This window comes from Williamsia sp. (genome assembly GCF_016462415.1).
Lineage (GTDB): Bacteria > Actinomycetota > Actinomycetes > Mycobacteriales > Mycobacteriaceae > Williamsia_A.
The window spans coordinates 10,924-52,445 of record NZ_JAEMTF010000022.1 but is presented as its reverse complement, the minus strand read 5'-3'; the positions used below and the strand labels follow the sequence as shown (position 1 = coordinate 52,445).

The 41,522-nt window shown below is 68.1% G+C and carries 40 protein-coding genes; 16 read left to right on the top strand and 24 right to left on the bottom strand.

Annotated elements, in window-relative coordinates:
- Positions 1-116 precede the first annotated feature (116 nt).
- Entirely contained in the window at positions 117-1,379 is a 1,263-nt protein-coding gene (locus tag JHC79_RS08135; RefSeq protein ID WP_296389658.1) for a hypothetical protein, read from the top strand.
- Positions 1,380-1,415: 36 nt separating this feature from the next.
- On the opposite strand, the gene JHC79_RS08130 is transcribed toward JHC79_RS08135, so the two are convergent.
- Genes JHC79_RS08130 through cysD form a run of 5 tightly spaced genes read right to left on the bottom strand, consistent with a single transcriptional unit; the run spans position 1,416 to position 5,651 of the window.
- Positions 1,416-1,739, bottom strand: a complete 324-nt coding sequence (locus JHC79_RS08130; RefSeq protein ID WP_296389657.1) for an SMR family transporter — start codon at positions 1,737-1,739, stop codon at positions 1,416-1,418.
- On the bottom strand, positions 1,736-2,083 hold the full coding sequence (locus tag JHC79_RS08125; RefSeq protein WP_296389656.1) for an SMR family transporter: 348 nt from the start codon (positions 2,081-2,083) through the stop codon (positions 1,736-1,738). The genes JHC79_RS08130 and JHC79_RS08125 overlap by 4 nt, the downstream gene beginning before the upstream one ends.
- Before the next feature lie 3 nt (positions 2,084-2,086).
- Positions 2,087-2,854 (bottom strand): 3'(2'),5'-bisphosphate nucleotidase CysQ, encoded by a 768-nt coding sequence (locus JHC79_RS08120; RefSeq protein WP_296389655.1) that lies wholly within the window; start codon positions 2,852-2,854, stop codon positions 2,087-2,089.
- Entirely contained in the window at positions 2,851-4,737 is a 1,887-nt protein-coding gene (cysC, locus tag JHC79_RS08115; RefSeq protein ID WP_296389654.1) for an adenylyl-sulfate kinase, read from the bottom strand. The genes JHC79_RS08120 and cysC overlap by 4 nt, the downstream gene beginning before the upstream one ends.
- Entirely contained in the window at positions 4,737-5,651 is a 915-nt protein-coding gene (gene cysD / locus JHC79_RS08110; RefSeq protein ID WP_296389653.1) for a sulfate adenylyltransferase subunit CysD, read from the bottom strand. Before cysD ends, cysC begins: the two co-directional genes overlap by 1 nt.
- A 116-nt stretch (positions 5,652-5,767) precedes the next feature.
- Here cysD and JHC79_RS08105 point away from each other — a divergent pair, with 116 nt between their 5' ends.
- From JHC79_RS08105 to JHC79_RS08080, 6 genes are all read left to right on the top strand, one after another.
- Entirely contained in the window at positions 5,768-6,661 is an 894-nt protein-coding gene (locus JHC79_RS08105) for a helix-turn-helix domain-containing protein (RefSeq protein ID WP_296389652.1), read from the top strand.
- A 38-nt stretch (positions 6,662-6,699) separates the two neighbouring features.
- Positions 6,700-7,620 (top strand): enoyl-CoA hydratase, encoded by a 921-nt coding sequence (locus JHC79_RS08100; protein WP_296389651.1) that lies wholly within the window; start codon positions 6,700-6,702, stop codon positions 7,618-7,620.
- Entirely contained in the window at positions 7,620-8,810 is a 1,191-nt protein-coding gene (locus JHC79_RS08095; RefSeq protein ID WP_296389650.1) for an acyl-CoA dehydrogenase family protein, read from the top strand. Before JHC79_RS08100 ends, JHC79_RS08095 begins: the two co-directional genes overlap by 1 nt.
- Entirely contained in the window at positions 8,807-9,799 is a 993-nt protein-coding gene (locus JHC79_RS08090) for an acyl-CoA dehydrogenase family protein (protein ID WP_296389649.1), read from the top strand. The genes JHC79_RS08095 and JHC79_RS08090 overlap by 4 nt, the downstream gene beginning before the upstream one ends.
- Entirely contained in the window at positions 9,796-10,902 is a 1,107-nt protein-coding gene (locus tag JHC79_RS08085; protein ID WP_296389648.1) for an acyl-CoA dehydrogenase family protein, read from the top strand. The genes JHC79_RS08090 and JHC79_RS08085 overlap by 4 nt, the downstream gene beginning before the upstream one ends.
- A gap of 81 nt (positions 10,903-10,983) precedes the next feature.
- Positions 10,984-12,219, top strand: coding sequence for an EAL domain-containing protein (locus JHC79_RS08080; protein WP_296389647.1), 1,236 nt, complete (start codon positions 10,984-10,986; stop codon positions 12,217-12,219).
- Between the two features lie 16 nt (positions 12,220-12,235).
- Here JHC79_RS08080 and JHC79_RS08075 read toward each other — a convergent pair whose 3' ends face one another.
- From JHC79_RS08075 to hsaA, 6 genes are read right to left on the bottom strand one after another with little or no spacing between them, the layout of a single operon-like run.
- Entirely contained in the window at positions 12,236-13,387 is a 1,152-nt protein-coding gene (locus JHC79_RS08075; RefSeq protein ID WP_296389646.1) for a sulfotransferase, read from the bottom strand.
- A 29-nt stretch (positions 13,388-13,416) separates the two neighbouring features.
- On the bottom strand, positions 13,417-14,217 hold the full coding sequence (locus JHC79_RS08070; RefSeq protein ID WP_296389645.1) for an SDR family oxidoreductase: 801 nt from the start codon (positions 14,215-14,217) through the stop codon (positions 13,417-13,419).
- The gene (locus tag JHC79_RS08065; protein WP_296389644.1) at positions 14,214-15,443 is read right to left on the bottom strand and encodes a hypothetical protein; all 1,230 of its coding nucleotides are present in this window, start codon (positions 15,441-15,443) and stop codon (positions 14,214-14,216) included. Before JHC79_RS08065 ends, JHC79_RS08070 begins: the two co-directional genes overlap by 4 nt.
- Entirely contained in the window at positions 15,434-16,006 is a 573-nt protein-coding gene (gene hsaB / locus JHC79_RS08060) for a 3-hydroxy-9,10-secoandrosta-1,3,5(10)-triene-9,17-dione monooxygenase reductase subunit (RefSeq protein WP_296389643.1), read from the bottom strand. The genes JHC79_RS08065 and hsaB overlap by 10 nt, the downstream gene beginning before the upstream one ends.
- A gap of 1 nt (position 16,007) precedes the next feature.
- A complete protein-coding gene (gene hsaC / locus JHC79_RS08055; protein ID WP_296389642.1) occupies positions 16,008-16,934 on the bottom strand; it encodes an iron-dependent extradiol dioxygenase HsaC in 927 nt (308 codons plus the stop codon).
- Between the two features lie 59 nt (positions 16,935-16,993).
- Entirely contained in the window at positions 16,994-18,175 is a 1,182-nt protein-coding gene (hsaA, locus tag JHC79_RS08050) for a 3-hydroxy-9,10-secoandrosta-1,3,5(10)-triene-9,17-dione monooxygenase oxygenase subunit (RefSeq protein WP_296389641.1), read from the bottom strand.
- A 214-nt stretch (positions 18,176-18,389) separates the two neighbouring features.
- On the opposite strand from hsaA, the gene JHC79_RS08045 reads away from it, so the two are divergent.
- The 4 genes from JHC79_RS08045 to JHC79_RS08030 all read left to right on the top strand — a co-directional run bounded on the left by JHC79_RS08045 (position 18,390) and on the right by JHC79_RS08030 (position 21,842).
- The gene (locus tag JHC79_RS08045) at positions 18,390-19,598 is read left to right on the top strand and encodes a Rieske 2Fe-2S domain-containing protein (RefSeq protein WP_296389640.1); all 1,209 of its coding nucleotides are present in this window, start codon (positions 18,390-18,392) and stop codon (positions 19,596-19,598) included.
- A gap of 6 nt (positions 19,599-19,604) precedes the next feature.
- Positions 19,605-19,982, top strand: a complete 378-nt coding sequence (locus JHC79_RS08040; protein WP_296389639.1) for a hypothetical protein — start codon at positions 19,605-19,607, stop codon at positions 19,980-19,982.
- Between the two features lie 85 nt (positions 19,983-20,067).
- Positions 20,068-20,865, top strand: coding sequence for a VOC family protein (locus JHC79_RS08035; protein WP_296389638.1), 798 nt, complete (start codon positions 20,068-20,070; stop codon positions 20,863-20,865).
- A 119-nt stretch (positions 20,866-20,984) separates the two neighbouring features.
- Positions 20,985-21,842, top strand: a complete 858-nt coding sequence (locus tag JHC79_RS08030) for a hypothetical protein (protein ID WP_296389637.1) — start codon at positions 20,985-20,987, stop codon at positions 21,840-21,842.
- 78 nt (positions 21,843-21,920) lie between these two features.
- Here JHC79_RS08030 and dmpG read toward each other — a convergent pair whose 3' ends face one another.
- Genes dmpG through JHC79_RS08015 form a run of 3 tightly spaced genes read right to left on the bottom strand, consistent with a single transcriptional unit; the run spans position 21,921 to position 24,746 of the window.
- On the bottom strand, positions 21,921-22,973 hold the full coding sequence (dmpG, locus tag JHC79_RS08025) for a 4-hydroxy-2-oxovalerate aldolase (protein WP_296389636.1): 1,053 nt from the start codon (positions 22,971-22,973) through the stop codon (positions 21,921-21,923).
- 27 nt (positions 22,974-23,000) lie between these two features.
- Positions 23,001-23,900 carry an acetaldehyde dehydrogenase (acetylating) gene (locus tag JHC79_RS08020; protein WP_296389635.1) on the bottom strand — a complete coding sequence of 300 codons (900 nt, stop codon included), beginning with the start codon at positions 23,898-23,900 and terminating at the stop codon, positions 23,001-23,003.
- A 57-nt stretch (positions 23,901-23,957) separates the two neighbouring features.
- Positions 23,958-24,746 carry a 2-keto-4-pentenoate hydratase gene (locus JHC79_RS08015; protein WP_296389634.1) on the bottom strand — a complete coding sequence of 263 codons (789 nt, stop codon included), beginning with the start codon at positions 24,744-24,746 and terminating at the stop codon, positions 23,958-23,960.
- Positions 24,747-24,930: 184 nt separating this feature from the next.
- On the opposite strand from JHC79_RS08015, the gene kstD reads away from it, so the two are divergent.
- Both kstD and JHC79_RS08005 read left to right on the top strand, forming a co-directional pair.
- Positions 24,931-26,646, top strand: coding sequence for a 3-oxosteroid 1-dehydrogenase (gene kstD, locus JHC79_RS08010; protein ID WP_296389633.1), 1,716 nt, complete (start codon positions 24,931-24,933; stop codon positions 26,644-26,646).
- A complete protein-coding gene (locus tag JHC79_RS08005) occupies positions 26,646-27,506 on the top strand; it encodes a MaoC/PaaZ C-terminal domain-containing protein (RefSeq protein ID WP_296389632.1) in 861 nt (286 codons plus the stop codon). Before kstD ends, JHC79_RS08005 begins: the two co-directional genes overlap by 1 nt.
- Here JHC79_RS08005 and JHC79_RS08000 read toward each other — a convergent pair.
- Together JHC79_RS08000 and JHC79_RS07995 are read right to left on the bottom strand one after the other, a co-directional pair.
- Entirely contained in the window at positions 27,503-28,132 is a 630-nt protein-coding gene (locus JHC79_RS08000; RefSeq protein WP_296389631.1) for a TetR/AcrR family transcriptional regulator, read from the bottom strand. The two genes, JHC79_RS08005 and JHC79_RS08000, sit on opposite strands and share 4 nt — an antisense overlap.
- 46 nt (positions 28,133-28,178) lie before the next feature.
- Positions 28,179-28,310, bottom strand: a complete 132-nt coding sequence (locus JHC79_RS07995; protein WP_296389630.1) for a hypothetical protein — start codon at positions 28,308-28,310, stop codon at positions 28,179-28,181.
- 180 nt (positions 28,311-28,490) lie between these two features.
- Here JHC79_RS07995 and JHC79_RS07990 point away from each other — a divergent pair, with 180 nt between their 5' ends.
- Positions 28,491-30,155: an MFS transporter gene (locus JHC79_RS07990; protein WP_296389629.1), complete on the top strand. Its 1,665-nt coding sequence runs from the start codon at positions 28,491-28,493 to the stop codon at positions 30,153-30,155.
- Between the two features lie 7 nt (positions 30,156-30,162).
- Here the strand turns inward: JHC79_RS07990 and JHC79_RS07985 are convergent, their stop codons facing one another.
- From JHC79_RS07985 to JHC79_RS07955, 7 genes are all read right to left on the bottom strand, one after another.
- Positions 30,163-31,815, bottom strand: coding sequence for an AMP-binding protein (locus JHC79_RS07985; protein ID WP_296389628.1), 1,653 nt, complete (start codon positions 31,813-31,815; stop codon positions 30,163-30,165).
- Positions 31,812-32,987 carry a lipid-transfer protein gene (locus tag JHC79_RS07980; RefSeq protein WP_296389627.1) on the bottom strand — a complete coding sequence of 392 codons (1,176 nt, stop codon included), beginning with the start codon at positions 32,985-32,987 and terminating at the stop codon, positions 31,812-31,814. The genes JHC79_RS07985 and JHC79_RS07980 overlap by 4 nt, the downstream gene beginning before the upstream one ends.
- Positions 32,984-33,424: a MaoC family dehydratase gene (locus JHC79_RS07975; protein ID WP_296389626.1), complete on the bottom strand. Its 441-nt coding sequence runs from the start codon at positions 33,422-33,424 to the stop codon at positions 32,984-32,986. Before JHC79_RS07975 ends, JHC79_RS07980 begins: the two co-directional genes overlap by 4 nt.
- Positions 33,421-34,470, bottom strand: coding sequence for a bifunctional MaoC family dehydratase N-terminal/OB-fold nucleic acid binding domain-containing protein (locus JHC79_RS07970; RefSeq protein WP_296389625.1), 1,050 nt, complete (start codon positions 34,468-34,470; stop codon positions 33,421-33,423). The genes JHC79_RS07975 and JHC79_RS07970 overlap by 4 nt, the downstream gene beginning before the upstream one ends.
- Positions 34,467-35,633, bottom strand: coding sequence for an acyl-CoA dehydrogenase family protein (locus tag JHC79_RS07965; protein WP_296389624.1), 1,167 nt, complete (start codon positions 35,631-35,633; stop codon positions 34,467-34,469). Before JHC79_RS07965 ends, JHC79_RS07970 begins: the two co-directional genes overlap by 4 nt.
- A gap of 4 nt (positions 35,634-35,637) precedes the next feature.
- Positions 35,638-36,726: an acyl-CoA dehydrogenase family protein gene (locus JHC79_RS07960; RefSeq protein WP_296389623.1), complete on the bottom strand. Its 1,089-nt coding sequence runs from the start codon at positions 36,724-36,726 to the stop codon at positions 35,638-35,640.
- A gap of 87 nt (positions 36,727-36,813) precedes the next feature.
- Positions 36,814-39,024: an acyl-CoA dehydrogenase gene (locus tag JHC79_RS07955; protein ID WP_296389622.1), complete on the bottom strand. Its 2,211-nt coding sequence runs from the start codon at positions 39,022-39,024 to the stop codon at positions 36,814-36,816.
- Between the two features lie 203 nt (positions 39,025-39,227).
- On the opposite strand from JHC79_RS07955, the gene kstR reads away from it, so the two are divergent.
- Positions 39,228-39,869 (top strand): cholesterol catabolism transcriptional regulator KstR, encoded by a 642-nt coding sequence (kstR, locus tag JHC79_RS07950; RefSeq protein WP_253660187.1) that lies wholly within the window; start codon positions 39,228-39,230, stop codon positions 39,867-39,869.
- Between the two features lie 65 nt (positions 39,870-39,934).
- Here the strand turns inward: kstR and JHC79_RS07945 are convergent, their stop codons facing one another.
- Positions 39,935-40,867 carry a WYL domain-containing protein gene (locus JHC79_RS07945; RefSeq protein WP_296389621.1) on the bottom strand — a complete coding sequence of 311 codons (933 nt, stop codon included), beginning with the start codon at positions 40,865-40,867 and terminating at the stop codon, positions 39,935-39,937.
- Positions 40,868-40,964: 97 nt separating this feature from the next.
- Here JHC79_RS07945 and JHC79_RS07940 point away from each other — a divergent pair.
- Positions 40,965-41,522 (top strand): TIGR03086 family metal-binding protein (locus JHC79_RS07940; RefSeq protein ID WP_296389620.1); only part of this gene is annotated, 558 nt, incomplete at its 3' end.

The following is a 41,522-nucleotide window of genomic DNA, read 5'->3' as shown; positions in this document are numbered from 1 at the left end:
CCGGATCCGGCAGCTTCGGCTTCTGAGCCCACCCCACGCACCACGGTTCGGCGACCGGTGATGACCGGCCGCCGAATCGGTGCGACCATCGACCGAACACGACGAGGAGAACTTCCATGCGCGCGAGAAACCTTCTGGCGACGACGTCCGCGATCATCTGCATCACCGGCCTCGCCGCCTGCACGTCCTCCACCGACGGCATCAGCGTCGCCGTGTCATCTCCAGTGGCGGGATCGTCGGCGCCGTCGGCATCGAGCACGGCGATCAACACCGCCCAACTCGACACCGGCACGTACCCGACGTCGCCGTCGGCCCCCTTCGGATTCGCGACCGCTCCCGACCCCGAGATCGTCGGCGCCGAGGGACAGCGCCTGGCCGAGTTCGTCTCCCTGCCCTCGGAGATCGATCCCGAGATGACCGAGCCCGGTCTGCCCACCGGCGTCGTGTTCGGCACCGGCGACCTGACCAAGGTGTTCGCCTCCACACCCGTGGCCGATGCGGCCGGCGTGCGGGGGCTCGTCACGGGCTTCTTCACCTCGGCGGGACAGCCCAGGAAGAAGGTCAGCGACAAGACGCGGTCGTTGACCCAACTCGTCCTGCGCTACAACTCACCGGCCGCTGCGGCCGCGGCGGCCACCGCCATGAACCGTGCGTCGGTCAGCCGCCCCGCCAACGGCGGAATCGCCTTCGCGCCGGCGCCACTCGCTGATCTCCCGGGCACCCTGGTGAGCCGCGCCGGCGGACAGTTCCCCGGTATGCGCGCGTTCACCGCGCACAACAGTTACGTCATCTCGACCGCCGTGGTGGCCCCACCCGGCCAGGAGCGCGCGATGGAGTCGATCGTCCGCACCGCGGTGGCACAGCAGGTACCGCTGATCGACAAGTTCCCGGCCACCCCGATCGTCCCGGGCACGCCCTCCCGAATCAAACTCGACCAGAACAAGATCCTGATCTACGCCATCCCCGAGACCGACGGACAGATGCTGGGCGGACTCGCGCGCGGCGTCTACGGCCCACGCGGCATGGCCAGCGTGGCCGGGCCCGAGATCCTCAAGACGTTGCAGGACAACGGATCCGAGCACAACGCGGTCTGGCGGTCGACGGTGTACCGCGCCACCACCGACGAGGACGGGTCCGACATCCTCGACAAGCTCGTCGAGCAGGACCTGGCCGCCGGCTACACACGTGGCGAGTCGCCGAGGGGCCTGCCCACCGCCACCTGCGTCACACAGGACACCGCCTCCGGACAGCAGAACAACTGCTACGTCGCCGAAGGCCGGTACGTCGGCGCGACCTACGACCGCGATGCGGCCAAGGCCAGGCAGATGATCTCGGCGCAGTACCTGATCCTCACGAAGGCCGATCAGACGGCGAACTGACGACGGTCCGGCCGCTGGGATCACCCGTGCGAGATCTCAGCGGCCGGAGCCGATCTCGATCAGCAACACCCCGGCGACGACCAGGGCTATGCCGAAACCCATCATCCTCGTCAGTGCCTCACCGAACAGACAACGGCTCGCGATGGCGGTGAGAGCGACACCGGTCGCCGCCCAGATCCCGTATGCGACACCGAGCCCGACGCCGTTCGACAGCGTCAGCGACAGGAATACGAACGACAGCAGGTAGCCGACCGCGACGGCGATGTACCAGAGATTCCTACCGCCCGCGGCGGCCCGCAGCGCGAGCGTGCCGGCCACCTCCGAGCCGATCGCGAGAGCCAGGAACGCCCATCCGCTCACGACGGGCCTACCGGTTTCTCCGTGCGCGCGCCGGATCCGAGTTCGATGCACAGGACCCCGCCGATGACCAGCACCATGCCGACGGCCATGAGGACGGTGACCGTCTCGCCGAACAGGACCGACGACATCACCGCGGTCAAGGCCACTCCGAGGGCACCCCAGATGCCGTACGCCACCCCGAGCGGGAGCCCGCGTCGCAGGACCCGGTCCAGCAGCACGAAGGCGGCGAGATACCCGATCACGACGAGCGCGTACCACCCCGGGTGGTCCAGCGCGGCCTTCAAAGCGAGTGAACCGGTGACCTCGGAGACGATGGCCGCGCCGAGGAACAGCCAGGTGATCACAGGTCAGGCCAGGACGCCGAGCACGGTCTGGGCGAGTTCGGGACGACAGATGACGAGGTCGGGAAGGTAGACGTCGGACTGGTTGTAGACCAGCGGGGATCCGTCGATGCGGCTGCACCAGAGACCGGCCGCCAGCGCGACCGCGACCGGCGCTGCCGAATCCCATTCGTACTGCCCACCGGCGTGGACGTAGGCGTCGGCCTCGCCGCGCACCACCGCCATCGCCTTCGCGCCCGCCGAGCCGAGCGGCACCGCGACCCCGCCGATCGCCGTCGCGACCTCGTCGGAGAACGTGGGCGGTCGGGATCCGCTGATCACGACCCGTGGGACGTCACCGCGCGGCGTCGACATCAGCCCGGCGACCGGCGCGACGGAGCCGGAACCGCTGTCATAGGTGATCTCGAGGGCCGGGAGCGACACCGCACCCACGACGAGTCCCTCGTCGGCGGTCCACAGCGCGACGTGCACGGCCCAGTCGGCGTGACCCTCCATGCCGTACTCGCGCGTCCCGTCCACCGGGTCGACGATCCACACCCGGGATGCCTCCAGCCGGGTGCGGTCGTCGGCCGACTCCTCCGACAGCACCGCGTCGTCGGGCCGGCGCTCGGCCAGTTGCGCGAGCAGCCAGTCGTTGGACTGCTGATCGCCCGCATCGCCCAGCTCTTTCCCGGACAGGCCGCTGTCGCGGCGCAGGCGCACCAACAGTTCGCCGGCTCCGGTCGCCAATTCGGCGGCCAGGGCGATGTCGGCGTCGAAGCCCGCCGTGCTCACAGGCCGAGGTTCCGGATCACGGCGTCGGCGACCTCGCCGGGTGAGCCGTCGGCGGGGGTCACCACGAGTTCGGCCGTGCTGGGGCGCTCATACGGCGAGTCTATGCCGGTGAACTGCTTGACCTCGCCCGCGCGTGCCCGGGCGTAGAGCCCCTTGGGATCTCGCCGCTCGCACTCGTCGAGTGGTGTGTCGACGAAGACCTCGTAGAAGGGGAGTTCGCGGGCGGCATGGATCTCCCTGGCGCGTTGGCGCTCGTCGGCGAACGGGCTGATCAGCGAGACGATCGCGATGGCACCGGAGTCGGCGAACAGGGTCGCCACCTCCGAGGTGCGACGGATGTTCTCGCGGCGGTCGTCGTCGCCGAATCCGAGATCCGAGTTGAGTCCGTGGCGCAGGTTGTCGCCGTCCATCAGGTAGGCGGGCCGGCCGGCCGCGACGAGCCGGCGCTCCAGTTCGACTGCGATGGAACTCTTCCCCGAGGCCGACAGGCCGGTCAGCCAGATGGTCCCACCGCGGTAGGGGCGCTGGTCGGCCGACACCTTCGACCCGTGCCAGACCACGTTGCTGTCCCGCGCCACCGGACCGGTGATCATGCCGGCGCCGACGGTCTTGTTGGTCGCCTCGTCGACGAGGATGAAACTGCCGGTCTCCCGGTTGCGGCGATAGCCGTCGAACATCAATGGCTGCTGGGAGTGCAGGGTGATACGGCCGATCTCGTTCAGCGACAACGACTCCGCGTCCTCGTCGCGGTGCAGCGAGTTGACGTCGAGGCGATAGGCGACCGAACTGATCTGAGCGCGCGACTCGGTCGTCGTGGAGGCGATCACGTACCGGTTGCCCTCGCGGAGTTCGCTGTCCTCGGAGAACCAGCAGACCATGGCGTCGATGTCGCGGCCGACGTACGGACGGTTGTTGGGGCGGGCGATCATCTCGCCGCGGGCGATGTCGATCTCGTCGGTCAGCGAGATCGACACCGCCATCGGTGCGAAGGCCTCGGTGATCTCGACTCCCCCGGGCGCCCAGATGGACTCGATGGTGCTGCCGAAACCACTCGGCAGGACCACGACATCGTCACCGGGTCGCAACGTGCCGCCGGCAATGGTCCCCGCGTAGCTGCGGTGGTCGGATCCGTCGCTGCGCTGCGGACGGATCACGTACTGCACCGGCATGCGTGCGTCGATCAGGTTGCGGTCCGACGCGATGTGCACCCGCTCGAGATGGTCGAGCAACGGACCGCCGTGGTACCACGGCATGTTGACCGAGGTGTCGACGACGTTGTCGCCCAACAGGGCCGAGACCGGCACGAAGGTGAGGTCGGTGACGTTGAGCTTGGAGGCGAAGGTCGCGAACTCGTCGCGGATCTCGTCGAAACGCTCCTGCGACCAGTCGACGAGATCCATCTTGTTCACCGCGAGGGTGAGGTGCGGGATGCCCAGCAACGACGACAGGAACGCGTGCCGACGCGTCTGTTCGAGCACCCCCTTGCGGGCGTCGATCAGCACGATCGCCAGATCGGCGGTCGAGGCGCCGGTCACCATGTTCCGGGTGTACTGCACGTGCCCGGGGGTGTCGGCGATGATGAACTTCCGTCGCGGCGTGGAGAAGTAGCGGTAGGCGACGTCGATGGTGATGCCCTGCTCACGCTCAGCCCGCAACCCGTCGGTCAGCAACGCGAGGTTGGCGTACTCGTCACCGCGCTCGGCGCTGGTCCGTTCGATCGAGGCCATCTGATCGGCGAAGATCGACTTCGAGTCGTAGAGCAGGCGACCGATGAGCGTCGACTTGCCGTCGTCGACGCTGCCCGCGGTGGCCAGGCGCAGGAGTTCCTTGCCCCCGCGCAGGGCGGCGGTCTCCGTCCGCAGACGGTCGGCGGAGATGGTCATCAGAAGTACCCCTCTTTCTTCCGGTCTTCCATACCCGATTCCGAGATCCGGTCGTCGGCACGAGTGGCGCCGCGTTCGGTGAGCCGGGTGGCGGCGACCTCGTCGATGACCTCGGCCACCGTCGCCGCCGTGCTCTCCACGCAGCCGGTGCAGGTGGCGTCGCCGACGGTGCGGAAGCGCACCGTCTCGGTGTGCGACTGTTCGCCGTCGGCGATCTCGAGGAACCGCGTCTTCGCCAGCAGCATCCCGTCGCGGGGAACGACCTCGCGCTGATGCGCGTAGTAGATGGACGGCAGATCGATGGACTCGGCCTCGATGTACTGCCAGATGTCGAGTTCGGTCCAGTTGCTCAGCGGGAACACCCGGATGTGCTCACCCGTGGCGTGGCGACCGTTGTAGAGGTTCCACAGTTCGGGCCGCTGCGCGCGGGGATCCCAGGCGCCGAACCGATCCCGAAAACTGAACACCCGCTCCTTGGCGCGCGCCTTCTCCTCGTCGCGTCGGGCCCCGCCGAAGACCGCATCGAATCGGTTCTCGGTGATCCCGCGCAGCAGCGCCGTGGTCTGCAGGCGGTTGCGGCTCGCACCCGGACCGGTCTGCTCGACCACGCGACCGGCGTCGATGTCGTCCTGCACGCTCGAGACGATCAACCGCACCCCGGTCTGCTCCACCACGCGGTCCCGGTATTCGATCACCTCGTCGAAGTTGTGCCCGGTGTCGACGTGCATGAGCGGGAACGGAATCGGCGCGGGCCAGAACGCCTTGCGGGCGAGGTGGAACATCACCACCGAGTCCTTGCCGCCCGAGAACAGCAGCCCCGGCCGCTCGAACGTGGCCGCCACCTCCCGGAAGATGTGGACCGATTCGGCCTCCAACGCACTCAGATGCGACAGCTCATACCCGATCTGGGGCACTGACGACTCCTCACTCGATCACCGCTGTTGACCACCGGCCCCTCGCCTGGGTCCATCGAACACCGCGCGAGGGCAATGCTTGCAATGTCGGTTATTCGACACTACCGTTCGACAATATGACACTGAATGTAGGTGGCGACGAGACCGATCGTCAACCGGTGTCGGCGCCGACCCGACGGGTCGTGTCGGTGATCGACCATCTCGCCGACGACGTGACGGCGCGTCCGACGCTGGCCGACATCATCCGCGCCACCGACATGACGCGGGCGACCGCACACGCGGTGCTCACCCAGCTCTGCACCGACGGCTGGACCGTCCGCGACGACGCCGGACGTTTCTCGCTCGCGCCCAGCTTCCTCGCCCGCATCCGCCACGCCGCGGGCGCCCAACCACTGACCAGCGCCGCCCGCCCGGTGCTCGCCGACCTCCATCGGCGTATCGGACTGCCGGTCTTCCTGTCCGAGCGTGATGGCGACTTCATCCAGGTCACCGAGATCGCCGGTGACATCGCCTGGGCCGCTCCGGGGACGAGGATCCCCATCACCGCACCGCTGTGCCGCGAGTACATCGCGTGGGCGGGTGGGCGCGAGCAGACCGAATGGTTGTCCACCGCGCCACCACCGACTCGCGACCGGCTCGCGTCGCTGCTGGCCGACATTCGCGAGCGCGGGTACAGCGTGGAGCGCCTCGGCCCGGAGGCGACCGAGGTGATCCAGACACTGCGCGCAGTCCACCTCACCGAGGCGTCGCAACCGGTACGGCGACGCCTGGCCGAGCTCCTGATGGATCTGATGAACTCCGACTACCGGCCCGAGGACCTCGACGGGGACGTCCGCGCGCTGTCGGTGGCGGCGCCCGTGCGCTCCGAGGCCGACCGCGTCGCGCAGAACCGGGTGACGTCGTCGATCGTGCTCTGTCCCGGCACGTCGGTGGGCGGATCGGACCTCGCCGCGCTGGTCGGCGAGCTGCAGGACGCGGCCGCGGAGATCGAGCGCGCCATGCTGCGGTGAGCTTTACCAACCAAGCACTTGCTAGGTAGTGTCGACTCATGACCGAGCCCGCCAGCCAGATCCCGGCGCCCCTCACCGGCGACCAGCTCACCGCCGACTCGACGCCGGTGGCCTACGAGGTCGCCGACGGTGTCGCGTACGTGACGCTCAACCGCCCCGACTTCCGGAACGCGCAGAACTCGGTGATGACGTACTCGCTCGACGCCGCCTTCGTGCGCGCGGTCGACGACAACGCGGTGAAGGTGATCGTGCTGCGTGCGAACGGTAAACACTTCTCGGCGGGCCACGACATCGGGACCCCCGAGCGCGACTTCCACGTGCAGTACCCGAACACCGCCTCGCTCTACTGGGACCACACCGACCGCAGCGGGGGCGACCAGCGACTCGCCCGCGAGATCGAGGTCTACGTCGGCATGTGTCGTCGATGGCGCGAGATCCCGAAGCCGATGATCGCCCAGGTCCACGGCGCCTGCATCGCCGGCGGCCTCATGCTGGCCTGGGTGTGCGACTTCATCGTCGCCTCCGACGACGCCTTCTTCTCCGATCCCGTGGTGCGGATGGGCATCCCGGGCGTCGAGTACTTCGCCCACGCCTTCGTCCTCGGCCCGCGTCGGGCCAAGGAACTGCTGTTCACCGGCGAGCGGTTCGCGGCGGCGCAGGCACAGGAGTGGGGCATGGTCAACCACGTCGTGGCCCGAGACGAACTGCAGGACAAGGTGAACGAGATCTCCGCCCGAATCGTCGAGATGCCGCAGCTCGGCTTGGCGCTGGCCAAGAAGGCCGTCAACATCTGCGAGGACCAGATGGGTCTGCGCACCTCGATGGACTCGGTGTTCGGCTGGCACCACTTCGCACACAGCGCCAACGCCGAGGCGGCCGGCGGCGACTCCCTCGGCGGGATGGACGCGAAATCGATGAAGGCCAGCGCCGGTGGGACGAGTGCGGGCGGGACCGCCTGATGGACCTCACCTTCGACGACGACACCGAGTCCTTCCGCACCGAGGTCCGTTCCTGGCTGGCGGCGAACGTGCCGAGCTCCCCACTGCCGTCGATGGATTCGGCGGAGGGGTTCGAGGCCCACCGGGAGTGGGAACGGACCATGGCCGACGCGCGCATGTCCGTGGTGAGTTGGCCACAGGAGTTCGGCGGACGCGATGTCGGTCTGCTGCACTGGGTGGTCTTCGAGGAGGAGTACTACCGCAGCGGCGCCCCCGGACGGGTCAGCCAGAACGGCATCTTCCTGCTCGCCCCCACTCTTTTCGAGCACGCCCATCCCGACCAGCTCGCCCGGATCATGCCGCGGATGGCGCGGGCCGACGACATCTGGGGGCAGGCGTGGAGCGAACCGGAATCCGGGAGTGACCTCGCGTCGCTGCGGTCGACGGCCGTCCGCACCGACGGCGGTTGGCTGCTCAGCGGGCAGAAGACGTGGAGCTCACGCTCCAGTTTCGCCGACTGTGGATTCGGACTGTTCCGCAGCGATCCGGAGTCGTCCCGCCACAAGGGTCTCACCTACTTCATGTTCGACCTGCGCGCCGACGGGGTGACCGTTCGGCCGATCAACCAGCTCGACGGCGAGCCCGGTTTCGCGGAACTGTTCCTTGACAACGTGTTCGTCCCCGACGACCCGGATCGCCCGGGGGACTCAGGTGTGATCGGCGAGGTGGACAACGGATGGCGGATCGCGATGAGCACCGCGGCGAACGAACGCGGACTGTCGCTGCGCTCCCCCGGCCGATTCCTGGCGACCACCGACCGACTGCTGGCGCTGTGGGCCCGGGCGGACAAGAACGGTACGTCCGGCGATGCTCTCGGTGCGCGGGTCGCCGACGCCTGGATCGGAGCCCGCGCCTACGAGTTGTCGACCTACGCGACGGTCAGCCGTCTCGCCGAGGGCGGGCAACTCGGTATGGAGTCGTCGATCAACAAGGTCTTCTGGTCGGAGTGGGACATCGCCACGCATGAGACCGCGTTGGACCTGCTCGGCACCGACGCCGAGATCGCCGGCCCCACACCCGACGATTCGACGGGCGGATGGATGGACGGTTTCCTGTTCTCGCTGTCCGGCCCGATCTACGCCGGCACCAACGAGATCCAACGCAATGTCATCGCCGAGCGTCTGCTCGGACTACCCCGGGGCGACCGATGAGATTCCTGCTCGAGTCCGAGCACACCGACCTCGCGGACAGCATCGACTCGATGCTGACGCGCGCCGACCTGCCCGCGGTCGTGCGGTCGTGGAACGACGGGGACCGCGGCCCGGGGCTCGCGGTGTGGGCGCGACTCGCCGACACCGGCGTGACGGCCCTGCTGATCGACGAGGCGTCCGGCGGGTTCGGCGCCGGTGCACTCGAGATGGTGGTCGCCGCCGAGCAACTCGGCAGGCACTGCGTCCCCGGTCCGGTCGCCGAGACCATCGGCGCGGTACCCACCCTGCTCACCGCCACCGACCGCACCGACCTCCTCGAGGCGTTGGCCTCGGGCGAGCTGGCCACGCTGGCGATCCCCGACGACGTCCCCTACGCCGCCGACAGCGACGCCGCGACGCACCGACTGCTTCTCGACGGGACCACCCTGAGCGCGGGTGACGTGGTGAGCACCCACGCCTCGGTCGACCGGGCCCGCACGGTGTCGGTGCTCGCCCCCGCCGACACGGTCGCCACCGACCTCGACGGCACGGCGGCGTTCGACCACGGCGCGCTGGCCACCGCCGCGCAACTGCTCGGTCTGGCCTCACAGATGCTGGCGATGTCCGGTGCGTACGCGATCACACGCACCCAGTTCGGCCGTCCGATCGGATCCTTTCAGGCCATCAAGCACCACCTCGCCGACGTGGCCATCGCCGTCGAGATGGCGCGTCCGCTGGTCCATGGGGCCGCACTCGCGCTCGACGGCTCGGTGCCCGCGGGCGGCGACGCCTCGCGCGACGTGTCGGCGGCCAAGGTCGCGGCGGGCCAGGCCGCGTACCTCGCATCGCGCGTCGGACTGCAGACCCTCGGCGCGATCGGCTACACCCAGGAGCACGACCTGTCGCTGTACCTGACCAAGACGCGCGCCCTGCTCACCGCGTGGGGCACCCCGGCACTGCACCGCGCCCGCGTCCTGCGGTCGGTCACCGCGCACGTGGGGGCCCCGTGAGCTCCCCTGTGATCACCTCGCCCGGCATCGACACCGAGGACCAGGCGGACCTGCGGGGTGCGGTGCGCGACGTGCTGCGCCGCCACGGCGACTCTGCCGCGCTGCGGTCGGCGATGGCCGCGACCCCGCGCTACGACCGGACGCTGTGGAGTGCGTTGGCCGAACAGATCGGTGTCGCCGCACTGGCCATCCCGGAACGCTTCGGTGGCGTGGACGCGTCGCTGATGGAATCCCACGTCGTGCTCGAGGAACTCGGCCGGACGTTGAGCCCGGTGCCCATGCTCGGGTCGGCCGTCCTGTCGGCACAGGCGGTGCTGCTCTCCCGCGACGACGAGGCGTGTCAACGGGTGCTCCCCGCGATCGCGGCCGGCGAATCCATCGCCGCACTCTGCTGGGCGGATGCGGCGGGCTGGGACGACCCGGGGGTGCGCGCCGACGGTGGACTTCTCACCGGCACCGCGCATTACGTGCTCGACGCCGAGTACGCGGACGTGTTGATCGTCGTCGCGCGATCCGGCGGACACGTGACCCTGCACGAGGTGTCCCCGGACGCCGACGGTGTGGTCGTGACCGCGCTGCCCACGATGGACCCCACCCGGCCGCTGTCGTCGGTGAGCTTCGACGAGACCCCGTCGCAGACGATCGCCGCTCCGGCCGACCTCCTGGCCCGGCTGCGGACCGTCGCGGCGGTCGCGCTGTCGGCCGAGCAGGTCGGCGCCGCGCGCGCGGTGCTCGATCAGACCGTGGACCACACCTCGTCGCGCAGACAGTTCGGACGGGTGATCGGTTCCTTCCAGGCCCTCAAACACCGGATGGCCGACATGTACGCATTCACCGAGACCGCGCGGTCGATCTCCTATGCGGCGGCGGGGGCGCTCGTGGCCGACGATCCCGACGCCGTCGAACTGGCCGCCGCCGCACGCGTCTATTGCTCGCAGATGAGCGCCTCGGTCGCGGGCGAGGCGGTCCAGCTGCACGGGGGCATCGGCATCACCTGGGAGCACGACGTACAGCTGTACTTCAAGAGAACCCACGGCGCCGCACAGCTGTTCGGTCAACCGTCGGCATCGATGGACTCACTGGCGCATGCCGCCGGTCTCTGACCGCGGGCGGTCCCGCGTCGCGGTGCGAGCTCATGCCCGCGGTGGGTGGGCGTACCCGACCGGGGTACTACCATCCCTCTGATGAATGACCGCTCGAGGATGCGTGGCGGCCCCGCTGGAAATTATCTCGATCCGGCGAGCGTCAGCCCCGTGTTGAAGACGACTCTCGAGCTCGCCGCCACAGCGGCCGGGTATCCCGTCGCGATCCTGCACATCCTCGACGACGAGAAACAACACGTCCTCGCCGCGTACGGCGTCGACGGGCTGGTCGGGACCGTCACCGACCGCCAGTCCACGACGTGCAGGGAAGTCGTCGACACCGGACGGCCGCTGGTGATCACCGATGCATCCGAACCCGGGATCGATCCGTCGCTCACCGCTCCGCTCGTCGCGGCAGGCATGCGTACCTACGTGGGGGTACCGCTGTTCAGTCGTGAACACACCCCCATCGGCACCCTGTGCATGACCGACACCATCGGGCACGACATCGGCGCCGAGGACGTGCAGATCGTGCAGAAGTACGCCCAGATCCTGCAGGAACAACTCGAGTTGCAGCGCGACCGGACCGTCACCACAGACGCGTACTCGATCGAGGAGATCGTCGACGCCATGTCGCGCGACGAGATCCGGCCGTGGTTCCAGGCCATCGTCGATCCGCGTACCCGACGGACCCACGGGTACGAGGCGCTGTGCCGGTGGCTACACCCGACCGACGGTGTCCTGAGTCCGGCGCGGTTTCTGCCCACGGTCCGCAGCACTGACATCATGCTCGACCTCGACCTGCAGGTTCTGCGTCAGGCCATGGCGATGATGCTCGAACACGACACCACCACCGACGAGCCGGCCGTCCTGCACGCCAACATCGACGGCGCACATCTCATCCGGCCGCAGCGGATCGACATGCTCACCGCGGTGATCACCGAGAGCGACTTCCCCGCCTGTCGATTGCGCATCGAACTCATCGAGTCGGCCACCCTGGACGACACGGTCGCTGCACAGGCGATCTCGATGCTGCGGACGATCGGCGCACAGATCGTCATCGACGACGTCGGCCGCGGCTGGTCGTCGCTGAGTCGGATGGTGACATGGCCCATCGACGGGTTCAAGATCGACGCATCGCTGACGTCCGGTCTCGGCACGCGGGTCGTCGACCACCTGTTGACCGGTCTCATCGAACACGCGGACGCCAACGATCTGGTGGTGATCGCCGAGGGCATCGAGACCCCCGAGCAGGTCCGCTCGCTGGTGGCGTTGCAGTGTCCGCTCGCGCAGGGGTATCACTTCCAGGTGCCTCAGCCCGACCCGCGCCCGGCCTAGGCACCGCACCGGCCCATCAGGCCTGGGGCACCAAGCCCTCGAACTCGGCATCCACCATCTCGTCGCCGAGACCGAAGTCGGCGAGTGAATAGCGATGCGCCGGTTTGCGATCCCCGGATCTGCTCTCGGCGTCCATGGCGGTCATCGCCCCGCGTGCGTCATCGGTGAACGGCGCGCCCAGCGCGGCGTACACGCGTTCGACCGTTCCGATCGGGTCGTCGCGGAGTTCGGTGAAGTCGACGTCGACGAACTGGTCCGGGTTGTATCGCGCCCGCGCCTCGGTGAACCGACGCAACCCACGGGACCACAGTTCGAGCTGCGTCTGGCCGACCTTCTCGCCCACGAACGTCGTCGACCACCCGTCAGTCGCGCTCTGCGCCAACGAACACATCGACCCGATGATGGTCCGCGGCGGCCGATGGGTCTGGATGATCAACGCGTCGGGGTACACCGACATCAACTCGTCGAGGGCGAACAGGTGGCTGGGGTTCTTCAGCACCCATCGCTTGCCCGGGTCGTTGAGACCGATGAGCTGAAGGTTCTTGCGATGCCGCGCATAGGCGTTCGTCCAGTCCTGCTGGGCGAGCCACCGTGAGTACGACGGCAGGTAGGCCAGCGATTCGTACGAGATCGATTTCATCGTCTGCCGGAGCAGCTGCCAGCACTCCTCGACGTCGTCGGCGCTCATGTAGTGCAGGCCCATGAACTCCGGGTTGTCGACGTGGTGCTGCTCGAGACCGCTGTTGATCTGCTGGAAAACAGGATTGGCCTCCCAGGTGTCCCGCGGGGGCCGGGGCTGCGGGAACTCGGCCAACCACATCTCGAGGCCCTGATGCGCGGGATCGGCCGTCAGCAGGCGGTGCAGCGCGGTGGTCCCGGTCCGCGGGAGGCCGGTGACGAAGACGGGGCGGTCGACGGCGACGTCGGCGTACGCCGGGTTGGCCTTCCACGACGCCTCGCTGAGCAGTCGCGCGACCAACGCCCCGCGGAGGAAGAACCGGAACATCTTGCTGCCCAGCTCGGTCAGACCGGCCTCACCGGCGTAGGAGTCGAGCAGTACCTCGAGCCCCTCGGTGTAGTCGTCGGCACCGAAGTCGTCCAGGCCGCACGCCTTGGTCGCCGACGCGTGGAGATCGGCGACCGTTCCGACGCTGGTGCGTCCTGTCATGGGAGAACTCCTTCTGGTGACCGGCTCGATCAGTTGTGGTACTCGCCGCAGTTGACGTCGAGCGTCTGCCCCGTGATCGCACTGGCCCACGGTGACGCGAGAAACACCACCGCACGGGCGATCTCGTCGGGCTCGGGCAGTCGCTTCAGATCGGATCTCGCCGCGGTCTGTGCATACACGTCATCGGCACTGATCTCGTACTTCTTCGCGACCTCACCGAAGTACCACTTCAGTTGGTCGTCCCAGATGTAGCCCGGCAGAATGCTGTTCACGCGGATGCCCTGGTCACCGAGCTCGGTCGCCAGCGACTCCGACATCGCCAGCAGAGCCGCCTTGGCGAGCTTGTAGCTGCCGTAGCGCGGCTCGGAGTGCCGGACCACCATCGAGTTGATCATCACGATCGAGCCGTCCGAGGCGGCCAACGCCTCGGTGAACGCCTTGGTCATGCGCAGGCCGCCGAGGATGGTCAGGTCGAGGCTGGAGCTGATGTGGGCGAAATCGGTTCGGGCCAAGGGCTTCATCGACGGCAGCGCGAACGCGTTGTTGACCAGGGCGTCGACACGTCCGTAGGCGGTCAGCGCCGCATCGACGAGCCGGTCGACGTCGGCGTCGACGGTGATGTCGGTGGGGACGACGATCGCGTTCCCCCCGGCCGCGGTGATCTCGTCGGCCACCGCACGCAGTCGCTCCTCGGTGCGCGCCGCCAGCACCACCGAGGCCCCTGCGGCCGCGGCCTGCAGGCAGATCGACCGGCCGAGTCCCGGCCCGACCCCGCCGACCACGACGACCTTGTCGGCCAGCAGCGGTCCCGAGGTCACCGGGGCCGTCATCCGAGCATCCTCTGCGCGAACGCCCGCTGCCGCGTGGCGATCCGCATCCGCCACCCGGCGTCGTCGATGCGGTTGTGGTCGAGGTGCGGGAGGTGCTGCGCCACATCGTCGAACGGCACGACCACGGCGGTCGGGCCGTCCTTCGGTTCGACGGGCGCGGCGACCCGCTGCCAGCGGAACTGCATGATGCCGTGGGTGCGCCCGGTGGTCTCGATCCAGTTCGCCACGTGCGGATCGCGACGGGAGACGACCATCCGGATGAGTCCGTCCGGATCGACCTGTGCCTGCGCGGTGTTCAGACTCGTCTGGTGGTGCACGTAGTCCAGCGAGATGTACCACATGCTGCCGAGCTGGAAACCCTGATACGGCGCATCGGATCTCGGCACGGTGATGATCATGGCCTCGTCGTCGGCGAGGTCGAAGTGGCCGACCGAGGAGTACTGCGTCGACAGTCCGCCCGGGGTGAGTCGGGGTTCGGTGAAGGTGTTCACCGGCTTGTCGAGGTAGAACCACTTGGGGAAGTTGAACCACGTGTTGATGCGCGAGAGCAGCATCTTGCCCGCGACGCGGTAGCGCTTGGTCAGCACGTCGAGATTTGGTTCGTCGGCTGGTGTCCCGACGGTGTCGGTGCGCTCGATGGTGATCGAGCCCTTGCGTTCGGTGCTCCAGTCGCTGAACACCTCGCGCACGGCGAGGGTGGTGGCGCCGTCGGCGAGGACGAAATAGTTCGGACCGGGATCGTCGCGGGGCGGACCGAAGCGCACTCGGAACGACCCGTCGGGGTCGATGTCGAGACGGCGGTCGTCGAACGCGTCGTCGCCGCCGGGCACCTTGTCCGGGTTGTAGTCCCCGGTGATCACCTGGAAGCTCAGATCGGTTGTGCTGCCGCGTACCCCGGTGACCAGGTACTCGGCGCCGGCCTCGAGGTCGGCGCTGTAGTAGAGGGTGTCCGGGTTGTCGAGACCCATCTTCGTGTACGGGCCGGTCGACGTCGCGAAGAACGGGTGGGTCTTGGCGCGGGCCCAGGCGAGTTGCATCACGGCGTGCACGCTCTGCCCGAGGTAGCTGTACCCCTCGGCGAGGTCGATGTCGGAACGGATGAATTCTGCGGATGCGATCAGGCGCTCGGCCTCGGCGATCGCCGCGGTCAGCGGGGCGGTGATGTCGGCGACCGTGGTGGGCGGGGTATGCGCCTGGGTGCCCGAGATGTCGCTGCTCACAGCCATGTGTCGCCTCCGGTCCAGGTGAGGAAGTCGTCGAGTTCGGCCTGGGCGGGTGTGACCCGCGGATGCTCGGTGGACAGGTACCCGCCGCGGTAGAACAGCAGCGGCTTGTCCTGCAGCATCTCGCCGAGTGTCGAGACGCGCCCGATGACGATGAGGTGATCGCCGCCGTCCTCGACGCGTTCGACGGTGCACTCGGCCCACGTGATGGACCGTTTGATGACCGGGAGACCGGACGGCGAGGGGTCCCACTCGATGGCGGCGAACTTGTCGGTGCCGGGGGCACCGAAGGTCGCACTGACGTCCTGCTGATGGTTGGAGAGGATGTTCACGCAGAAGTTGCCCGCGGCCTCGATGATCTTCCAACTGCGCGAGGTCTTCTGGGGACAGAACAGGACCAGGGGCGGGTCGAGCGACAGTGCCGCGAACGACTGGCAGGCGAAGCCGGCCGGCGACCCCTCGGCGTCGAGGGTGGTGATGACCGTGACGCCGGTGCAGAACTGGCCCATGGCCGTGCGGAACTGGCGCGAGTCGAAATCCGTCGTCCCACTCGAGACGTAGGCCATGTCAGTTCGTGAAGCCGATGGTGAAGTCATGACCCCAGAGACTGACCGCGGTGCTCTCGCGAGCCACCCATTCCTCGTCGGCGACGGTGCGCCCCTCGCAACCGAATTCGATGTCGAAGCCACCGGGGGTCTTCATGTAGAACGACAGCATCAGGTCGTTGACGTGCCGACCCAGCGTCGCCGACATCGGCACCTTCTTGCGCAGTGCCCGGTCGTGCGCGAGACCCACGTCGTCGTAGTTCTCGACCTCGACCATCAGGTGCACGATGCCGGTGTCGTTCGGGATCGGCAGGAACGCCAGGCTGTGATGGCGCGGGTTGCAGCCGAAGAAGCGCAGCCACGGCGGGTCATCGCCTTCCTCGCGGCCGACCACCTGCGGGGGCAGACGCATCGAGTCGCGGAGGCGGAACCCGAGGACGTCGCGGTAGAAGTTCAGCGATGCCTCGTCGTCGTCGGTGGTCAGCACGACGTGACCGAGACCCTGCTCACCGGTGACGAACTTGTGCCCGTAGGGGCTGACGACGCGTCGATGTTGCAGGGCCACACCGTGGAACGCCTCGAGCACGTTTCCGGTGGGGTCTTCGAACACGATCATCTCGACGACCTGCCGGTCCACCAGCTCCTCGTCCTTCGCCTCGCGGAAGACGACGCCGGCATCGGACAGACGGTCGCGGACCTGCTGCAGCGCAGCGGCGTTGGAACACTCCCACCCCGACGACGCGAGGTGGTCGCGGTCGCTGGGCACGATGACCAGACGCGCGGGGAAGTCGTCCATGCGGAGGTAGAGCGCCCCCTCGGTGACGCCCTTGCCCTCGACCATGCCGAGCACTTTCAGACCGTATTCCCGCCAGGCCGCCATGTCGGTGGCCTCGATACGCATGTATCCGAGTGATCTGATCGGTGAGGAATCGGTTGCGACCGAAGCCATCTCGCCGGGGTCCTTTCGTCGCTGATGAGCGGGTCGGAGTGCTTCTCGGTCGAGAGCACTCAGACCATGGTGTCACCGATGGGGATGCCGAACTCGCCGTTGGCGAAGGCCTGGTAGGCGCGCTCGGCGTCGTTGGCGGCGTGCACGCGGCCGGCGTGCGCGTCACGCCAGAAGCGCTGCAGCGGTTGATCGCTGTCGAGGGCGCGCGCACCGGCGGCCTCGAAGAGACGGTCGATCGCCGAGATCGACCGTGACGACGCGCGCACCTGATCGCGGCGAGCACGCAGGCGGAGTTCCATCGGGACCTCTTTGCCGGCCAGGATGAGGTCGTACTCGTCCTGGACGTTTCCCGAGAGTTGGCGCCACGCGGCGTCGATGTCGCTGGCGGCCTCGGCGATCCGCACCTTGCCGAACGGGTCGTCCTTGGCCTTCTCGCCGGCGTAGGCGGCGCGGACGCGCTTGCCCTGCGCCTCGACGTGGGCGGCGTAGGCGCCGTAGCCCATGCCGACGACCGGCGTCGAGATGACGGTGGGATGGATGGTGCCCCAGGGCATCTTGTAGACGGGAGCGGTGTTGACCTCGAGGCCGGGCGACGTGCCGGTGGCCATGGCCCGGAAGCTGAGCATGCGGTGCGACGGGACGAACGCGTCCTTGATCACCAGTGTGTTCGAGCCGGTGCCCTTGAGTCCGGAGACGTGCCAGACGTCGCGGATCTCGTAGTCGCTGCGCGGCAGCAGGTAGCTGACGAAGTCGACGGGCTTGCCGTTCTTGAACACCGGTCCACCGACGAACGTCCAGTCCGCGTGGTCGCAACCGGACGACCAGTGCCACTCACCGTTGACCTTGTATCCGCCGTCGACGACCTCGCCCATACCCATCGGGGCGTAGGACGATCCGATGCGCGTACTGGGATCCTTGCCCCAGACCTCTTCCTGGGCCTGCTGCGGGAACAGGGCGAGGTGCCAGTTGTGGATACCGAGGATCGACGAGACCCACCCGGTGGATCCGCACGCGCTCGCGATGCGACGGACGGCCTCGTAGTAGGTCACCGGATCGACCTCGTAGCCACCCCACTGGGCGGGCTGCACCAGCTTGAAGAAGCCGACCTCGTCGAGGCTCGCAATGGTCTCGACCGGGATGCGACGCTGGTCCTCGCACTCCTGCGCACGCTTCTCGAGTTCGGGAAGCAGGGCGCTGATCCTGTCGAGGACCTCGGTGCCGACCTCGCTGCGCTGTGACATGTGCGTAACTCCCAATCCGTCGCTCTGGTGGAACGTGTTCCGATCAAGACTAGAACACGTTCTCATTTATGTCGAGGCCAGCGCGTTTACCGATGGCAAACGCCGCAAAACCGCCCTACAGCTGGCGTCTCAACACCCATTTCTGTAACGTGTTCTAGTACGTATCGCGTCGAGGATCCCTGCCCGGATCGCTCGATCTCCAGGAGGTCATCAGATGTCAGACAAGCACGACGACGGCGTTGCAGTCCGGGAAATCGACACCGGGACCCCGCCAACCCGTTTCGCGCGCGGCTGGCACTGCATCGGCCTGGCCGATGAGTACCGCGACGGCACACCCCATGCGATCGATGCGTTCGGGACCAAGTTGGTGGTCTGGGCGGATGCCGAGACCGGCGACGTGAGCATTCTCGACGCATACTGCCGACACATGGGCGGCGACCTGTCCAAGGGCAGCGTCAAGGACGGCAACATCGCGTGCCCGTTCCACGACTGGCGCTGGAAGGGCAACGGTCGGTGCGCGGGCGTGCCCTACGCCAAGCGCGCACCCAAGCTGGCCAAGACCAGGTCGTGGCCGACGATGGTCCGCAGCGGGCAGCTCTTCGTCTACAACGACCCCGAGGGCAATCCCCCGCCGGAGGACGTGGTGATCCCCGTCGTCGAGGAGTGGGGCACCGACGAATGGACCGACTGGACCTGGAACCGCATCGTCATCGAGGGCTCCAACTGCCGCGAGATCATCGACAACGTCGTCGACATGGCGCACTTCTTCTACATCCACTACGCCCTGCCGGACTTCTTCAAGAACGTCTTCGAGGGTGAGACCGCCGCGCAGTACATGAACTCGCGTGGCCGGCCCGACATCGAGATGACGTCGGCGTACGGGGACAGCTACCTCAAGTCGATCGCCGCGTACTACGGCCCGGCGTACATGCTCAACCCGATGCACCAGACCTATGGCGGCTACGCGATCGAGACGATCCTGACCAACTGCCACTACCCCATCGACAACAACTCGTTCGTGTTGATGTTCGGCGTGATGGCGAAGAAGCCGGAGGGTCTGTCGGAGAAGCAGGCCCAGGGCATGGCGCGCAAGATCTCCGAGGGTGTCGAGGTCGGTTTCCTGCAGGACGTGGAGATCTGGAAGCACAAGAGCCGCATCGACAACCCGCTGCTCGTGGAGGAGGACGGTCCCGTCTACCAGCTGCGCCGGTGGTACGAGCAGTTCTACGTCGACGTCGCCGACGTGACCGAGGAGATGACCGGTCGCTACGAGTACGAGATCGACACCGAGAAAGCCCTGGAGAACTGGGGCGTCGAGATCGAGGACAACCTGCGTCGCAAGGCCGCCGGTGAGGACACCGACTCCGATGTCGCCGCCGAGACCGCGAAACTCAAGGCCACCAACGACGCCGCGAAGGTCTGATCGTCGATGACCAGCGCCGTCGACAAACCGAAGGGCTGGGCCAAGGCGCCGGACTTCGGTGACGACCCACAGCGACTGCACTCCGTGCGCTCGGCCACCGAGCGCGACCGGACGCACTACCTGCGGGGCGGGATGCGGGAGATCGAGTGCCGCGCCTGTCACGCCTGTGTGCTGGTGAAGAAGACCAGCGAGTTCCAGACCAGCGTGCAGTGGAACGCCGATGCCCGCGAACAGTGCAACGAGCTGACGCGCGTCCGGGCCGAGGGCGGCAACCCGGCGATGACGCCGACGTGTTCGCGGCTGTCGGCCAGCATCGATCACGGGGTGAGCGAGGGGATCATCCCGCCGCACGGTCCGGACACCGACCCCGACGGGTATTTCTGAGAGTCCGACGAGTTCATCGCGATTACTTTCGCCCGACGCCCGGGTCAGACACAGTGACCTGACACCGCGCGAGAGGACCATTGCGATGACCGACTACTCCGCCCCGCTGGGCGCGCCCATCTGGATGGATCTGATGAGCAGCGACCCGGCCGGCGCCGCCGAGTTCTACCGGGCGATCTTCGGATGGGAGGTCGAGGAACCGCCGCGCGAGGAGTTCGGCGGGTACCAGAACTTCACCGTCCGCGGCCACCGCGTCGCCGGGCTGAGCCCGTACATGGAGGGCGCGGGCGCCCCGCCGAACATCTGGTCGGTGTATCTGCACACCGCCGACGCCGAGGCCACCGCCGCCGCGGCCATCGAGGCGGGCGGCACCGTGATCGTCCCGCCGATGGCCGTCGGACCCGAGGGCACGATGCTCCTCCTCACCGACACCGCCGGTGCGGCGATCGGGTTCTGGCAGCCGAACGCGCACACCGGTTTCGCGGAGTGGGGTGTGCACGGTGCGCCCTACTGGTTCGACTGCCTGAGCAAGGACTACGCGGCATCGCGCGCGTTCTATCCGCTGGTGACCGGGGCCCGCCTCGAGGAGGTCGGGACCGGTGGCGCCGACGGCCCGGGACCGGACTTCTACTCGCAGGTGTTCAACGGCGAGATGAGCTACTCCGGGATCATGAACGCATCGACGATGCTGCCTCCCGAGGCGCCGTCGTTCTGGCAGATGTACGTCACCGTCGACGATGTCGCGGCGACCGTGGACCAGGTGAGGTCGTTGGGCGGCTCGGTGCTGATGCCCGGCGAGGACACCCCGTACGGAACCCTGGCGTCGGTCAAGGACCCCTTCGGCGCCGTGTTCAACCTCGGTCACCCACCCGCCGGAATGTAGCTGCCCGCCTCTTTCCGGAAATGTGCGGTTCCGGTGACCGTTTCCGCAGGTCGCGCTCGCCGAAACCGCACATTTTCGCCGGGTGGAACTGAACTCGGCCGCGACGGGTCCAACTCGACATGGATGAACTCCCCGACGGCCCCGCGGCGACCTCAGACCTACTCGGGCTGATGACGCAGTACCGGATGCGTACCGAGTATCGACGCGTCCTCCGCGGGGTATGGGTGCGATCCGATCTCGAGCCCGACTTCGCGATGATGGGTCGCGCGGCGGCGGTCGCCTATCCCTACGGCGTCCTCTGCGGCTGGTCTGCAGCAGAACTGTGGGGCAACCCGTACCGACCCGCGGACGCCCTCCCGGAGATCATCGTCCCCGTCAACGGGCGACAGCACGACGGAGTGGCCGTTCGACGCGTTCAACTCGACGACAGTCAATGGACCACCGTCGACGACATCCGGTGCACAACACTCGAGCGAACCGCCATCGACCTCGGGCGCTTCAACCACCGCGAAGATGCCGTCGCCGCGCTCGACGCGATGACCCGCCGGCACCCTGACTTGCCTGAACTCGTGCGGTCGGAGTTGCGAACGTGGGAGAACCACTGGGGTATCGGCAAGGCACACCGTGCGCTCGCCGCGGTCGACCGCAATTCGGAGTCGCCCTGGGAGACACGAATGCGCCTGTGGCTCAGCGACGCCGGGCTCACCGGTTTCGTATTGCAATGGGAGGTGTTCGGCGGTCGGTATCGACTCGACATCGCGTGGCCACGGTTCAAGGTCGCTTGCGAATACGACGGTGAGCATCACCGAGACGCCAAGCAACATGCATACGACGTCGGCCGGTGGAACGATCTCCGTACAGACGGCTGGATCCTTCTCCCCGCCGTGGCGCGGACACTCACGCGCGGTCGCGACGCGTACATCGCGCAGGTTCGACACGCGCTCCTGTCGCGCGGGTGGCAGCCAGCGGCAGCCTGACTCCCGGAAATGTGTGGTTCCGGCGACCAAAACACCAGGTGGCCGTCACCGAAACCACACATTTCCGGGTGGCGGGGGTCAGACCCCGGCGTTGGCGTTCTGCTTTTTCAGCAACTCGAGGGCGATGTCGATGAGCTGGTCCTCCTGGCCGCCCACCAGCTTTCGGGCGCCGGCCTCGAGGAGGATGTCGGCGGCCGACACCCCGTACTTCTCGGCGTGGCCCTCGGCGTGCTTGAGGAACGAGCTGTAGCAGCCCGCGTAGCCCATCATCATCGACGGACGATCGACCAGACACTCCGACGGCATCACCGGACGCACCACGTCCTGCGCGGCGTCGGCGATCTTCATGAAGTCGACGCCGGTGGTGATGCCGAGCTTGTCGCAGACCCCGACGAACGCCTCGACCGGCGTGTTGCCCGCGCCGGCGCCGAACCGTCGGACCGAGCCGTCGATCTGCTGGGCACCCGCACGGACGGCGGCGATCGAGTTGGCGACCGCGATGTCGAGGTTCTCGTGACCGTGGAACCCGACCTGGGCGTCGTCCCCGAGCTCGGCGACCACCGCGGCCACCCGATCCGACACCTGCTCGAGCACCAGTGCGCCGGCGGAGTCGACGACGTACACGCACTGACACCCCGCGTCGGCCTGGATGCGGGCCTGCTTCGCGAGCACCTCCGGCGGCTGGCTGTGCGACATCATCAGGAACCCGACGGTCTCCAACCCGAGCTCACGGGCCAGCCCGAAGTGCTGGATGGAGACATCGGCCTCGGTGCAGTGGGTGGCGATGCGGCAGATCGACGCGCCGTTGTCCTGAGCGGCACGGATGTCGTCCTTCACGCCCAGTCCGGGCAGCATCAGGAACGCGATCTTCGCCGACGTCGCCGTCTCCACCGCTGCTCGGATCAGCTGCTGCTCCGGGGTCTTGGAGAAGCCGTAGTTGAACGACGAGCCTCCGAGGCCGTCACCGTGGGTCACCTCGATGACCGGCACCCCGGCGCCGTCGAGAGCACCGACGATGTTGCGGACGTCGTCGGTGGTGAACTGGTGACGCTTGTGGTGGCTGCCGTCGCGCAGCGACGAATCGGTGATGCGGATGTCGAGGGTGTCGCTGTACTTTCGCGCACCGGCCATCAGATCAGCTCTGTCTGCGAACACGATTCACACTCCCAGTTTCTGCTTGGCCAGCTCTTCGCCGACCTTGGTGGCCGCCGCGGTCATGATGTCGAGGTTGCCCGCGTAGGGCGGCAGGAAGTCCCCCGCGCCTTCGACCTCCACGAAGATCGACACGCGCGCCATGCCACCGTTGATGACGCTCGGCGGATCGAACTGCGGATCCTGCAGCAGCCGGTATCCGGGGACGTACTGCTGGATCTCTTTCTCCCGCTTGTGGATCGACTCGGCGATCGCGTCGGTGTCCGCGTCCTCTGGGATGGCGCAGAAGATGGTGTCGCGCATGATCATCGGCGGGTCGGCCGGGTTCAGGATGATGATCGCCTTGCCGCGATCGGCACCACCGATCGACACCACACCCGCCGACGTCGTCTTGGTGAACTCGTCGATGTTGGCGCGGGTGCCGGGCCCGGCCGACACCGACGCGACCGAGGCGACGATCTCGGCGTAGCTCACCGGCACCACCGACGACACCGCGTGCACCATCGGGATGGTGGCCTGGCCGCCGCAGGTGATCATGTTCGTGTTCGGTGCCGACAGGTGCTCGCGCAGGTTCGCCGGTGGCACGACCGCCGGCCCGACCGCGGCCGGGGTGAGGTCGATGGCGGTGATCCCGGCCGCCTCGTAACGCGGCGCGTACTCGCGGTGAACGTAGGCCGAGGTCGCCTCGAAGATGAAGTCCGGCTTCTCCGATGAGTTCAGGAGCTCCTCGGCACCGCCGGACATCGTGATCAACCCGTGGTCGGCGGCGCGCTTCATGCCCTCGGAGTCGGCGTCGATACCGACCATCCAGCGCGGTGCGATGTACTCCGACCGCTCCAGCTTGTACATCAGGTCGGTACCGATGTTGCCCGATCCGATGATCGCGGCGGTGACCTTGCCTGTCACGGGTGACTCCTCAACTCGAACGGCGATACATGACGAAAATCAGGTGAGATCCGCTGTCTAGACGAAATCAAGGGTGACACTTCCCAATCCGGCGAAGTCGGCGACGAAGTGGTCACCCGATCGGATGTCGATGGCGCGGGTGGCGGTGCCGGGCAGGATCACGTCGCCTGCCTTCAGTCGCACGCCGAAGCCATCGACCTTGCGCGCCAACCACGACACCGCAGTGAGCGGGTGGCCCAGCACCGCCGACGAATTGCCCTTGGCGATGACCTCGCCGTTGCGCGTCAGCTCGGCGTCGATGTCGCCGGTGTCGATGTCGGCGATCGCGACACGCTGCTCTCCGAGCACCCATCCGCACGACGATGCGTTGTCGGCGATGGTGTCGCAGAGGGTGATCTTCCAGTCGCGGATGCGGGAGTCGATGAGCTCGATGGACGGCACCACCCACTCGACCGCGTCGATCACGTCCTCATTGGTGCAGCCCTCGCCGGGGAGGTCCTTGCCGAGGATGAAGCCGACCTCCACCTCGACCCGCGGGAAGCAGAAGCGGGCCGCGTCGATGGGGGTGTTCTCGAAGTACTGCATGGTGTCGAGGAGGTGGCCGTAGTCCGGCTCGTCGACACCCATCATCTTCTGCATCGCCTCCGACGCCAGACCCACCTTGTGCCCGGCGACGACCGCTCCGGCGTCGAGGCGACGCCGGATGTTGATCAGCTGGATCTCGTAGGCGTCGACGACGTCGAGCGCGTCGTAGCGGGCCGTCGGCGGATCGACCGCGGTGGCCGTGGACTCGGCGTCGGCCAGCGCATCGGCGATCTCCTGCCGAAGCTTTCCGGAGACGGTCATCGTCGACACCTCTCGTATGTGAACGTGTTGTCGTTCTCGCCCACCAGCGAGCCTGGTGGGCATGCGCGGACCTGGTATAGCCTGCAGACAAAGCAATTCTATAACGTGTTCTAGATTTGTGGGAACGGGCATCGGCGCTCCGATGACCGCCACCATCGCAGGGCCGCACAACGAAGGGGCGAGCATGACCACCACGGACCACCTGGACAGCGAGTACGACGTCGTCGTCGTCGGCGCAGGCGGAGCAGGGATGAGCGCCGCGATCACGGCGGCGTCCCAGGGCCTGAAGACCGTCATCATCGAGAAGTCCGCGTACTGGGGCGGCTCGACCTCACGCTCCGGCGGCGGCGTGTGGATCCCGAACAACTCGGTCCTCGAGCGCGACGGCGTCAAGGACGACCCGGAGGCCGCCCGCACCTACGTCCGCTCCATCGTCGGCGACGTGGTGGCTCCCGAGCGCATCGACGCCTACATCGACAACGGCCCGAAGGTCCTCGACTTCCTCTCCGAGTACGCGCCCCTGGATCTGGAGTGGGTGAAGAACTACTCCGACTACTACCCCGAGGCTCCCGGTGGGCGGGTCGGCGGACGCTCGTGCGAGCCCCGGCCGTTCGACGCCAAGAAGCTGGGCGCCGATTTCGCGAACCTGCACCCGCAGTACACCAAGGCCCCGTTGGGCGTCGTGGTGAAGCAGTCCGATTACCGCTGGCTGTCGACCGGCCTGCGGCACTGGCGCGGGCCGCTGAAGATCATGCAGGTCGGTCTGCGGATGATCTGGGGCCGAGTGACGCGCAAGCACCTGATCGGCATGGGCGCCGCCCTGATGGGCGAGCTGCTGCTCGGCGTCCGCAAACTCGGTGTGCCACTGCTTCTCAAGACCGGCCTCACCGATCTGGTGACCGAGAACGGACGCGTCGTCGGGGTGACCGTCGACGTAGACGGCACCACGAAGACCATCCGCGCCCGCAAGGGTGTGATCCTGGCGTGCGGCGGTTTCGAGCACAACGAGGAGATGCGCAAGAAGTACCAGCGCGAACCGATCGGCACCGAGTGGACGACCGGCGCCCCCAGCAACACCGGCGACGGCATCAACGCGGGCATCAAGATCGGTGCCGCGGTGAGCTTCATGGAGGACTCCTGGTGGGGTCCGACGATCATGCTGCCGCGTGGCCCGTGGTTCGCCCTCGCCGAGCGCTCGTTGCCGTGTTCGTTCATGGTCAACACCCGCGGCGAGCGCTTCATGAACGAGTCGTTGCCCTACGTCGAGGCCGTGCACCAGATGTTCGGCGGGGAGTTCGGCCAGGGCGAGGGCCCCGGCGCCAACATCCCGGCGTGGTTGGTCTTCGACCAGACCTACCGTGACCGCTACATGTTCGCCTCCGTCTCGGGCCGACAGCCGTTGCCCGGCAAATGGTTCAAGACCGGTGCCGTACTCAAGGCCGAGTCGCTGGAGAGCCTGGCAGAGAAGATGGAGGTGCCGGCCGACGCACTCGTGGCGACCGCCGAGCGCTTCAACGGGTTCGCACGCAACGGATCCGACGAGGACTTCGGGCGCGGCGTCAGCAAGTACGACCACTACTACGGCGACATCACCAACAAGCCCAACCCCAGCCTGGGCGAGCTGACGAAGGCGCCGTACTACGCGGTGAAGATGTTCCCCGGCGACCTCGGCACCAAGGGCGGTATCAACACCGATGTCGCCGGACGCGCTCTGCGCGAGGACGGTTCGATCATCGAGGGCCTCTACGCGGCCGGCAACACCAGCAGCCCGGTCATGGGACACACCTACGCCGGACCGGGCGCGACCATCGGACCCGCCATGGTGTTCGGCTACCTCGCCGCCATGGACATCGCGGCGAACGACACCGTGTCGGCCGGGTCGGATCGGCAGGCCGGCTGATGCCGATTGATCCGTCGATCGCGGTCGGGGCGGATCTCGGCGAGTCGACGTTCGCGTGGTCGGCGTCGAACGTGGCGTTGTACAACCTCGGCGTCGGTGCCGCAGCGGATCCCCTCGACGTCGAGGGGTTGCGCTACGTCCATGACACCGCCCCGAAGGTGTTGCCCACCTTCGGCACCGTGGCCGAGAGCTTCGAGGCCACCGAGGCCCCGACCGTCTCCTTCCCCGGCATCGAGATCGATCTGGCGAAGGTGGTGCACGGCAGCCAGCAGGTGACCACGCACCGTCCGATCCCGCCGAGCGGCACGGGCACGACCCGATCGCAGATCGCGGAGGTGCAGGACAAGGGGTCCGCGGCCGTCGTCATCACCGAGACGCAGACATTCGACTCGGACGGCGAACTCCTGTGGACCACACGGTCGTCGATCTTCGCCAAGGGCGAGGGCGGCTTCGGCGGGGAGCGCGGCACGTCGGATCGCGTGGCGTATCCCGACCGCGATCCCGACGCCGTCATCACCGTCGCGACCCGTCCTAATCAGGCTCTGCTCTACCGCCTGTGCGGCGACCGCAACCCGCTGCACTCCGATCCGGCCTTCGCCTCCGCCGCCGGTTTCCCGGCACCGATCCTGCACGGACTGTGTAGCTACGGGACGGTCTGCCGGGCGATCACCGACGAACTCCTCGGCGGTGACACCGACGCTGTGGCCGGGTTCGGCGCGAAGTTCGCGGGGGTGTTCTTCCCGGGTGAGACGTTCCGGATCTCGGTCTGGGACACCGGCACCGACCTGGTGGCCACCGCCACCGCAGCCGAGCGGGACGACGCTCCCGTACTGGGCAACGTGGTCCTGACCCGGCGTTAGTCCTTTTTGTGCGTGGCGAGGAAGCCGTCCACGGCGGCCCGTGCGATGGCCTCGTAGTCGAAGGTCGGCAGCGTGCTGAGCCGGCCCATCGCCAGCGGCCCGATGATGAGGGCCATCGCGGTGATCCGATCAACCTGTCCGAGTAGTGCGACCGCGTCCGGGCTCGACAGGACCTCGTCGAAGGGCCGCAGGTACTGGTCGGCCACCCGTTCACGCAATGTCCGCTGCTCGACGCGCTCGGGCGCCTCACCGGGCGCGCCGTACGTCTCGGCGAGATCGGCGCCCAGCGACAGCCATGCGAGGAACGTCGTCGAGGCGGGCACCTCCGCGAACAAGCGGGCCTGCGACAGGGCCAGGGCCGTGAGCCGATCGCGTACCGAACCCGTGGCCGGCGGTACCGGGGCAGCCGGGATCACGACCTGGAAAGCAGCCGCGACCACCTCGGTCGTCGAGGCGAAATGACGGTAGAACGTGGCTCGCGACACCTCTGCGTCCCCGATCACCGAATCCACGGTGACCGCGGACGGCCCGGCGGCGCGGAGCAGGTCTGCCGCAGCCGCGACCACCTTGGCACGCGATTGCGCGGGACGGGGATCGTTACGGCGCACCCGGTCGTCGTCGGTCACGAAACGCAACCTACCGCGCACGAGACTGTTAGTCTCAAAAAAATTGTCAGCCCATCGAACCGACGACGAGCAACATCCCGATGACCAGCGCGACGAGCGGTGCCACCATCGCCACGACGCGCCAGAATCGGATGGACGCAGTGGAATGCGGTCGGCCGGCATGAGTACGGAGAGACATGGTCACGGTTCCTTTCACACCGGGGCGACATCGACCCGGGCACTTCGAGCGATCTGTGACTGCTAGGACCAGAGTGACAGAAGTAACAGTTGAGACCGCGCAGCAGCGCCGCGCGTCGGCGTCACGATTGCGCAACACGGGTGTCCCGAGCACCGACGCGATCACGAGAGGGTGCGAGTCATGACAACGGCCAAGCCCACCCCCGACCGCCTGACACTGCGCGCCGTCTGGCTCATCGTCGTCGCCTGCGGCGCCCTGAGCGCAGTGGTCGCGGCCATGGCCGCACTCAACACGGCATTGGCCGAGATCGCCCCCGACATCGAGGCCGACGCCGGACAGATCACCTGGCTCGTCGACGGCTACACGCTCACCCTCGCGGCGCTGCTGTTGCCCGCGGGTGCACTCGGCGACCGGTTCGGGCGACGGGGGATGTTGATCGGCGGCATGGTCGTGTTCGGTATCGCCTCGGCACTCCCGGTGTTCCTCGACGACCCGAACATGATCATCGCGACCCGGTGTCTGGCCGGCGCGGGTGCGGCACTGGTCATGCCGGCCACCCTGTCGCTGATCACCTCGGGCGTCCCGGAGTCCAAGCGACCACTCGCGGTGAGCATCTGGGCCGGAGTGGCCGGTGCCGGCGCCATCGGCGGGTTCTTCGTGACCGGCATCCTGCTCGAGTTCTTCAGCTGGCATTCGATCTTCATCACCTTCGCCGGAGCGGCCGCGCTCATCGTCGTGGCGGCGTTGACCGTGGACACCTCCCGCGATGCGAATCCCCCGCGGTTCGACATCCGCGGATCGGTCACGTCGGCCGTCGCCATCGCGGCCTTCGTGTTCGGGCTCATCGAAGGGCCGGTCCGCGGCTGGGATGACCCGCTCGTACTCGTCACGTTGATCGGCGGGCTGGCGCTGGTGGGCGCCTTCGTCTATCTCGAACTGAGCCGCGACCACCCGTTGCTCGACGTCCGACTGTTCCGTCGTCGCGCCTTCGGCTCCGGCGCCTTCGCGATCGCGCTGCAGTTCCTGGGGTCGTTCGGCACGTTCTTCCTCATCCTGCAACGTCTGCAACTGGTTCTGGGCTACTCGCCGCTGCAGTCGGCGGTGGCCATGTTCCCGTTGGTGATCGTCGTGATGGTGATGTCGCTGCTGGGCAACTGGCTGGCGGTGCGGTTCAACTTCCGTGCCGTTCTCGCGCCGGGCATGTTCGTGTTCGGGATCGGGATCGTGCTGTTGGGCGCGTTGACCTACAGCGAGTACTGGGTGATCGCGATCCTGTTGTCGGTCATGGCCTTCGGTCTCGGTGTCGCGACGGCCCCGGCCACCACCGCGATCATGGTGTCGACACCGGTCGAGAACCAGGGTGTCGGCTCGGCGGTCAACGACACCGCCCGTGAACTCGGAGCCGCGATCGGCATGGCCCTCGCGGGCAGCATCGTCGCGGCGGGATACACCGCACGCATCGGCGCCACCGCGGACCGGGCCCGTGAGCAGTTCCAGACCATGGGCGATCAGCTGAGCGCCGGCGGGCAGCAGGCCCGCGGCGAGATGGTCGCCGCTCAGGGTGATGTCGTCGCCGAGAACATCGGCCGGTCCCTGGCCGAGGCGAAGGCGGTCTCCGAGCAGCTCGAGCAGAACGTGCCCGGCGACCTCGCGCGCACCGTCCTCGACGGCGCCCAGCAGGCGTTCCTGCACCCGTCGAACCAGGCGTACATCGTGCTGGGTGCGCTGGTGATCGCCGGATCGGCGGTGTTGGCGTTCTGGGCTCCGAACCGCTTGGACGAGAAGGCGACCGGCACGACGGTGGTGGCCGCGCCGTCGGATCTGGAGTCCGATCCGGTGGGCTGATGCGGGTCTAGACGGTGGCGACGGCCTCGACCGCGGTCGCCGAGGCCCACTTGTAATCGGCCTTGCCCGCAGGTGATCGCCGGATCTGCTCGACCACCGTGACCGCACGCGGCACCTTGTACCCGGCGATCCGCTCCCGACAGGTCGTCTGGATCTGCTCCAACGTCGGCACGTCCGCCCCGTCGACGACCGAGACCACCGCGGCGACCCTCTGACCGAACCGCGGATCCGGCACGCCGACGACGAGCACGTCGTGCACGGCCGGATGCGCCTGGACGGCCGCCTCGACCTCCTCGGCGAACACCTTCTCGCCGCCGGTGTTGATGCACCCGGATCCACGACCGAGGAACACCACGCTGCCGTCGGCCTCCCGACGTCCCATGTCGCCGAGCACCGCGGCCCGACGCCCATCGGGCAACGTGACGAAGGTGCGAGCCGACTTCTCCTCGTCCTTGTGATAGCCGACCGGGACGCGGCCGACGCGGGCGATGAAACCGATCTGGTCGGATCCCGGTTCGATGGGCTCGAGCGCCTCGTCGAGCACGGTGAGCGCCGGGTTCGAGGTGGACCGCAGCAGGCCGTCCTCCCCCATGATCAGCTCGCCGTCGTTGCCGGTCTCCGAGGCGCCGAAGTTGTCGCGCATCCACAGATCGGGTTTGACCGCCCGCATCCGATCACGAACCGCGGTCGACCAGATCGCGCCACCGTTCGTCACCGACAGCAGCCCGGTCACGTCGAGGGTCCCGAGCGCCTGTCGGCTCTCCATCTCCTCCACGAGCGGCGCCCCCATCCCGTCGCCGACGATGAGCACGATCTGCACGCCGTGGTGCTCGATCGAGTCGAGCACCGCCGACGGGACGAAGTCACGCTGCAGGACGAGACGACCGCCGTTGATGAAGAACATGAACAGCGAGTAGATCGCGGCTCCGTGCATCAGGGGCGCGGCCAGCAGGAACGAAATCGGGGCGAACGTGCTCGCGTTGTCGGCGATCGCGGCGTGGTCGGCGAGTGGTTCGGGCCCGTAGGGGTTCCCGCCCGACAGCGGCTTGTGGAAGAAGTCGTCGTGCCGCCACACCACGCCCTTGGGGTAGCCGGTGGTCCCGCCGGTGTAGAGGATGTAGTGCTGGTCGCCGGAGCGGGGCGCGAAGTCGCGTGCGGTGCTGTGGCCGGCGAGGTCGACGACCCCGACGGACACGCGATCATCGGCTGCGGCAGCGAGTTCCGGTGTGACGTCGCCGATCACCAGGACGGTGTGCACCGCGGTCTGCGGTAGCACGGTCGCCAGCGTCCGCTGGTGCTCGTCGAGTTCCACCAGCGCCGCGACCGAGTCGGAGTTCTCCAGGATGTAGGCGAGTTCGGTGGCGGTGTAGCGGTAGTTGACGTTGATCGCGGTCGCGCCGATCTTCAGCAGCGCGACCATGGCGTAGACGTGCTCGAGACTGTTCTTGAGGTAGAGCGCCACGTGGTCGCCGGCGCCTATCCCGTGGTCGCGCAACAGATGTCCGAACGCGTTGGACCGTTCGTCGAGTTCGCGGTAGCTGACGTCGACACCCTCGTATCCGATCGCGATCCGGTCGGGCACCGCGTCGGCGATGGTCTCGAAGATGTCGCCCAAGTTGAAGTCGGTGGCGGTGAAGTCGGTGGCTGCGGTCTCGGTCATCGGGTCAACACCAATCCGCTCGTGGGGACACCGGTCCCCGCTGTCACGACGACGCGCTGCGCGCCGTCGACCTGATTGACCGAGTCGCCCCGGAGTTGGCGCACGGCCTCGGCGATCCCGTTCATCCCATGGATGTAGGCCTCGCCGAGCTGCCCGCCGTGAGTGTTGAGCGGGAGCTCACCCCCGACCTCGAGCACCCCCGGACGCCGGACGAAGTCCTTGGCCTCACCGCGACCGCAGAACCCGAGTTCCTCGAGCTGCATCAACGTGTACGGCGTGAAGTGGTCGTACAGGATCGCCGCGTCCATGTCGGTGGGACCGAGACCCGACTGCTCCCACAGCTGCCGTCCGACCAGCCCCATCTCCGGTAGACCGGCGAGATCGTCGCGGTAGTAGCTGGTCATGATGTATTGATCGTTGCCGCTGCCCGACGCCGCGCCCGCGATGATCGCCGGGACATGCGGCATGTCCTTCGCCCGCTCGGCGGAGACGATCACCAGTGCGACGCCGCCGTCGGATTCCTGGCAGCAGTCGAGCAGGTGCAGGGGCTCGGCGATGTAGCGCGAGTTCTGGTGGTCGTCGATGGTGATTGGCTTGTCGTAGAAGAAGGCGTTGGGGTTGACCGCGGCGTGTTTGCGGTCGACCACTGCAACCGCACCGAAATCGGCACTGGTCGCGCCGTATTCGTGCATGTACCGCTGGGCGACCATCGCCACGAACGCCGCCGGCGTCGACAGCCCGTGCGGATAGCTGAACGCGTTGTCGGTACCCGACGAGTTGTCCTGCGCGGCGAGACCGGCATTGACCTGACCGAAGCGCATGCCGGACCGCTCGTTGAAGGCGCGGTAGGCGACCACGACATCGGCGACGCCGGTGGCGACGGCCATCGCGGCCTGCTGAACGGTCGAACACGCCGCGCCGCCGCCGTAGTGGATGCGGGAGAAGTACGTCAGGTCACCGATTCCCGTGGCGCGGGCGACGGCGATCTCGGTGTTGGTGTCCATCGTGAACGACACCAGTCCGTCGACCTCGGACGGGTCGAGACCCGCGTCGGCGATCGCCGCCCCGACCGCCTCGGCGGCCAGGCGCAGTTCGCTGCGTCCGGAGTCCTTCGAGAAATCGGTGGCGCCGATCCCGACGATCGCGGCGGCGCCGGACAACGACGTGCTCATGAGCTCTGCTGCACAGTGTGGTCGAGAACGACGGTCACCTGGGAGGTGACGTGCTTGCCGAGTGCGTTCGTCCCGACCACGTCGACGGTGGCCACCCCGTCGTCGACGGCGCTGACCGTGCCCGCGAACGTGAGCGTGTCGTATGCGTACCACGGGACGCCGAGGCGCAGGGTGATCGACCGGATCTGCGCCCGCTGACCCGCCCAGTCGGTGACGTAGCGTCCGACCAGCCCGGTGTCGGTGAGGATGTTGACGAAGATGTCCTTCGATCCCTTGCTCTGCGCGAGGTCTCGGTCGTGATGCACGTCCTGGAAGTCACGGGTGGCCAGGGCCGTCGAGACGATGAAGGTCGGTGTCGCCTCGATGACCAGAAGCGGCAGAGTGTCGCCGACGGCCACGCCGGGCGGCGTACGGGGCGGGGCCACGGGGGCGGTCATGTCGTCGCACCTTTCGAATCGGCGGGTTGCCAGGCGTAGAGGGTCCACGGATCACCGGTTCCGGGGACGGTGGCGTCGGGATCGGCAGGGAAATCGAGGAATTCGACGACGACCGGCATGCCGATGGCCACCTCGGCGGGGTCGACGCCGCGGAGCTGTCCGAGCATGCGCACGCCCTCGTCGAGTTCGACCAGCGCGATCACGAACGGCAGGGTGCGGCCCGGGACACGCGGAGCGTGATGCACCACGAAGCTGTAGACGGTGCCCGTGCCTGCCGCGACCTGGTAGTCGGTGGTCTCGGTGTGGTGTTTCCACAGCGCCGGGACCGGCGGGTGGACCAGCGTTCCGTCGGGTCGACGTTGGATGCGCAGCTCGTGGTCGGCGACCCCGGTCCAGAAGAAGGCGGTGTCACGAGATGCGCTGGGCCGCATCATCGCGCCGGCGTCGAGGTCGTCGGTGGGCGCGGCCAGCGACGACGTGACACCGGACGACGCCGCCGTCTCGGGCGACGCCGCAGGGGGCCGGAACTTGAGGATGCGGAAGTTCATCTCGGCGACGACCTCGTCGCCGACGGTCCAGACGTTGCGGGTGGTGAAGAACCATCCCTCGCCGAGTCCGGTGGTCTTCGGACCGACCACGTCGAGCAGCTCCGACGAGATGGCGACATGCTCGCCCGGCCGCGTGTAGCGGTGGTAGGTCGAATCGCAGTTGGTGGCGACGACCGAGGTGTATCCGGCGTCGTCGAAGATCTGCGAGACCGCGCCCAGCGGGTCGTCGTCGGAGCGCGCCCCGTGCAGGCCGCGCATCGTCCAGACCTGCGCCATCGCGGGCGGGGCCACGACGCCGTCCCATCCGGCGGCTCGCGCCGCGTCCTCATCGCGGTAGATGGGGTTCGCGTCCCCGATGGCCTCGGTCCAGTTCGCGATCATCGGACCGTTGATCGGGTCGCGTCCGGCCACCGGCGCGCTGGCGCCGCCGGCACGGACCGCATCGGTCGCGCTACGGATGCGGTCCTCGGTGGTCGCCGCCGTCGCCTCCACGCTCATCGCGGTGCGCGCGGGAGTCCGAGGCCCGACGTCGCGATCATGTCCCGCATGACCTCGTTGACGCCGCCACCGAAGGTGATCACCACGTTGCGCTTGGCCTGCGCGTCGAACCATCGGATGAGGTCCGCGGTCTCCGGATCGGCGAGATCGCCGAAGCGGCCGATGATCTCGTCGATCAGCCGGCCGATGCGCTGCACGCGCTCGGTGGCGAACACCTTGGTCGCCGCGGCGTCGGCCATCGAGATCGCCTCGTTGCCCGAGGAGGACACCTGCCAGTTCAGCAGTTCGTTGATTCGGGTGTAGGCCGCGATCTCGGCGAGCGCCCTGCGCACGTCGGGGTTCTTGGCGGGCACGGTGCCGTCGGCCGCCGGTCGTTGCGCCCATGCGGAGATACGGGCCAGCAAGCCGTCCATCCGTCCCGCGGGGCCGAGCATGACGCGCTCGTGGTTGAGCTGGGTGGTCAGCAACCGCCACCCGAGGTTCTCCTCGCCGACCAGCATGCCGACCGGGACGCGGACGTCGTTGTAGTACGTCGCGTTGACGTGGTGGGCTCGGTCGGCGGTGATGATCGGGGTCCAGCTGTAGCCGGGATCGGTGGTGTCGACGATGAGCATCGAGATGCCCTTGTGCTTGGGCGCGTCCTTGTCGGTGCGGCACGCGAGCCACACGTAGTCGGCGTCGTGACCGCCTGTGGTCCACAGCTTCTGCCCGTTGACGATGTATTCGTCCCCGTGCCGGACCGCGGAGGTCTTCAGCGACGCGAGGTCGGTGCCGGCCTCGGGTTCGCTGTAGCCGATCGCGAAGTGCACCTCGCCCGCCAGGATCGCCGGGAGGAACTTCTGCTTCTGCTCGTCGGTGCCGTGCACCTGCAGCGTGGGGCCGACGGTCTGCAGGGTGACCGCGGGCAGCGGGACGTCGGCGCGCGCGGCCTCGTTGACGAAGATCTGTTGCTCGATGTCACCGAAACCCTTGCCGCCGTACTCCGTCGGCCATCCGACGCCGAGCCAGCCGTCGCTGCCCATCTGACGGATCACCTTGCGGTACGTCGGACCGTGCCGCTCGGTCAGCATCGCCGCCTGGTCCTCAGGAGAGATCAGCGTCGAGAAGTATTCGCGGAGCTCGGCTTTGAGCGCCTTCTGCTCGGGGGTGAGGTCGATGAACATCGATCTAGTACTCCTGGCCGGTCGAGTCCGCCAACTCGTCGGCGAACATGGACGACTCCGCGAGCTCGTCGAGTCGGGCGGTGGCCCCGCCGACGATGCGGGCGAGGTCTTTGATGATCGAGTAGTAGCGGTGCAGCGGATAGGTGATGTCCACCCCGACACCGCCGTGCAGGTGCGTCATGGTGCGCAGGGTCGTCGGCATCTCGGCGGCGAGCCAGTAGGTGGCGATCGAGAGGTCACGGTCGGCGTCGAGCCCCTCGGCCAGGCGCCACGCCGCCGACGTCACCGCGAGGTTCATCGACCGTCCGACGACGTAGATGTCGGCGATCTGCTGGGTGACGGCCTGGAAGGTGCCGATGGGCTTGCCGAACTGATTGCGGTTGCTGACGTGGTCGGCGGTGATGCGCAGCGCCCCGGCGAGGATCCCGTCGGCGTAGGCGGACAACCCCAGTCGGTACACATCGCGCAACGTCCGACTGTCCCGCGACACCAGCGCCGCATCGTCGACAGCGACGTCCTCCAACCGGACGGTGTACTCGCCCCACCGCGACGACGCCGGGGTGCGGGTGATCGACACCCCGTCGGCGGCCGCGTCGACCAGCACCACGCCGGAGTCGGTGGTGACGAGCAACGCCGCGGCGCCCTCGGCGTGGAGGACCGCGGTCTTGGTCCCGGTGAGCCGGCCGCCGGACAGCGAGGTGTGCGGTGCCGTGGTCAGCGCTGCACCGGGTTCACCGATCGCGACGGCTGTGTGGCCACCGTCGACGATGGTCTGGGCGAGACGATCGAGGGCAAACGAGGATTCGCGGATCACCAGTCCGGCGACCAGGGTGCCGATCGCGGGGGTCACGCCCGCCGACTCGCCGAGTTTCGTCAGCAGCGGCAGCAGTCCCAGGATGCCGACGGTGTCGCCCCCGCGATCCTCCGGCAGCGGTAGCGCGACCACCCCGGACTCGACCATCGCCGACCACAGGGGCACCTCGAAGCCGCCGGGCCCGTCGAACGTCTCATCCCACACCGGGGTGTGGCGTCCGACCAGGTCAGTGGCCACGTCGTTGACCGCCTGGGCCGTGCCGTCCAGGGTGAAATCCACGCCGGACACCTCCTCGTCGAAGCCGTTTCTAGAACCTGTTCTAGTTGTATCAGAGTTCGCGACGATGTCGATAGCCTGAGGGCCGCCTCAGCGCGGTAGACCGAGGATCCGCTCGGCCGCTGCGGTCGCGAGCACCTGCGTCGTGCCACCGGCGATGGTCAGGCAGCGGTTGCGCAGGAACAGATCGGCCGCGTCGGACGTCGCGAGGCCCGCGAGCCCGAGCACCGACAGCGCGAACTCCGGTACGTCCTGTCGATGCCGTGCGCCGATGAGCTTGCGAACGCTGGAGATGGCCCCCGGATCGTGGCCGGCGATACTGCGCAGGACGGACTGCGCATCCATCACACGGCCGATCTGCGCCTGGACACACAGAGCACCCAGGGCGTCGACGTCGACCGGTCCGAGCTCGGTGTCCGACGCCGCGATCTGGCCCAGCAGGGACTCCATCTCCGCGCCGAGTCCCGAGCCACCCATGGCCACCCGTTCGTTGGCCAGTGTCGTGCGAGCCAGTCGCCAACCACCGTTGCGCTCTCCGACGAGGCAGTCGTCGGGAACGAACACGTCGTCGAGGAAGACCTCGTTGAACAGGGCGTTGCCGGTGATCTCGCGCAGCGGCCGGACATCGATGCCCGCGCTGGTCATGTCGACGAGGAAGTAGCTGATGCCTTTGTGTTTCGGCACGTCGGTGTCGGTGCGGGCGAGGCAGATGGCCCAGTCGGCGGTGTGCGCGGCCGAGGTCCACACCTTCTGCCCGCGCAGGGTCCACCCGCCGTCGACCCGGGTGGCCCGGGTGCGCAACGACGCGAGATCCGAACCCGCCTCGGGCTCGGAGAACAGCTGACACCAGGACACGTCTCCGGCCAGGGTCGGTGCGACGAACCGTTCACGCTGCGCGTCTGTCCCGTGCTCGAGGATGGTCGGGATCGCCCAGGCGCCGATCACCAGGTCGGGTCGGGAGACGCCCGCACGGTCGAGTTCGGCGTCGATGAGCAGCTGCAGGGCGGCGCCCGCCCCGAGCCCGTAGGGCACGGGCCAGTGGGGTGTCAGGTACCCGGCGTCGACGAGCGCGCGCCGCGTGTCCGGGGCCGCGGCGATCTGCTCGCACGTGGTCCGGACGGTCGCACGGTCGTCGTCCACCTCGGACAGGTCGATGTCGATGCTTCGTCGCGTGCCGCCCAGGACGGCACGTGCGGTGCCCGCGCGCCACGAACCGGTGCCACCGAGTTGCGCACGCAGCGACAGCGCGAATCGAAGGTAGAGGTGCGCGGCGTGGTCGAAGGTGAACCCGATGCCGCCGAGGATCTGGATGCAGTCCTTGGCGTTGGCCACCGCGAGGTCACCGACGGCTGCGGCGGCCACCGCCGTCGACAGTGCGACCTGCACATCGTCGCGGTCCGACGCGGCGGCGTGCTCGGCCACCGCGTGGGCGACGTCCCATGCGGCGGCACTCATCTGCTCGCTGCGGCAGAGCATCTCGGCACAGATGTGTTTGACGGCCTGGAACGACCCGATCGGCGATCCGAACTGCTCGCGAACCTTGGCGTACTCGACCGCGGTGTCGAGCGTCCATCGAGTCACGCCAGAGGCCTGCGCGGCCAGACCGGCGACGAGCGCACCGCGCACCAGGGCGTCACCTGCGGCGAGGATCTGGTGTTCTGCGACACCGACGCCGCGCAGCGACACCGAGCTCACGGTGTTCGTCCCGTCGACCGCGTCGGACGCCTTGACCTCGACTCCTGGCGCGGCCGCGTCGACGACCGCCCATCGAGGGGAGCCCTCGACGTCGATCGCCAGCAGCAGCAGTCCGCCTCCGCTGTGTCCGACGACGGTCTGCGCATCGGCGTCGACGACGATCCCGTCGCCGTCGGTGCGTCGGCTCACCGCGACCGGCGTCGCGTCCGGCGTCAGGCCGGCGGGGGCGAGCGCGCAGGTCCGGTGGCCGGACATCAACTCGGCTGCGACCTCGTGTGCCGCGTCGGATTCCGACCGGCTGAGAAAGTGCGTCGCGATCGCCGTCGACACCAGCGGGCCGGGGATCAGATCGCGTCCACACTGCTCGAGCATCACCGCCAGGTCGACGAATCCGAGGTCGAGGCCGCCACGTTCGTCGGGCGCGGTGGCCGCGAACAGACCGAGCTCGGCGACGCCGGGAAGCACCGCCGACCGCGGGTCGGACCCGTCGTCGACAGCCTGCTCATCGAGACTGCGGCGCACCACGTCGACGACACCGGCGTGCTGCGCCCACCGCCCGATGGCCTCGGCGAACGTCGCCTGATCTTCCGTGCTGGCAATCGTCATGACTCCGGCGACCTCACTCATTTCCGCATGCGGGCAAAGTAGAACCTGTTCTAATTATGCCTGTCGGTGACGGATCCGGGTAGTCGGGTACTCGGGATGTCAACTCGTCGACCCGAGGCGGCGCGGCATATCGTGGACAAATCGGTTTGCGGCAGCACCGCGACGGGGTCACCCGAGCGGAGCGCGGAAGTAAGGAAGTGACCATGGCCACCCCCGCGACACCCGGCGGCTCGGTGCCCACCGTGGGCGTGACCACCGACCCGGATCTGGGGTCCAACGCGCAACGGGAACGTCGTCGTCGGATCCTGGACTCGACGTTGGCCCTGGCCTCGAAGGGCGGATACGACGCCGTGCAGATGCGCGCCGTCGCCGACAAGGCCGACGTCGCCGTCGGCACCCTGTACCGCTACTTCCCGTCGAAGGTGCACCTGCTGGTGACGGCTCTGGCACGCGAACTGGAACGAGTCGAGTCGCGGGCCGACCGCTCACGCCTGCAGGGCGACACCGCCCTCGAACGGCTGCGCAGCGTCCTCGACCTGATCACGCTCGCGATGCAGCGCGATCCGTTGCTGACCGAGGCGATGACGCGGGCGTTCATGTTCGCCGACGCCTCGGCGGCCACCGAGGTCGACGCGGTCGCCGCGGTCATCGACCGCCTCCTCGCCGGGGCGATGGTCACCGGCGAACCCAGCGACGAGGACCTCAAGATCGCACGCGTCATCTCCGACGTGTGGATGTCGAACCTGGTGCAGTGGCTGACCCGCCGGGCCTCGGCGACCGACGTCACGAACCGCCTCGAGCTGACCATCGAACTGCTGCTGGCCGGTCGCGAGTCCCGCAGCTGAACCACTCCCGGAAATGTGCCCTTTTGGCGCTCATTTCCGCAGGTGGGCGTCGCCGGAACCGCACATCATCGCGACGCACCGGTCATCGCTCGAGTGCGACGGCGGATCTCGTCGGCGACCTCGCCGGGAGAGGTGACCACGACGGCGTCGGCCATCGACCACAGCGCGCTGAGCGCGTACCGCAGGTCGGCGCAGGTCATCCGCACCGTCTGCCACCCGTCGGTCACAGGCCCGACGTCGAGGACCTCGAACCGCATGCGCGTGAGGTCGTCGTAGCGATCCGCGCGCACCCGGACCGCCACCTCGCTCGGGACGAACCGTCCGCGGAACTCACTGCGCCGTTCCTGCCAGATCTGTTCGAGGTCGACGTCATCGGGTCGGTCCGCGGGCTCGTCGAGCACGGTGACGTCGGACATGCGTGAGACGCGGTACATGCGCTCGGTTCCATCGCGACGGGCGACGAGATACCAGGTGTCGCCGCCCATGATGAGGCCGACGGGGTCCAGTGTCCGCTCGACGGGCTCGGCTCCGAACCGCTGGTACTGCAGTCGGATCCGACGACCGAGGAACACCGCCTCCTGGAGTTGGGCGAGCGGCTGCGACGCCGGCGCTTCGGCGACGAACCCCTCGGGGCGCACCAGGATGCGTCGCGCAGCGAGCTTCACCTCGTCGCGATGCGAGTCCGGGATCGCGGCGGCCACCTTCCGCATCGCGCTGACGAACGCCGGCGAGGTCAGTCGGCCCGCGCCCGACGACAACAGCGCCCTGGCCTCGTCGAGCGTGAGCCCGGTCAGGTCGGTGCGGTAACCGGGCAGCAGCGCGAATCCGCCGTTGCGACCGCGGTCGGCGTAGACCGGCACCCCCGACACCGACAGCGCGTCGATGTCACGCAGGACCGTTCGCTGCGACACCTCGAGCTCGGCGGCGAGCGCCGCTGCGGTCATCCGCCCGTGATGACGGAGCAGCATCACCAGCGCAAGGAGTCGGTCGGCCCGCATGGCTGCAATCGTGTCAGAAATACATGACAGTTGGTGTCATGTATAGACGATTGACTGTTTCTGGTAGCCACCATCAGCCCAGGAAGCGAGACACACCATGAACGCACCCGATCCCCGCCCGGTCTACGCCGCCGCGACCGAATGGGTCACGTCCCTGCTCGAGGCCGTCGCGCCCGACCAGCTCGACAACCCCACGCCGTGCACCGAGTTCGATGTCCTCGCCCTGAGCGGTCACCTGCTCGGCACCGCGGGTCGCGCCGCTGCGCTGGGCGCGGGCACCGACATCTTCGCGGTCTCGGTGACCGACCGGCTCCACGAGCCGGCCGAGTACGCCGCGACCACCCGCCGGGCACGGGAGCTGTGGTCCGACGACGCGAAGCTCGACACCCCGGTCACCGTTCCGTGGGGCACCGTTCCCGGCAGCGGCGCGCTGTGGGGCTACGTCAACGAGACCCTCGTGCACGGATGGGATCTCGCGGTGGCCACCGGTCAGGACGCCGAGGCACCGGCCGGGCTGGCCGAGGCCACCCTGCCGATCGTCCAGATGTTCATCGGCGCCGACATCCGCGCGATCGGTGACGTCCCATTCGGCGAGGTCGTGACGAGCCGGTCCGACGCCGGCCCCACCGAGGTCCTCGCCAACTGGTCGGGACGC

Excerpts from the sequence above, each read along its gene's own strand:
- JHC79_RS08105 (WP_296389652.1), top strand. The coding sequence starts at position 5,768 with ATGACACTGAATGTAGGTGGCGACGAGACCGATCGTCAACCGGTGTCG.
- JHC79_RS08090 (WP_296389649.1), top strand. The coding sequence starts at position 8,807 with ATGAGATTCCTGCTCGAGTCCGAGCACACCGACCTCGCGGACAGCATC.
- kstD (WP_296389633.1), top strand. The coding sequence starts at position 24,931 with ATGACCACCACGGACCACCTGGACAGCGAGTACGACGTCGTCGTCGTC.
- JHC79_RS07970 (WP_296389625.1), bottom strand. The coding sequence starts at position 34,470 with ATGAGCGTGGAGGCGACGGCGGCGACCACCGAGGACCGCATCCGTAGC.
- JHC79_RS07990 (WP_296389629.1), top strand. The coding sequence starts at position 28,491 with ATGACAACGGCCAAGCCCACCCCCGACCGCCTGACACTGCGCGCCGTC.
- kstR (WP_253660187.1), top strand. The coding sequence starts at position 39,228 with ATGGCCACCCCCGCGACACCCGGCGGCTCGGTGCCCACCGTGGGCGTG.
- JHC79_RS08030 (WP_296389637.1), top strand. The coding sequence starts at position 20,985 with ATGGATGAACTCCCCGACGGCCCCGCGGCGACCTCAGACCTACTCGGG.
- JHC79_RS08065 (WP_296389644.1), bottom strand. The coding sequence starts at position 15,443 with ATGGCTGTGAGCAGCGACATCTCGGGCACCCAGGCGCATACCCCGCCC.
- JHC79_RS08100 (WP_296389651.1), top strand. The coding sequence starts at position 6,700 with ATGACCGAGCCCGCCAGCCAGATCCCGGCGCCCCTCACCGGCGACCAG.
- hsaC (WP_296389642.1), bottom strand. The coding sequence starts at position 16,934 with ATGGCTTCGGTCGCAACCGATTCCTCACCGATCAGATCACTCGGATAC.
- JHC79_RS08080 (WP_296389647.1), top strand. The coding sequence starts at position 10,984 with ATGAATGACCGCTCGAGGATGCGTGGCGGCCCCGCTGGAAATTATCTC.
- JHC79_RS07975 (WP_296389626.1), bottom strand. The coding sequence starts at position 33,424 with ATGACCGCCCCCGTGGCCCCGCCCCGTACGCCGCCCGGCGTGGCCGTC.
- JHC79_RS08095 (WP_296389650.1), top strand. The coding sequence starts at position 7,620 with ATGGACCTCACCTTCGACGACGACACCGAGTCCTTCCGCACCGAGGTC.
- JHC79_RS08135 (WP_296389658.1), top strand. The coding sequence starts at position 117 with ATGCGCGCGAGAAACCTTCTGGCGACGACGTCCGCGATCATCTGCATC.
- JHC79_RS07995 (WP_296389630.1), bottom strand. The coding sequence starts at position 28,310 with ATGTCTCTCCGTACTCATGCCGGCCGACCGCATTCCACTGCGTCCATC.
- JHC79_RS08040 (WP_296389639.1), top strand. The coding sequence starts at position 19,605 with ATGACCAGCGCCGTCGACAAACCGAAGGGCTGGGCCAAGGCGCCGGAC.
- JHC79_RS08045 (WP_296389640.1), top strand. The coding sequence starts at position 18,390 with ATGTCAGACAAGCACGACGACGGCGTTGCAGTCCGGGAAATCGACACC.
- hsaA (WP_296389641.1), bottom strand. The coding sequence starts at position 18,175 with ATGTCACAGCGCAGCGAGGTCGGCACCGAGGTCCTCGACAGGATCAGC.
- JHC79_RS07985 (WP_296389628.1), bottom strand. The coding sequence starts at position 31,815 with ATGACCGAGACCGCAGCCACCGACTTCACCGCCACCGACTTCAACTTG.
- JHC79_RS08015 (WP_296389634.1), bottom strand. The coding sequence starts at position 24,746 with ATGACCGTCTCCGGAAAGCTTCGGCAGGAGATCGCCGATGCGCTGGCC.
- JHC79_RS08070 (WP_296389645.1), bottom strand. The coding sequence starts at position 14,217 with ATGACGGCCCCGGTGACCTCGGGACCGCTGCTGGCCGACAAGGTCGTC.
- hsaB (WP_296389643.1), bottom strand. The coding sequence starts at position 16,006 with ATGGCCTACGTCTCGAGTGGGACGACGGATTTCGACTCGCGCCAGTTC.
- JHC79_RS08035 (WP_296389638.1), top strand. The coding sequence starts at position 20,068 with ATGACCGACTACTCCGCCCCGCTGGGCGCGCCCATCTGGATGGATCTG.
- cysC (WP_296389654.1), bottom strand. The coding sequence starts at position 4,737 with ATGACCATCTCCGCCGACCGTCTGCGGACGGAGACCGCCGCCCTGCGC.
- JHC79_RS07955 (WP_296389622.1), bottom strand. The coding sequence starts at position 39,024 with ATGACGATTGCCAGCACGGAAGATCAGGCGACGTTCGCCGAGGCCATC.
- JHC79_RS08075 (WP_296389646.1), bottom strand. The coding sequence starts at position 13,387 with ATGACAGGACGCACCAGCGTCGGAACGGTCGCCGATCTCCACGCGTCG.
- JHC79_RS07965 (WP_296389624.1), bottom strand. The coding sequence starts at position 35,633 with ATGTTCATCGACCTCACCCCCGAGCAGAAGGCGCTCAAAGCCGAGCTC.
- JHC79_RS08005 (WP_296389632.1), top strand. The coding sequence starts at position 26,646 with ATGCCGATTGATCCGTCGATCGCGGTCGGGGCGGATCTCGGCGAGTCG.
- JHC79_RS07980 (WP_296389627.1), bottom strand. The coding sequence starts at position 32,987 with ATGAGCACGTCGTTGTCCGGCGCCGCCGCGATCGTCGGGATCGGCGCC.
- JHC79_RS07945 (WP_296389621.1), bottom strand. The coding sequence starts at position 40,867 with ATGCGGGCCGACCGACTCCTTGCGCTGGTGATGCTGCTCCGTCATCAC.
- dmpG (WP_296389636.1), bottom strand. The coding sequence starts at position 22,973 with ATGGCCGGTGCGCGAAAGTACAGCGACACCCTCGACATCCGCATCACC.